The following is a 56,893-nucleotide window of genomic DNA, read 5'->3' as shown; positions in this document are numbered from 1 at the left end:
ACAAATCAATATCGCGATTTGGTCGCTTTATATTGTACAAACTCGTTTCGGCCATTGGTATACAGGGATCAGTACAAATGTAGCGAAACGTTTTGCTACACATCAGGCCGGTAAGGGAGCCAAAAACTTAAAAGGAAAAGGGCCGTTGATACTCATTTATCAATGTGAAGTGGGCTCTCGAAGTGAGGCGACAAAGCTTGAAATAAAAATTAAACAATTAAGCAAAGCGCAAAAACGCGAATTTGTTGCTACTGGGCAGCTTCCGTCAGTTTAGTCATATCAAGTTGCTGAATAAATTGTGTAATATAATTGACCGCCTCAATGTATAAGTTTTGATCAATATTACTTAGCAGATCAGAGCGTTGGTGGTGATGCGGATCATAACCCATCCCAAAGTAGATATAAGCAAACCCTGCTTTAGCAAAAGCATAATGGTCGCTTGCTCGGCGCCAATCTATATTACTTCCTTGATTGAGCCGGTTCATCGTATTAGCGGAACTGGTAACTTTAATCTTTATCGTATCGCTGGTGATAGCAGATAATTGACTTTGTAATGCATGGCGCTGTGCATAGGATGTAAATGCGTACAAGGTCTTATCTGCTCTACTCACGGCTAACATATCTAAATTAATGTTGAGTATGGTGACGGAATCGTCAGGGGGTAACTGGCTTACAAAAAATTTTGCCCCATGTAAGCCATTTTCCTCAGCATCGGTTGCAACAAAACTAATTTGAAAGGGTAGGATTGTTTCAGCAAACTGTGCAGCTAAAAATAGTAACGCGCTAACACCACTGGCATTGTCATTGGCGCCAGCATATAAGCTATCACCTTGCTTACCTAAATGATCGTAATGAGCTGTGAGTATCACATGAGCTTTGACGGGGTGTGAGGGCATTAAAGTGGCCACTACATTCTGCCCTGACATTTCAGTAAAAAAACCAGCGGTATAGCTAAACGGTTGTAACTGACTTTGATAGCCAAGTTGCTGCAAGCGTCGATTAATATACTCAGCGCTGGCAACGGCATCAGGCGTATTAGTTTTACGGCCATTTAAGGCCGCTGAGCTTAGGTAATTTAAGTCACAAATGAGTTGCTGGTTTGCATTGTTTGCATAAGCGGTAACAGAAAATAGAATACTCAGGATCAGAATAATTAGCTTAATGGTTATCCACCTTGGCAGTCATTTCACTGAGAGCCTGTAGTTTATTTTGATAACGCTGTTTGTCGTGATCAAAATCAGCGTACTTATTAGCAAAACGCAGTTGCATATATGCTTGCTTAAAATCACCTAATTGATAATAGGTACGTGCCAAACCAAAGTAGCTATCATGGATCTGTCTATCAATAAGTTTGGCTTTGTTAAAGTGTTTAATAGCATCTTGATAGTTTTTAATCAGGTACGCATCGTTACCTAAAGCAACATGATAATAGGGATTAGTTTGACGTTTTAAGTCAAGCTTAGTCAAAATCTCATCAGCAAGCTCACCTCTTTCGGTAAGTTGATACAGCAGTGCTAAATTGCCCAGTGCAGTGTTATTGTCAGGGTTTAGTGCTATTGCAAAGTTATAGGCTAGTTCGGCGTTCGCGTATTGTGAATGTAAGCGCAGCAACACCGCTAAGTTCCCCCAAGCACCAGAGTAATTTTCATCGCTTTTTGTGGCTGCTAAAAAGTAGCTGTAGGCTAAGTCGTACAGACCATTTAGCATCGCTGTTGCGCCTTTGTTATTATAAAACATAGCTGTAATTCGCTGCTTTGTGATTGGTGTTGTTTTAAACTTCTCACTACGCGAGTTAAGATCAAAGTCAATAATGAGTGAGTTTTCATTATTATAAAGGTAAGTAACATTGCTGCTGGTAGAAGTATTACGTTGCTGCTTAACCACTAAGTTTATATGCCCAGTTAATAAATTATAGCCGTTACTTACTGCCCAATACTCTGGAATATGCACTGTCTGAAATTGTCCGTGTAGGCCTAAATATTCCGCCATGCTATAAGCTAAAATTGATAAAGATAAACAATTGGCGTTTAAATCATTGTATGCTTGATTGGCTGTTAAGGTCGCCCCAGCTTGATATGATAATGATGCATCACCATTTTCTAGTAAAAAGTTTAACAATTTCTTAGTGTTATTTAGATTGCGCTTATTACTTGGAAAGGCTAAATCAAGCTGTTGAGTTATTTTATCGTTTAAAGCGAATATTTCAGCATGGCTCTCTACTGGGTAGACAGTGAAGGATGGATTATTTGCCACTATCGGTGCAGTGAGTAATGGGATATTAGATGTATTAGTGCAAGCTGATAAAAAGCACAATACGCAAATAACGGCTAACTTAGAAGAGCTAGTTAATGTTGTCATAATCACACCCCAACTAAATACTGACTTATTAAGTTTAGTCTATTTTTAGTTGGCGTGGATTTTAACTGTTACAAACTGTGTCAGTGTTTTTCAAAGGTGGCAACTAAGCGCGCTAATGTTTGTGCACTTGTGGCGAGCCCTTTTATTGCTTGTTCGGTATCAATTTGCTCACGCATTGCTATGTCACTTATCTCACTAATTTGCTCAATATTACGTCCCACATCTGCAACTACGCTACTTTGCTCTTCAGTGGCGGTAGCAATTAATGTGGCCATATCATTGATCTCATTAGCTGTATTGGTAATTTCATCAAGCAACTGCACAGAGTTTTGCATCGCCGATACGCTGTGTTGTGCCTTGGTTTTTGACTGGGCAATGTGTTCTACTACATTTGTTGCTGTTGTTGCCAGCTCTTCAATCATAGTTTGAATTTCGGTAGTTGACTGCGATGTCCGATTAGCCAGTGCCCTTACTTCATCAGCGACGACAGCAAAGCCTCTACCGTGCTCTCCAGCCCGAGCAGACTCAATAGCGGCATTAAGTGCTAATAAATTTGTTTGCTCTGAGATACCGCGAATAGAGTCAACGATACTCGCAATTGTTTGGGTTTTATTTGCAAGCTCGCTGACTTGCCCTGTAATTGTATCTATTTCACTGGCAAGCGCCGTAATACTTTGCTGGCTTTGCATTACTTGCTGGTGGCTTTGTAACGTTGTTGCTTTACTGTCTTCGGTAAGTTTTGCTGCGGTTGCGGCGCTGTGGGCAATTTCTTGTACCGTGGCTCCCATTTCGTTGATAGCCGCTGCAACTGAAATTGTTTGCACTTTTTGATTGTCCATCGCTTGAGAATTGCGTTTAGCTTGAGTAAAGACCTGATCTGAGCTTTGACGAATTTCTAAACTCTCGTGCGATACTTGAGCAATTGCAGTTTCAATTTTATTAATGAACTGATTAAATCCATTTCCCAACGCGGCTAGCTCTGGTTGCTCACTGTGTGGTAAGCGATAGGCTAAATTCGCATCGCCAGAACCTAAACGGGTGAATAACTCTGCCATTTTTGACAGTGGTGAAGCTAAGGAGCGGGCAAGTAAAAAACTGATCACACATGCAAGTAGTGCAATAACAATGGCGAAACTTAAAATTTGCCATTGTAAGGTTGTGATCCCAGCAAATACTTCATTTTTTGACACCTGAGCAATCACATATAGCTGCGTATTTTTTATCGGGCTGGCTGCTATGAAAAATGTATCGCCATTGAGTTCAACTTCTTGTAAGTTAAACTCATTATTAGTTAATAACCGACGACTAACTTGCGTACCATACAAAGAATCTAGGCTTGTTTTGCCCACAATGTTGGCATCTTGGTGGAGTTTAATCGAGCCGTCATTGTCAGCTATAAATACAAAACCAGTTTGCTCGATTGTAAATTTATTTAGCAGCGCTTGCATATCATCAATACTTTTCGCAAGCCCTGTTAAGCCAATACCATTTGTTTGCTGATGATTAACAAACATTTTCATATCACCATTAGGTTCTTGGTACAGACTAATAGAGTAGGGGAGTTGCGAATTTTTAAAATCAAAAAACCAATTATCTTGTTGGCGATCTAATACACGTAAAAAGCCCTCTTGATTCCAATACTGTGCTGTATCGCGATTAGCCCACGAAGCTGTAGCGAGGTCGTATTGTTTTACCACTCGGTTTAACTCAGTGACTAACGTTTGATCATTGCTATTGCCACTTTTTGCCCATTCTAAAATAAACGTGTTACTCGATAATTGCTCCGCAGCGCTGAGTAATTTATTAATTTCTAGACTAATGTAATTATCGATCGCCTGTAATTTACTGGGGAGTTCTGATTGGATCATGCGTTGTTCAATAATCGTTTTGGCTGATAACAGTGCGGTGATCCCGATTAAGCTGGCAACAGATAACGCAATTATGATCCCAAGCATCGTGATTTTTCGGGTGATAGTAAGACGTTGATAAGACATTGTGGGTACTAAAGTTACAAACTATTGGGTACATTTTAGCATGGTTTTTGCTGATTGTTCTATAACCAAATAGAGTAATAACTCACGAAGCAACTTAATCAAGGTTTTGGTTTAATTGTAAACACAATAGAAAAAGCCCACTGCATTTAGCATGTGGGCTTGGTTTCTAACAAGCGAAACTTTTATTGTCCAGGGTATTAAACAATCTTTTTCATCGCAGACATATAGCCGCGTAACTTAGTACCAATGATTTCAACCGGGTGCTCACGCAGCGATTTGTTGATGGCAATTAAGGTTTGGTTATCAACATGGTTACAACGCTCACCTAAACCGCGACCAATAACATCGGTGTCGATATTTTGCATAAAGTCTTGCAACAGTGGTAAGCATGCATGGTTATATAAGTAACAGCCATATTCAGCAGTATCGGAAATGGTACGATTCATTTCGAATAATTTTTTACGTGCAATGGTGTTAGCAATTAAAGGTGTTTCATGCAGTGACTCATAATATGCAGATTCAGCAATAATGCCTGCAGCTGTCATAGTTTCAAACGCAAGTTCAACACCAGCTTTAACCATTGCAACCATTAGAATACCGTTATCGAAAAACTCTTGCTCAGTGATTTCAACATCACCAGCAGGGGTCTTTTCAAAATTAGTTTCAGCAGTTTCAGCACGCCATTTTAATAGGTTTGCATCATCATTTGCCCAATCTTCCATCATTACACGAGAGAATGTGCCGTCGATGATGTCGTCCTGATGTTTGTTATAAAGTGGACGCATGATGACTTTTAATTCTTCACTTAATTCAAACGCTTTCACTTTTGCAGGGTTTGATAGACGGTCAAGCATATTGGTAACACCACCATATTTAAGTGCTTCGGTGATCACTTCCCAACCATATTGAATAAGTTTTGACGCGTAACCTGCATCAATGCCTTTTTCAATCATTTTATCAAAACATAAGATTGAGCCTGTTTGTAACATACCGCAAAGGATGGTTTGTTCGCCCATTAAATCAGACTTAACTTCAGCAATAAATGATGATTTTAATACCCCTGCACGGTGGCCACCGGTGCCAGCAGCGTAGGCTTTCGCTTGCGCTAAACCATGCCCTTGTGGGTCATTTTCAGGATGAACAGCGATAAGTGTTGGTACACCAAAACCGCGTTTATATTCTTCACGTACTTCAGAGCCTGGACACTTAGGGGCAACCATAATAACAGTGATGTCTTCGCGTATTTGCATACCTTCTTCAACAATGTTGAAACCATGTGAGTACGCAAGCGTTGAGCCTTGTTTCATCATAGGCATGATTGCATTTACGACGGCTGTATGTTGCTTATCAGGTGTTAGGTTTAAAACTACATCAGCAGTTGGGATCAACTCTTCGTAAGTGCCAACAGTAAAACCATTTTCTGATGCATTTAAAAATGATTGACGACGTTCGCTAATCGCGGAATCACGTAATGTGTATGATACATCTAAGCCCGAATCACGTAAGTTAAGGCCTTGGTTTAAACCTTGTGCGCCACAACCAACAATCACTAACTTTTTACCTTTAAGTGCATCAACGCCATCGGCAAATTCAGCCGGGTCCATAAATTCACATTGTGCTAGTTGTGCTAGCTGCTCACGTAAAGGAAGAGTATTAAAATAATTCGCCATTGTTAGTATCCTATCTATTTCATATTTTGTTAGATGCAAAGCATTTTGCCTTGCTTAAAGCTACCATAAGGAAAATTTAGCCTTGCGTAAAATGATATATTTGCATTAGAGTATTTCATAAAATGAAACATGGTGATTTTAGAATGCCAATGAGAGAGTCGAATGGATCATAAACGCTTACATTACTTTTTAGCTTTAGCGAAAACTTTGCATTTTGCTCGGGCAAGTGAACTTTGTCATATTAGTGCGCCAACACTTAGTCGTAATATTAAACAGCTCGAAGATGAAGTGGGAGTAACCTTATTCAGCCGTGATAATCGCAGTGTAAAGTTAACCCGCGAGGGAGAATCGTTTATTGATTATGCAAATGCGACCTTGACTAACTGGCAGCGTTTTCGCTCGAATGTACAAGATCCGGAGCAGACTATTTATGGAAAAGTGAGCATTTATTGCTCGGTTACGGCATCTTATAGTTTTTTACATCACATGTTAGAGCAATTGCGTTTGCAACATCAGCATATTGAAATAAAACTCAATACCGGCGATCCGGCTGTTGCCATTAATCGTGTACTGGATGGCCATGAAGCTATGGCAATTGCTGCGAAACCCGATAAGTTACCTGCACAAATTGCATTTGCGAGTATTGGTTATTCGTCCTTGGTGTTTATAGCCCCGCGCAATGCATCATTAATCACGCAAAAGCTGGCTCAGTTTGGCGATAAAATTGATTGGTCTGAACTGGAGTTTATAGTACCGGAGCAGGGGTTTACCCGTCAGCGGTTAGAGCAATGGTGGCGTAAACATGGTATTAACGCCAAGATATACGCACAAGTGGCAGGACATGAAGCGATGGTATCTATGGTGAGCTTAGGCTTAGGTATTGCCATGGTGCCAAAAATTGTATTAGATAATAGCCCGTTGAAAGACCGTGTGCAGATTTTAAGCGATCAAAAAGAAGCGCCACCCGGTTTTGAAATTGGTTTGGCTGTGTTACATAAAGCATTACCTGACGCGGCATTAAAGGCGTTGTGGGAAATCGCGCAATCGTTAAAAGATGTCAATAGCTTAGGTAATTGATTTATGCCTTAAAGGCTTGCCTGATAACCGTCGAGTTTACCTGAAATAAACCCACATGTATCAAAAGTGTAAATGATTGTAATCAGCTAGGGATTAGTTATTAATAGCTTGCTATTATAGGCCACTAGCTTGGGCTTTCTTGGCATAAATAATAATAATGAAGTTGAATATTTATACTCATATTGTACTTTGCATGTCTCTTTGGCTTGCTACGCCTTGTGTTGCGCAGCAGTCAGAAACGGACCCTGTGCAAAACATCACTACGGATCAGTGGCATTTGAGTCTTAATTTTGGCTTAGGTGTGATGAGTAATCCGTTATCCGGCGGAGATGATCTCCCTTTGGTCGTGATCCCTGAAGTAGCTTATTATGGCGAACAATTCTTTTTTGATAACGGTCGCCTAGGTTATAGCCTGACAGAAGATGCTTCGCATGTATTTAATATCGTAAGTGAATTTAATCCAGAAACGCGGTTTTTTGTAGATTGGCATCCTAGCAATATTTTTCCATTAACGTCTGCTAATTCATTAGCAACGAGTAATAATGAATTACAAATTCAACAGCCTCGACTTGAAATTGCTCAGTTAGAGAAACGTAAATGGGCACTTGATGCAGGCGTGAGCTATCATTATGTGAACCAGCAACATGTTTTTTCAGTACAGACATTAGCAGATATATCTGGTGTTTATGAAGGCTGGCGTGCAGCATTGCAATGGCAAATGCATAACAACATTGGTGAACTTGCTATTAAACCAAGTATAGGGATTTGGTATAAATCGGCAGCACTGAATACGTATTTTTATGGTGTAAAGGAAAAAGAGTCTTCAACGGGTGCAATTGAGGTTGGTAGTAGCTGGCAGCCTTATGCTAAAATAGATGCCCGTTGGCCATTTAATGGCACCAACTCTTTGCGTTTCCATTTGGCTTATTATGATTATTCGGCCTTAGATGACAGTCCGCTGTTTGAGCAAACGTATTCCATGACTGCCTTTATAGGATTCGATCATATTTTTTAATATGAAGTATTTACAACTTGGTGTGTGCATCGTTTTTTTGCTAGCTTGGCCAAAGCAGGCGGTCGCAAAAAAAGATATATTAACAGTATCCCCAAAAGTCTGTGTGGTTTCCGAACAACAAGAATTCTGTGATCTTGATTTGAAATTTGCTCTAAATATACCCTATAAAATGGATGTATGTTTGTATCATGAACAGCAACAAATACAATGTTGGCAACAAGTTACCACAGAGCACTTCAATCATAAAGCGCGTGTTCAGGTTGAAACAATATACTCCCTAATTAATCCTCACACGGATGAACTGCTGGCGACAACACGTATTGAAGTACAGAGTACTCGCGCTAAAACCACTCGGCGCAGATTACGTTCACCGTGGAGCTTTTTTTAATCTTGGAGCTGCAAATGGCAAAGATCTTACTTGTAGAAGATGATTTAGGGTTACAGCAATTAACTCGTGATTATCTTGAAAATAATGGCCTTGAAGTGGCGGTGTTAGACCGTGGCGATGAAGTATTTACTTATCTAGAGAACAATCCTGTTGATTTAATGATCCTTGACGTTATGCTACCTGGTAAAGATGGCTTTAGTGTTTGCCGACAAGTGCGCGACAAATTTAGTCTCCCTATATTGATGTTAACTGCTAAAGGTGAAGACTTTGACCAGGTGATCGGTTTAGAGTTAGGTGCAGACGATTATGTTATCAAGCCCGCGGAACCAAGAGTATTACTAGCCCGTATTAGCGCACTTCTACGTCGCGGGCAAGCCTCAGTAAAAGCGCCAGAAGAACTACAATTTGGTGATTTAGCGATTGATAAAACCAGTCGTATTGTGCGATTAAAAAATAACGAAATTACACTTACTTCCCATGAATTTGAACTACTTTGGTTATTAGCTTCAAATGCAGGTGAAGTATTGAGTCGCGAACATGTACATCAACACATGATAGGCCGCCAGTATGATGGCTTAGATCGTACCGTTGACGTTCGTGTATCGCGGATTCGTAAGAAGCTCGGTGATAACAGCGATAAACCTTACCGCATAAAAACGGTTTGGGGGCAAGGCTATCTATTTGTTTCCGACGCTTGGGGTATGTAACTGTTAATGGGGAAACTATTCGCAAGTTTATATTTGTATATTATAGTTTCCCTGTTTTTAGTCAGTGGGGTGATTGAACAACTTTGGCCTTACGAAGATACCCAACAGCAGCTTTCACTCGACGATGAGTTTGGCCAATCTCTTTGGCTATTAACACAAAGTCCTGAAGGCCTTGACAACATCGCTTTGCGATTTGACAGCGAAATAGTTCAAAAGCAAGACCTCATGCTGCCTACAGAGCAACAGCAAGAACTCACCCAGAACCACTATATTTATGTATTTGATCAGCAGCAACGCGCTATTTGGTATATTACACTGGGTGATGAGAAATTATTGCAGGTGGGGCCAATTGTTGTCGCTTCGCCTGTATTTCCATCGGTTTGGCCATATTTGTTACTGCTTTGTGTAGTAGGCATTCCGGTCGGTTTGTGGAGTTTTTTGTTATGGCGCGACTTTGCCAAATTACGTTTGGCGTGTGAAGCTGTTGATGGTTCGCAAGATTTTGAATTGAGCGAGACCTCTAAATCGTTCTTCTTACCAATCACAGATACGTTAAATGCAATGCAGCAGCGCATACAGCATTTATTAACCGCGCAGCAAGAACTGACATCATCAGTTTCACATGAATTTAGAACACCACTGGCCCGCTTAAAATTTGCTTTAGCTATGCTAGAAGATAGAGTGACTGATGAAAAAGCATTTGATTATATTGATAATATGCAACAAGATATTATCGAGTTAGAGTCGCTAGTTAAAGAAATGCTCGATTATGCTCGCCTTGATAGCCAACAACCAAATCTGAAAGTACAGACATGTAATCTAGTGCAATTGTTAGAAAGTGTTATTGCTAAGCTTGATTTTGCAACCCAGATCCAACTTAATACACAGCTACCGCAACAGTGCACATACGTTTGTGATAGTCATTTTATTGCTCGTTGTGTACAAAATTTAGTAGGCAATGCACTTAAATATGCCCGCCATGAGGTAAGGGTCAGCCTTATAGAAAATGCCCAGCAAGTAATTATAAGTGTCGAAGATGATGGTCCCGGCATAGAGCAAGAGCAGTGGGATATGGTATTTAAACCCTTTGCCCGACTTGATAAAAGTCGCGATAAAAAAACCGGTGGCTTCGGGCTCGGTTTAGCAATTGTGGCAAAAATAGTTTCTTGGCATCAAGGGAGTTGCGAATTATCACATTCGCAGCTCGGTGGGGCTAAATTTACGATTAGCTTACCTAAGTAAGATATAGCGAAAAAAAAAGCGCCATCAAGGCGCTTTTCAACGGTTAAAACCAAAATCAACAAGTAGCAATATAATAGACCGGCTAAATGTTGCTAAGTTCCATAATTTTTTAATTTCTTTTTTTATTTTCTAATAACGGCATCAGCATTTCTTCTAGACCATTGAGCTTTACTTCATACATCATCGCTAATTGTGCACCTAAGGTTCCATGAGGAAAACCTTGTTGCTTAAACCAGACTAAATATGGCTCAGGTAATAACAATAACGGACGACCAGCATATTTCCCAAATGGCATTTTAGTATTGATCGCTATTTTTAAAAGTTCGGGATCCATAACAGGACTTTGATTGCTAGTTCAGGTAAGTAGTGTATTACAAATGAGGGGAAGAAAATAGGCTGTGACGGGCATGAAACAGCCTATTTAATGAGGGAAGTAGGCCCTCATTATTTACTAGTGGATTTGATGTTGTTGTTTTTTAGAAAATCCGAGTTGTTCGAGTCTGTTTATAATTGATGGATCATCAATGCGATTTGGAGTTTCGCTGTCACGCAAAAAATGATCTTCTGGTACTTGGTACGCATCAAGCATTTTTTGGAATAATACAGCGCGCATTGTTAACGCTGTCATCCCATTTCTTTGTATTTCATCAAGGCGATTTTGAAGTTCAACCAGTTTTGGATTGGTTAAATCATCCGCCACGGCTTGAAACTTTGTAGCAAACTTATTTTTCATCTAAAAACCTTATTTAATAGCAAAGAGTAAAGTGTTGATGAATACGTATGTTAAAGCATGGCAAAGTTATTTTTGTGCTAAAAAGAGATACTTACGGATTAACCAACAAACGCAGTGTACTCTTTTTTCATGGCTAAATGCTAATCTGGATGTAAAGCTTTGTAAATGCGCTTGACTCTTATTTAGGAACCATTAAAGAGTTGTTTTAGACGTCTAGATGTAAGGTTATGATAATTAGATGAAAATAGTTCTCAGTACCTAGCCTGATACTGAGAACGATATTTACATTAAGAAAATAATTTTTGTTTTACATGTTCAGCAAAACCACTACCAGCTTCTAAATAGAAGTTATAGGTGGAATCAACGCCCATATCTTCCAGTTCTTTTTGTTGATCAGGGTAGTTGGCAATCGCTGTAACTTGACCTTGATAGCCCGATGCTTTTAGTTGCTCTAAGGCAAAAATATTTTGCATATGCTTTGGCATCGCTAGCATGATCATCTCTACATGGGAATGGTTTACCCGCTGCCAGAAGTCTGGATCGGTGGCATCAGCTAATAGTACTTTGCGCCCGCGACTAACATGTTTTTCAACAACTTCGGGTTTGATGTCTACACCAGCTACAACACCTGGGTGAGTAATATGGATAGTTTCGTACGCACCAGTGCCAATTCGACCCATACCAAAAATAACTATTTTGGTATCATTTAAATTTACGGGGAGTTCTTCAGCTAAACGGGTTGGACTTTCAAAACGCATCAACCACGCTTCTATTTTTACATAAATTTCGTTAGAGCGCTTATTCAGCGGAGAAGCGACAATAAAGGTGATAGATACGGCAATCGCCATTACTGCAAGCCACTCTGCGGTAATTAAACCACTACTGGCTGCTACCATGCAGACGATAAGACCAAACTCACTATAATTAGCAAGGCTAAACGAGGTTAATAAAGAAGTCCGCGCGCGTAATTTAAAGGCATTTGTTAATACATAATATAAAACCACTTTAATTGGTAGAACCAATACAATGATAGTCGCTATCATAAGAGAGTTAATGGTCAGTTCTGCACCTAAGCCTATGGTTAAGAAAAACCCGACTAGGAGAATTTCCTTTAGGTTAAGTAATGATTTGGCAAGTTCGCTGGCTTTTTTATGAGGAGCAAAAATCATCCCTATGATTAACGCGCCTAAGTCGCCTTTTAAGCCAGCAAACTCAAACGCGTTGTAACCAACTACCAGTGCAAAGAAAAAGCCAAATAGTGGAAGTAACTCACCGTGTTTAGAGCGATTTAACACCCAAAACATGACAGGTCTTAATAACGGTAAGGCCACTAAAAGAGCAAAGGCCCAACCATTAGGTGTTTTACCTGTGCTGATAGCAAGAAAGATGACGGCGAAGATATCTTGCATAACCAAGATACCAATGGCAATTTTACCATGTAGACTGGCCATTTCGCCGCGCTCTTCAAGTACTTTAACGGCAAATACGGTACTGGAAAAGCTAAAAGCAAAACCAACAAGTAACGCACTTTGCCAGCTAAGATCAACAAATAATGGTAATGAAAGAGCACCAAGTAGCAGCATTAAACTGCAAAAAATAGCGCTACTAAGAATAATATGCAACGAGGCAGGCGCCCAAACCTGGGGTTTCATAAGCTGGCCTACCTTTAGTTTTAAACCAATACTAAATAGCAGTAATGTGACCCCTAAATTAGCTATCGTATTAAGTAACTCCGTGGTTTTAAAGCCTGATAGGTTGAGCACAAAGCCAGCAATTAGAAAGCCGATTAGTGGGGGGAGTTTCAGTTGATAAACGGCAAAGCCACACACAAATGCGACTGCAAAATATAATAGTTCCATAATTCTTAGTATCACTTCATTTGGGGTGTCAGTGTAGCGAAATATCAGCATTTATGAAAATCATTCGTGCATATTGTGCGTATAAAGTAGACCCATAGCGGTGAGTTGTGTATGAAAAATGTGCAGTTAGTCAGTTATTCATATAAAAAGTCAATAAATAGCTATTTTTTCACTGACAGCAGCTTTTAAATATGGTTAAGATGCAGTAACAAAGGAATTTAAGCGTGATTTAGGGTTAAGCGAATTAGGCTTAAGGAGAAAAATATGTTTAAAAAGATTCTTGCATCAGTCGGTATTGGTGCAGCTAAAGTGGATACAGTGCTTGAGACTGAGCATTTGCAGCCTGGGCAGCTTTTTAATGCCCAGATCGTTATCACCGCAGGGGATGTAAGCCAAGAAATTACAGGTCTAGATCTAGCGCTAATGACGCGAGTCAAAGTTGAAGGTGAAGACGGTGCTTATTTTACTAATCATATTATTGATAAGTGGCGTATTACAGAGATAGGCACTATTGAGCCGGGGCAGCAAAGACATATTCCATTTGAAGCTCGCTTACATTCTGAAACTCCGATCACCGAAATCAATGCAGGGTATAATCACTCACACGTTTGGCTAGAAACGGGGTTGGACATTGATTTAGCGCTCGATCCTAAAGATAAAGACCCGTTGCATATTTATCCAAATGACGCAGTAACGACGTTTATGCAAGCAATGGAAAAATTGGGCTTTAGCTTGCTTAAAGCGGATGTTGAAAAAGGCTTTTTACGTGCCAGCACATTTAACTCTGTTTCTGGGTGCTACCAAGAGCTGGAATATAAACCAAATAGCCGCAGCTTATTTGGCATTCAAGAAATTGAGTTGTCATTTGTGCCAGAGGCTCACAAAACACACGTGTTAATTGAACTTGACCGTGGTTTTCGTGGCGATGGTTATGTAGATTTAACTATAGAGCATGACCATGTAAACCTGTCGCATTTATGTGATCAGTTAGAACGTTTACTTGCATAGCTAATTAGTTTTCATTTGATCGGTAGCCCAGCTTTGACTGGGCTTTTTTATGTTAGGAGTTTCTATGCAGTTAGTTGCTAAGGTATTTTCAGAGCTTAATACACCTGAGCTGTTTGCTATTATGCGTACTCGAGTAGATGTGTTTGTGGTTGAGCAGCAGTGCCCTTATCCTGAATTAGACGATGTTGATTGTATGGCAACCACACAGCACCTTTATTGGATAGCGTCGCAGCAGTTAGGTGCTTATGCCCGTTGTTATAATAAAAATGAGCAGTACAGTGCGATTGGCCGTGTGTTAATTGAAAAATCTCAGCGAGGACAGGGATTTGCGGCATTGTTGGTTAAAGAAGCTATTCAGTGTTGCTTTACTCATTGGCCAAGTAAAGACATATACATAGGTGCGCAAACATATTTACTGAGTTTTTATCAGTCTCTGGGCTTTCAGAGTACTGGTGAGCCTTATTTAGAAGATGGTATTGAACATCAAGATATGATTTTAAAAAACCGCTCAGTGTAGAGCGGTTTTCTAGTTCAGCGTGGTTTGTGATTAATTTAGCCTAGCAGTGAGCTGATAAATACCAAACCAATGGCGATAGGGCAAATAAACTTAATATACCATGGCCATATTTTCCAAAATAGGCTGTTAGCTACGTCTGGGCAACCTTGCTTAATTTCATTAAGTAATGAATTGCGATACCAGATCCAGCCGACAAATAAACAGCACATCAAGCCTAGAATAGGCTGACCAAATTTAGTGGTTAGCGAAACAACTAATCCAAATAATGTTTCAAGGTTAAGCACGATGCTAAAGCTGATCAGCATAATGATAATACCAATTAACCAAGTTGCAGTAACACGACCAAGCGCAAAACGTTCTACTGCATAAGATACTGGGGCTTCTAGCATTGAAATAGACGAGGTTAATGCGGCGATACTCATCAACGCAAAAAATGCAAAGGCAACGAATAAGCCCATCATGCCCATGCCATCAAATAGTGCAGGTAATACTTGAAAAACTAAGGTGTCTTCAGAAAGTAACTTGCCGTTGGCCGAGAATATTTCAACTCCTTGCGCTTGTGCAACATACATCGCAGGAATAATTAGTAAGCCGGCAACAAAGGCGATAAATACATCAATAAGGGTAACATAGGCACCAAGAGAGACGAGGTTTTCTTTTTTGCTAATATAAGAGCCGTAAATAATCATTACACTGGTGCCTAGCGATAATGAGAAAAAGGCTTGGCCAAGGGCACTAACTAGCAACTCAGGGTCTAAAATTGATTTAAAATCAGGTACTAAGTAAGCTTTTAGGCCTGTCATCGCCCCTTCTTGCAGCATGACATAAACAATCAATGCAAATAAAATTGATAACAACGCAGGCATTAAACGTTTTGACCACTTTTCTATGCCATTTTCAACCCCGCGACTTATAATTGCCACAGTGAGAATGATAAACCCGGCTGTAAATATGAGGTTTCTTGATAGTGATTGTTCACTTAACCATGTTGAAGCGGTTTCGCTGCCTGCTAGCGTGGCAATAGGTTCAATGGTTGCACTGATCATCCAACCAGCCACAATAGCATAAAAGCTAAGAATCAAACCGGCACAAATAATACCACCAAAACCAACTATAAACGCAAACCACTTTTGGCTTGATGAATTTGAAATTTTACGTAATGAACTCACCGCATTGGCTTGGCCGTGACGACCAATTGTAAGTTCTGCCATCAATGCTGGATACGCTAAACAAAATGCTAAAATGAGGTACGCAATCAAAAAAGCGGCGCCCCCATTGCTCGCGGTTTGGGTTGGAAATCCCCAAATATTACCAAGCCCTACAGCAGAACCTGCTGCGGCCATAATGAATCCAAAACGGGAGCTAAACTCCCCTCTGACTGCGCTCATAATTATTAATTCTTCTCTATTTTGTGACGGCGCTGACAATCTACTGTAATTGTTAAAAAATAAAAAGCTCTTATTGAGTAGATTTTCAAGGTACTGTATGCAATAGCAATTTATAAATAGTGAACGCTATTGAGTGGTATCCATGAAAACACGCTATCCATTTGTTTTATATTAATATATTCAAAGTTAGCCACTGTAAACTGTAACATTAAAGTTACAATTGCTGTGCGTTATGTATTTTGAGCGTAAAACACGCACCTGCTAGTTTTTTACTGCGGTTTACCGTGATTTCACCGTGATGCCAATCAACCACTTTAGCAACAATAGCCAGACCTAAGCCATAACTTTTATCTGCTCGGTTACGGTGAGTTTGCTCTTGAAAGAAAGGGCTGAACACTTTATGCCAATTTTTTTCTGCGATACCTGGGCCATCATCTTCAACGGTTATGATGAGCGTTTGTTCTTTGCTATAGGCGGTTAAAATGATTTTGTGTTTTGCAAAGTCACAGGCATTAGATAATAAGTTGGTAATGGCACGAGCCAGCCAATGTAAATCAGCATGGATCTGGCTGTTATCGCAAATCACTTGCAAATCCAGTTGTCGTTGCAGTAATTTGGGCTCCAGCTGTTGTACTATAGTGTTTAAGTAACTACTTGATTCGGTATCTGAATAAGTTAGCTGATTGGCTTTTTGTTCTAAAGTAGCAAAGGCTAAATAGCTTTTAAGCATGGACTCCATTTGGTCTAAGTCAGCTTCCATACGATGTAGGTAATGTTTTACCTTCTCTTGGTTAGGGCTATCCAGCGCTGCATCAAGACCAAACCGCAGGCAAGCAATAGGTGTGCGAATATCATGAGATAAGCTCGTTGCCATAAGCTTGTTTTCATCGAGTAATTTTTCTATCTGACTTGCCATGCGATTAAATGTAAGTTCAACATCTTTTATATAGGTAAAATGTGATACTCGAATGCGGGCATGTAAATCGCCGTTGGCAAACTTTTTAGCGGCTTCGTTGACCACTCCTAGTCGTTTCGCTAAAGGGGCGATAATAAATCCCATGAACACACATAAGCCAGCATAAAACAGCAGGGTAAGTAGCATATCATTTTGCTGGTCTTGTTCATGGGGCTTTTCTAGACGTAGTTTTAGGTGAAAAGGGGCGAGCGCATCATTACTGTAAAGCAGGTAAAAGCCTTCTTGATCTTCTAGAGTTAATCCGCCATCGGCATTGATTTGCTCTAATAACGAAGGTGGCAGTGCTAATGACTGTGTGGCCCGATAGCTCAACCCTAATGAAAATTGCTCTGCAAGCATGGCCGTATGTTCAGCTCTTTGTTGTACTGGTTGAGCCGCAATTTGTTTGCTAAAGCCCATTAGCAATTTGCTTTGCAGTGCAAATTCATCTTGGCTGGTATGGGTTTGTTGGCTAAATGCATCAATGAGCCAGCCTAACACCACAATTGAAAGTAACGCACTGCCTAGTAAAGATAAATAAAACTTTTTCATAGTATGATGAACCAAGCTTTTTTAGTGGTCACTACCATGCGTTGGCGACCAATAAATAGCCTCGGCCCCAAATTGTTTTGATTTTTTCAGGGTGTTGTGGATCATCGTTAAACTTTTTGCGCAGCGCAGAGATAAGCACATCAACGCTGCGATCAAGTCCATCGTACTCTCGCCCTTTAGTGGCTTTAAACACAGCATCGCGGGAGACCACTTGTCCCGCATTACAGGCTAAGTAATGCAGCAATAAATATTCGGCGCTAGAAACACCTTGCTCAATGTCATTAATAAAGACATTGCGAGACTGGGTATCGATTTTTAAAGAGCCCACCTGCACAATTGTTTCATCCGTTGTCGGCTCTGAGTTGTCGTTTGTTGTGCGCAGTGCTGCTTTTATACGAGCTAGTAAGGCGCGTGGTCGTACGGGTTTCATAATATAATCGCTGGCACCCACTTCAAGACCAATAACTTCATCCATTTCTTCGTCTCTGGCGGTGAGCATGATAATTGGATGTTGATAAAATTGACGCAGTTCGCGGCAAACACTTATACCATCTTGGCCGGGTAACATAATGTCGAGTAAAATTAAGTCTGGTTTTAGTTCTTTAACATGACTAACCACTTGATCGCCACGCTCACAAATATGTGTTGTGTAGCCTTGATCGGTTAAATACTCTGCCACCCATTGAGCTAACGAGCTGTCATCTTCAACAAGTAATATTGTGCCGTAATTATTCATACTATTCTCGTTTTAAAAAAGGCGCCAGCGGCGTTTCTTTTGGCGATTTTGATAAACCCATTGCAACTGTACTTGTGTTGTAGCAATGGTTTTACCGTTATCACTGTTAATTAATTCAAATGAAATACTTTCAACTGAGTCAAAAGCATAATTTAGTTGACCACTTTTTTGCCTGAGCCAACATTGCATTATATGCTTAGAGGTGGCGTCACGTAAGCAGTAGTTACCTATGTCGTCCTGTTGCCAGTTTAACTCAATATCAGCATAACAGTTGCGTCCCTCACGCAGCGCTACACAGGTATCGGGCAAAGCAATTAATGACGAGTCTTGAGTCTGCTCATCATTGGCTAATACTGGCTTAGCGCTTAGTAATAAGCAGATGATGGCGGAAGCTTTAAAATACATAACGCACGCCTACCATGGCTTTGTGCTGATAGCCTTGTGAAACGATAGGGCTGTTGGTTATTTCATCCGAAAACCAAGTAGATAGCCAGCCGCCAAGAAACACCCAATGTTGATTTAGTGGGTATTCAGCATGAAACTCAAAAATAAAACTGACAGCGGCATCATCCGTTTGATAAACGGGGCGTGTTGCGGTTGCTTCATCTGCAGTGATGCCAAAATAATAGTTGGTAAAATCAGCCGAGTAAGCACTTAAGCCAACACCTGTACGAAATTCCCAATTTTGCCAAGGTAAGATATGGCTAAAAAAGCTATTTATGACCCAACCGTTATGTGCATTGGAAATATCATGTAAATATTCGAAAGAAATTTGCGAGTTTTCAAAACGGCGGGTGAGTCGCAGGCCGGTATCAAAATCATATTTACGGCTACGTATTCCTTTTAGCTCTGGTACAACCCCGGTATTATAAAAGTCGAGTCCGGTTTCATCAAATCCGGCTTGCACATTAGTGCCCAGAATATCAAGATCCCAATCATATTTATTGATTATGCTATAACCAATAATAATACCGCCGCTTAGTTGGCTGTGGTCAATATCTAAGTAAAAACGTTCGTAGGAAACGGCAAGGTTAATATCAAGTTCTAGACCATCACTGTACGAGTCCATGCCAACTAAATAAGAATCTTCAATGTAATAGCCCGTTCCAGCACTCCAGTCCCATGCGAAACCTGACGTTGGCTCTAAGGTATTATCGGCATAATAACGGTTACTCGCATGACTATCAGTACTCCATACACCCACACAGATCAATAATAACAGTAGTTTCTGTAGGGGGAGTAGGTTACGTTGCATCAATGATCCAAAATTAATTAAGCAGTTATTAACTTGTATTATATTGTCAAAGAGTACCCTTGAACTGTAAAAAATTGTAGCCAGTAGTGGTTATCTAAACATTGGCTCAATGTACTTTAATTTTATCGATCAAAATACTGCTCAAATAATAGTGCATCATCGGCGTTAGGGCACTCACTTCAGTACGATTACACGGTCCTTGCAGTTTCGTTAAACTGGTCATTTTTGATATTGTTTTATATTTAGGGATATCAACTTCTTGAGTTGCTCGTGCTAAACGTGCTTGGTCAGTGTTTTGTTGATGGACAAATGTGGCTACCTCTAACTCATTACTAATTACTTGCTCTTCACTAAAGCTATAGATGAGTGGCTCACGGTGAAAACTGGCGCTATCAATTGATGACTTACCAAACCACACAACATCACCAGAGGCTCGATGAATAAGTCGCATGCTAACTTCACCATTGATTGTTGCGCACTGTTGAATAGGGTATAGCTGGGCAACGTTATCAAATAAAGCATAGGGTTTTACCGGTGGCTGAATTTTATATTTAGTATCTTCGATAAAGTTAAGTTCTAACTGGTGTATAGCAAGTGTGTAATCACTATCACCTTGGTCAATTACGCGCAGATTCATCGTTGTTAATGCATCGGTAATTTGTTGGAACAAAGTATCTGTCACACTCGCTTTATCAGCAACGACTTTCACTGTTTGATTACGCGTTATTTTATGGGCAGGTAATTGTACAGATTTTACTTTTGGTGAAGCGTGCTCCGTTTCATAAGAAACTTGATAGCTTTGGCTTTTTAATTGCGGTTTGACTGGCATTTCTAAAGGCGCAGCAGGGGGGGGCGCAGTCACACAGGCTGTTGTAATGAAAGTGAAAAATACAATTGATAAATAACGAATAAACACTGTAAAACCCTTTAAAAACTCAATAATCACGATATTGTACGTTAGTCTTAGTAAAACTTCATGGTATTATGAAGCCACAAACGTCTTAATTTAGATTAAAATAATAAAATAATGAAGACCCTAGTACCGTTTATATATGCTTTTTCTTTACTTGTCTGTTTAGTGTTATTCCCGACACTGGTTTATGCCGATGATCAACAGTGGCGTGAACTCATCAAAGATTATAATCAACATCTTGAACATAAGTTAAAAAGTAAGGGGATCCCAGGGGCTGCTTTATCGATTGTTAATGGCCCAGATCAGAGCTATGTGCAGGGTTTTGGTGTTACAAAGCTGAATAAAGGGTTACCAGTTAATGCGCATACTCGATTTCGTTTAGCATCGGTTTCTAAAACATTTGCAGGCTCACTTAGTGCAAAGCTAGCTGTTGAAGGCAAATTTTCTTTAGATGATCCGGTAAGTAAGTACATCCCTGCCTTTATCAATACTGGATATAAAAATGATTTAAAAATCTTTCATTTATTGAGTCACTCTAGTGGATTGGTGCCAAATGCGTATGACAATCTAATTGAGTCAAGAATGAGTTACCCTGATATTGTTGAAAAGTTGCTAAGTGTTAAGCCAATTTGTCAGCCAGGGCAATGTTATGGTTATCAAAATGTGATGTTTAGCCTAATTGATGAAGTGATCCAAGCCAGTACACAGATGGATTATTCGCGGTGGCTAAATGAGTTTATCTTCTCGCCGCTGCGTATGAAAGATGCCAGCCTAGGCTACGCAGCCATGGTAATTGATGATAACTATGCCTATCCCCATGTAAGAGGACGAAAACGTTGGCATACCGCTAAATTGAAAAAAAATTATTATAAAGTACTGCCAGCCGCAGGGGTTAATGCCAGTGCGAGTGATATGGCTATATGGTTAAAAGCCCAATTAGGCTATTTTCCAACCGTCTTATCAAGCGACGAGTTAGCTACGCAAACAAGACCTTACACACATACTAAAAAAGAGTTACGCCGTAGAGTATGGAAAAAACATCTTACTGAAGCCTATTATGGTTTAGGGTGGCGAGTGTATGATTATGACAACGAAACGCTTTATTATCATAGTGGTTGGGTACAGGGGTATCGTAGCGACCTCGTTGTAATTCCGCACTTAAATATAGGCTTTAGTTTGATCCTCAATGCCGAAACTGGCCTTATTAATGAATTAACCACAGAGTTTATTGATCGCGCATTAGCTTACAAACGTGCGCAGCAAGTTACGGCGTATCAAGAGGAAAATAAATGAATTATGTTTTAGCAAGTTTACTCTTTTTATTTGCAGCTAACATAAGCGCAGCACCCGACGCTATTTTTTTATTTCGCCATAGTGAAAAGTTAGCAGGTAAAAACCCACCTCTTTCAGAGGCCGGTAGGCAAAGAGCCGAGCGCTTGTTCAATTTGTTTGGTGAGGTAAAACCAAGCTCCATCTATAGCACAGATTATAATCGTACGATTGAGACCGCCGCTCCTTTGGCAGAATATTTTGGCCTGAGTGTTAACACGTATAAGCCAGGTGATTTAGCTCAATTTACAAAAACGGTACTTGCCCAAAGCGGCATCGTGGTTATTGTGGGGCACAGTAATACCACCCCAGAATTAGCGCAGTTAATAGCGCAAGTGCCTGTTGAAAAAATGCCAGAAACTGAATTTGATCGCTATTTTATCTTACAAAAAGCGGAACAAGGCTATCAGTTAAGAAGTTTGAAGATGAATTTTTAAGCACCTCAATATATTTCTTTACAATTTATTGGTAGCTAAGCGCAGACATAAAAAAACCAGCGAAAGCTGGTTTTTTTGCAAATGGAGAAATAATTAATTACGTGGTAATTGAATTTTCTTTTCTTCACTTTGGCGATAAAGTACAAGTGTGTGACCGATTGACTGTAATTTCTCAGCACCCGTCTCACGAATAATAGCTTCAAAAATCAGGGCTTTAGTTTCACGATCATCTGTTGGTACTTTTACCTTGATAAGTTCGTGAATTTCTAAGGCGCTTTGAATTTCAACTAATACACCCTCGGTTAAACCGTTAGAACCTAGTAGTACAACAGGTTTTAGAGAGTGTGCTTGACCTTTTAAAAACTGCTTTTGTTTGTTCGATAATTTCATGTTGTTACAAATTTTGCTGAATATGGCTTGAATTAAGGGTATTCTAACGCCATCTAAAGAATATTACTAATTAGTTGCGTGTTAATTTATGACGAATAAAAAACTTTCGGCCAGTTCACAGCGATGGTTGAAGGAACATTTTGATGATCCTTATGTTCACGAGGCACAAAAGAAAGGTTGGCGTTCTCGTGCGATTTTTAAACTCGACGAGATCCAAAATAAAGATAAATTACTACGCCCAGCCATGACGGTGGTTGATTTGGGAGCTGCCCCTGGAAGCTGGTCACAGTATTTAGCTGAGAAAGTAGGCGATAAAGGGCAAGTTATTGCTTGTGATATTTTGCCTATGGACTCACTGGCCGGCGTTGATTTTTTACAAGGAGATTTCCGAGAAGAAGCTGTTTTAGATGCGTTATTAAATCGCATTGATGGTAAGAATGTTGATGTGGTGCTCTCTGATATGGCACCGAATATGAGTGGTAATAGCTCAGTTGACCAAGCTGGCAGTATGTATTTAGTGGAATTAGCATTAGATATGTGTAGTCAAGTTTTAAAGAAAAATGGTGCATTTGTGGTTAAAGTATTCCAAGGTGAAGGCTTTGATGAGTTCTTAAAAACAGTGCGTGATAGCTTTAAAACTGTAAAAATCCGTAAACCCGACGCCTCGCGTGCACGATCGCGTGAAGTATATATAGTAGCGACAGGCTACAAACTGTAGTACAGTTGTCAGGCGTTTAGTTGAATTTAAATTAATTGGATACAAGAGGTTAACCCCTTGAGCGATATGGCGAAAAATCTAATACTCTGGCTGGTCATTGCAGTTGTGCTAATGTCAGTGTTTCAGAGCTTTAATGGCGGCGATCAAGCAGATCGTCAAACTAGTTACAGTCAATTTGTAAAAGAGGCTCGTAGTGGCTCTATACAAGACGTATCAATGGATAGAACCACAGGTACGATCACAGGCGTAAAATCAAATGGTGAGCGTTTTCAAACCATCATGCCTATTTATGATGAATACATTCTCAACGATTTAATAAAAAATGGTGCGGATGTAAAAGGTGTTAAACCTGAAGAGCAATCGTTCTTGGCTAGCATCTTAATTTCATGGTTCCCGATGTTATTACTGATTGGGGTATGGATTTTCTTCATGCGCCAAATGCAAGGCGGTGGTGGCAAAGGAGCCATGTCGTTTGGTAAGAGTAAAGCGCGACTAATGAGCGAAGACCAAATTAAAACCACCTTTGCCGATGTAGCAGGTTGCGATGAAGCAAAAGAAGACGTCACAGAGCTGGTTGATTTCTTACGTGACCCATCTAAGTTTCAAAAACTCGGTGGCAGTATTCCTAAAGGCGTACTGATGGTAGGTCCTCCAGGTACTGGTAAAACTTTGCTTGCTAAAGCCGTTGCTGGTGAAGCGAAAGTCCCATTCTTTACTATATCAGGTTCTGATTTCGTAGAAATGTTTGTAGGTGTTGGTGCATCGCGTGTTCGTGATATGTTCGAACAAGCGAAAAAAGCAGCGCCGTGTATTATCTTTATCGATGAAATTGATGCTGTTGGCCGCAAACGTGGCGCTGGTATGGGTGGTGGTCACGACGAGCGTGAGCAAACACTTAACCAAATGCTAGTTGAGATGGATGGCTTTGAAGGTAACGAAGGGATTATCGTGATTGCCGCGACTAACCGTCCTGATGTACTTGATCCAGCGCTACTTCGCCCTGGTCGTTTTGACCGTCAAGTTGTGGTGGGTTTACCTGATATTCGTGGTCGTGAACAAATCCTTAAAGTACATATGCGTAAAGTACCATTAGGTGACAACGTTGAAGCCTCAGTTATTGCGCGTGGTACACCCGGTTTCTCTGGCGCTGATTTAGCAAACTTAGTTAATGAAGCTGCGCTTTATGCTGCACGTGGTAATAAGCGTGTTGTTAGCATGGCTGAATTTGATGCCGCTAAAGATAAAATCATGATGGGTGCCGAACGCAAAACCATGGTGATGAGCGAGAAAGAAAAAGAAATGACTGCGTACCATGAAGCAGGTCACGCAATCGTTGGTCGCATCGTGCCGGAACATGATCCTGTTTATAAAGTATCAATTATTCCACGTGGCCGTGCTCTTGGTGTGACTATGTACTTACCTGAGCAAGACCGTGTTAGTCACTCTAAAGAACTATTGGAGTCTATGATTTCAAGTTTATACGGTGGTCGAATCGCGGAAGCGCTTATTTACGGTGAAGATAAAGTCACTACAGGTGCAAGTAACGATATTGAACGAGCAACAGATATTGCCCGTAAAATGGTTACTCAGTGGGGCCTTAGTGAGAAGTTAGGTCCGTTAATGTACACTGAAGACCAAAATGAGATGTACATGGGCGGCGGTAGTAGCCGTGCTATGAGCATGTCAGATGAAACGGCTAAAGAAATTGATGCGGAAGTGCGTTTGCTATCAGATCGAAACTATCAGCGTGCCGAGCAAATCTTAAAAGATCATATTGATATCTTACATGCTATGAAAGATGCATTAATGAAATATGAAACAATTGATGCGAAGCAAATTGACGATCTAATGGCTCGTCAGCCAGTGCGTGAGCCACGCGATGCTCATGACCGTCGTGATACGTCAGATAAAAAACCTGTCGTTGAAGAGACAAAAGTGCAGCCGGTTGTTGAAAAAGACGACAAATCAGCTCAAAAAGATGAAACAAATCTTGATGATAAAGCTGAATAACAGTTAAAATAGCAGAACGAAAAGCCCCGATTGTCGGGGCTTTTTTGTTACAGAATAAATAAAGTATAAATATCAATGCAATGGATGTATTGAAGGTGATAGATGACCACAGTTGATTTACCAAGAGGTCGCAGTTTACACCTCACTACCCCAGTCATAATGGGGATTTTAAATGTCACTCCTGATTCTTTCTCAGACGGCGGTCGCTACTATCAAACAGACAGCGCTGTCATAAAAGCTCAAACCTTATTAGCCGACGGCGCTACCATACTCGATATTGGCGGTGAATCAACGCGTCCAGGCGCGCCAGATGTAAGTCTGGATGATGAATTAGCCAGAGTTATCCCTGCAATTGAGGCAATTCGTAGCCACAGTGACAGTACCGTTAATAATTGCATCATTTCGATTGATACCAGTAAAAGTGAAGTAATGCGTCAAGCCATTTTCGCGGGTGCAGATATAGTTAATGATGTACGTGCACTTCAAGAGCCAAATGCGCTGGCAACGGTTGCACAGCACCCTGATGTTGCTGTGTGCTTAATGCATATGCAAGGGCAGCCACGTAGTATGCAGACAGCTCCTCAGTATGATGATTTATTCCGTGAAGTAAATGATTTTTTTGCGCAGCGGATCAAAGCATGCGAAACAGCGGGGATTCAGCGGCGGCAACTTATTCTAGACCCCGGATTTGGCTTTGGTAAAACTCTCAGCCATAACTACCAATTACTGGCACGATTTGATGAATTTAACCACTTTGGTTTACCCGTTCTGGCAGGGCTCTCGCGCAAGTCAATGATTGGCAACTTATTAAATAGACAAACAAACGAACGCCTTGCTGGAAGTTTGGCAGGGGCATTAATAGCAGCGCAAAACGGCGCAAAAATTATTCGTGTACATGATGTAAAAGAAACCGCAGATGTGCTTGGCGTATGGCAAGCGTGCGAACAAGGAATTAAACAATGAGTGAAAGAAAATATTTTGGCACCGATGGTGTACGTGGCATGGTGGGTGAATACCCAATTACCCCTGAATTTGCACTTAAGTTAGGCTGGGCGGCAGGTCGAGTCTTGTCACAAAATGGCACTAAAAAAGTCATCATAGGCAAAGATACCCGTATTTCAGGCTATATGTTAGAAACCTCACTTGAGGCAGGATTAATTGCTGCAGGTATTGATGTGGTATTACTTGGTCCTATGCCAACACCGGCTGTTGCATATTTAACGCAGACCTTCCGTGCTGAAGCGGGTATTGTGATCAGTGCTTCTCATAACCCTTATCATGATAATGGCATTAAGTTCTTTTGTGGTCGAGGCTTAAAATTAGCTGATGAAGTTGAACAACAAATTGAAGCGATGCTTGATGAGCCAATGACGTGTGTAGCGTCTGACAAATTGGGTAAGGCTCGTCGTTTAGAAAGTGCTGATGGTCGCTATATTGAATTTTGTAAAAGCCAGTTCCCACAAGGCTTATCGTTAGAAGGCTTAAAAATAGTTTTAGATTGCGCTAATGGTGCAACCTACCATATAGCACCTTCAGTGATGCGCGAGCTGGGCGCTGAGATAATTTGTCATGCATGCGAGCCTAATGGCGTAAATATCAACCTAGAGTGTGGTGCTACTCATGTTGATGCACTAAAACGTAAAGTATTAGAGCATAACGCGGACGTCGGTATTGCCTACGACGGTGATGGGGACCGCGTAATGATGGTTGATCACAATGGGCGTGTATTTGACGGCGACGATATTGTTTACATTATTGCCTGCCAAGCAGCGAACGATGACATGCTAGGTGGTGGCGTTGTTGGAACTGTAATGTCAAATATGGGCCTTGAAAATGCACTCAAAGCAAAAGGCATTGAGTTTGCTCGTAGTAAAGTGGGTGATCGTTATGTAATGGAACTATTACAAGAAAAAGGTTGGAAGATTGGCGGCGAAAGTTCTGGTCACGTATTAAACCTTGATCTGATAAGTACTGGTGACGGCATTATTTCAAGTCTGCAAGTACTCGCTGCAATGGTTGCACAAAATCGCACACTTAAAGATTTAGGTGCAGGCTTTGTAAAATACCCGATGAAGATGATTAATGTGCGTTATAAGGCAGGCACTGATCCAACACAAGCCCCAGCAGTTATTGCTGCAGTTGCTCAAGTAGAAGAGCAACTTGCAGGAAAAGGCCGTGTATTATTACGTAAATCGGGTACTGAACCGGTTGTTCGTGTCATGGTTGAAGCCGAAGAAGAGAAAGTAGTACTTGATAATGCACAAAAAATTGCTGCAGTTGTCGAATCTATGAGCAAACAAACTGATTAATAACAATAACCTCTTGTAACTTTGGGCGAGTCGAGTTACTATCTCGCCCGCTTTCTAATATGGAGTGGAAAAATGGCAATACGCAAGCCGATGGTCGCAGGCAATTGGAAAATGAACGGCTCTAAAGAGTTAGTACAGCAATTATCTGAGGCAATCAACAACGTAAAATCAGATGAGATCAACGTTGTGGTGTTTCCACCATATCCATTGTTACCAATGCTAACGGCAACCGGGGTAGCAACAGGAGCGCAAACGGTTTCTGAAAATGAACCGGGTGCATTTACTGGTGAAGTTGATGCGCAATTAATTAAAGATTTAGGTGGCGAATATACATTAGTTGGCCATTCTGAACGCCGTAGTATATATGGCGAAAGTAATGACATTGTGGCAGCTAAGTTTGCACGTGCACAGCAAGTAGGTTTAACACCTGTTTTATGTGTAGGCGAAAGTGAGCAAGAGCGTGAACAAGGTCAAACTGAATTAGTCGTTGCTGCACAAATTGATGCAGTAATTAATAAATTAGGTCTAGCAGCACTGAAAGATTCTGTGGTAGCATACGAGCCCGTTTGGGCCATTGGCACAGGTAAGACTGCATCGCCTGAACAAGCACAGCATGTGCACAAATTTATCCGTGATAAAATTGCTTCTTTAGATAGTGATTTAGCACAAGGGCTGACCATTCTTTACGGTGGCAGCGTGAATGAAAAAAATAGCGAATTATTATTTGCACAACCAGATATAGACGGCGGCCTGATTGGCGGTGCTAGTCTAAAAGCAGATTCATTCACTGCAATCTGCAATAGTGCAAAAAGGACCGTATAAGATGTACGAAATTTTATTAGTAGTTTATTTAGTTGTCGCTTTAGCACTTGTTGGTATGGTTTTAATTCAACAAGGTAAAGGCGCAGATATGGGGTCATCATTTGGTGCTGGAGCCTCAGGAACTGTATTCGGTTCATCTGGTGCTGGTAACTTTATGACTAAAACAACGACTATCTTAGCCAGTGTTTTCTTTGTGCTAAGCATTGTATTAGGTAACTTAACTGCAGGTCAGATCAAAAAGACTGATGAGTGGGAAAACCTAGAAGCAGCGCCGGTAGTTGAAACAGTCACTCCTGCAGCTGATGATGTTCCAGTAACATCAACTAAAGAGCAATCTGACGTACCAAATTAATACTTGAAAAAGGTATAGTTAAACGATTTATACTCCTCAGATAAATCATTGAGTTTAACAATTTAGCGAAAGCTTAAAAAATGCGGTTGTGGTGGAATTGGTAGACACGCTACCTTGAGGGGGTAGTGCTTTCGGGCGTGGGGGTTCAAGTCCCCCCAACCGCACCATATTAGAAAAGCCAGTAACAGTCATGTTACTGGCTTTTTGCTTTTTATGAATTACCATAAACATCAGCCGTGTTCTGGCTGATATCTTCAGCGCAAGTCCAGCTTGATTCTTACAATGAACCACCCACCCCAATGCTTGGGTTTACGTACACAGGGCCTACTTTAAAAGGGGCGCTTACATTTAAACTTGCGTAGGGGCTGCATGAAGCTAATAAAAGAGTCATGGCGCTTATGCTGGCTATTTTTATTAATCGCTTTTTCATTTTGTAGTCTCCTGAATCACTAAACCAGCGCCTGCTGGATCACGAATTATTGCAACAGTACCATTACGGACTGCATCATTAGGGGCCATTAGCACTTGTCCGCCTGCGGCCGTTACTTTTAATATCGTTGCATCAACATCAGCTACCTTAATATAGTTAACCCACGTATTACCTATTTCAGTGTCTGGTTTTTTTACAAATCCAAAAGCAGGGCTGCTGTTTATTTTTAAGAACGAATAGTTGGCTCCAAACAGTGTTTTCTGTGCCGTGCTATACCCTGCAAGCTGCTGATAAAATGCGCTGCTGGCAGCGGGATCATCACTCCATACTTCTTGCCAGATCCAACTATTGTTATTTATGGTTAGGCTTGGATCGCCATTGATCGTGTTAATGACAGAGAATAAAGCACCTTGTGGATCTTCAAGTACCGCAATATCTCCTCGTCCTGTAATCGTTGTTTTACCAATTAAGGTTTTACCACCTGCTGAGCGAGTGGCATTGATCACGCTATCAACATCAGCAACTGACACGAGTGCAAGCCAGTGGCTATTATTTTGTTTGTTATCTAACTTAGCCATACCAGCAATGACTTGCCCATTTGTACTGACTAAAACGTAATCATCATTAACAGCTCGGAACTGCCAATCGAATACAGCTTGATAGAAAGTTTGTGATTGCTTTAGGTCGGGTGTTACTAAGTCGTGCCAAACAACGTGCCCGAGTTGTTTAGTGCCGCTATCGCTAATGGCGGGTAAGCTCGGTTGTGTAAGCTGACAACCGGTTAAAACAGCTGCTAAAGCGCCGCTTAATAGCAAAGGTTTTAAAAAGTGTTTAATAGCCAAGGTTGATACTCCTTTCATTTGTATTTCCGGTACGTATGCTAAACAAGCTCAATATGGTGTTATATATCGAGGTGGTCTGTAATTATATTGCCAAACGTGGCAAATAATTCAACGCTTAAATAATAGTCTATAAATCACAAAGTAAGCGATTGATTTCATAATTAAGTTTTTAGCTCGGGAAGGTGTCATTTTACTTTTTTTATTGTTTTTATGCTTTTTGGGCAATAAAGCTAGATAAATTAAAAATATAGTTAACACTTACAGGTAATAGGCCGATAATACACGCAGTTAAAATAATAGGGTAAATAGCATGGCTTCAAGTTTGTCTTTTCAAAACCTAAGCATCAGTAAAAAAATTCACGCTATAACATGCATTGCAGTTATTGCTTTTATAGTAATTGTGTTGATTAATTATATTGCCATGAAAGACAATCGAGGTTCATTGGACGAACTTGAAAAGACCTCTTATCAAGTAGTAAAACTAACTTCTGCCAATGTAGGGTTACTTGAGAAGTTAGACGAGCTTTATACTCAAGCCGTTACATTTGGTGAGCAGGATCTTGTTGATAAAGCTAAAGAGACCTTGACTTTACTAACAGCAAACCTTGATGCGATAAACAATATTAATAGCAACTACATTGACAGCCAAGCACGCAAACAATTAACTGACTACGCTGCTATTTCATCAAAAATTGCTAATGATATGATCAGCGGTACAGCCGACTTTAGTAAAATCCAACAACAAGCTCAAGCTAAAACGAATATGTATAATTCTGTGTTGCAAAGCCTTAAAGTCGCTCAGCAACGTGCCGATGATCGCTTTTTTGAATTAGTAAAAAATACCAAATCACGTTCAGATCAGGCATTAACCTTAATGTTAGTTGTTTCATCCGTCTCCTTGTTATTACTATTATTTATGGCAATTTGGATTGCACGTGGTATTGCCGCTGCAGCCAGTGATGCCGCGGCAAATTTACACTTGTTAGGCGAGGGTAAAGGCTCTTTGAGCACGCAGCTTACGGTGCGAAGTGAAGATGAAATCGGCCAAGTCTCGATTAATTTTAATACCTTTATTGCTTTGCTTAAAGAATCAGTATTAGAAGTGATGGCAGTGTGTGAACCACTAATGGAAAATTCAACCCGTTTAGTACAGGGGATGGAGCAAGCGGAAAAGGCGACGAGCAAGCAAACCGCGGATGCAGAGATAGTTAAGCAGTCAATGGAAGAAATGAAACAAAGTGTAGGGGATATCTCACATTCAGCGGCAAGTGCGTCACGTGCAGCACAAATGGCTGAACAAGAAGTTGAGCAAAGCCGTTCGCAAATTCAAACATCGGTATCACAGTCGCAAACCTTAAGTGCTGAAATTAATCGTGCTGCTACAACAATTAATAAGTTAGCGGATGACACAAAAAATGTGACGCAAATACTCAATGTGATCACTGCAATTGCCGAACAAACAAACCTATTAGCGCTTAACGCAGCAATTGAGGCGGCAAGAGCGGGTGAGCAAGGGCGTGGTTTCGCAGTCGTTGCAGACGAAGTAAGAGAGCTTGCTTCACGTACTGCAAAATCAACCAACGAAATCCGTGAGTTATTAAATACCCTAACCAGTGCTGCAAATGAATCGGTCAGCGCCATGACAACTGCACGCGATATGGCCGGTAACAATGCAAAAGCAGCAGAAAACACGGGTATATCAATTGAAAAAATTGCGGAGCAAATGCTCGAAATTAATGGTATGAATTCGCAAATTGCAGCAGCCACGGAGGAGCAAACATCGGTTGCGGCAATGGTCGTTGAAAACGTCTCTAATATGCATATGTCGTTTGAAGATACCATGGCATCGCTTACCGCTGTGCGTGATGTTGCTAAAAACCTTCATTATCTCTCTGATAATTTATTAGATGCCACCGCTAAATTCAAAGTGGAGTAAGTAAACTTTATTTTCACTACGCAAAAAATAAACAACGCCTTGTGATTTATAACCACAAGGCGTTGTTTTCGAGTTAAAAAGCGTTAAAACGATTAAAACGTCGCGATAACTTTTACGCTATCAGTTACTTTGCTGCTATCAATATAGCCAATTGAATCAGCATTACTGCTAACAAAATCGATTACAGCTTGATCATTATCTAACTTTTCTGGTGGCGTGCCTTTACCAGTAAACACCAGTTTTGACCAATATGCATTAAGTTGGCTACTTGATTTACCAACTACTTTGTCATTAAATTCATCAGCCACGTTATTGCCGTTTTGATTGACCGGATTTACTTTCGTACCATCTGCGAAAGACTTGCTTTTACCAAGGTAGATTTTTTTGATCTCAGTTTGGTCTATAGCATTACCATTATTTGCATTGACGATCACTGCAATATCGGCCAGTACGCTAAACGAACATACAGAAAGTAGTCCTGCTAAAATTAGTTTTTTCATGACTATTCCCCTTAAAAAACTAAATCAACAGCAACGGCAATCACATCCGTTTCAGTATCAGAAATATCATCTTTAAAACGACTAAAATCAACCTTTAGCGCTGCAGATGGATGGAAGTCATAACGTGTGCCAATAGTGTATACGTTACTTTTAGCTTTTGAGCCTTCTAACACTAAATTAATGCCTTGATTAAGTGGTGGCACAGCGGGTAGTGCGTTATAGCGGTTACTTTCATGTTTATCGTCGTTGTTTTCGTAAGTTAAATGAACGATCCACTCATCCATTCGATACCCCACAGAGGTATAATACTGAGTTTGTTTCGCCAAAGCGCTGTTATCAACTTCAAACTCCGTGTATTCGGCATCAAATAACAAGTTGTTGTAATCAATTGAAACCCCTAAAGCAAGAAAAGAGCCGTCGTCTTCGTCCACAGCAATGTTATTTGCTTGATCAACAAACCCCGCGTTACGAAGGGCTTCTTCTAATTCATTAAGGGCGACCCCTGTTGGCGTATCATTTTCGATAGCAATAGAGGTGTCAGCTACAAAATAGGCTGCGCGAGCACTAAACCAGTCGTAGCTCAAGGTCCAGTTAATACCGGCAATATCATTAAGCTCTGTGTCACCATTTACAGATACAACCGCAATAGTACCGTCATAGCCTCCGTAAATAACTTGCACTGTTGAGTCCCAGTCACCGAGTTGTGAGGTATGAAGTAAGCTCAAACCTTCATAGGTAGAAAATGGAATGTTATAAACTGATTGAGGAGGTCTTACCCAGCGGTAGGCATAGCCCACATCCAAAAAGTCAGAATAACGATAAAAAGGCACACGCATTTTACCCGCACTGAGTTGCAGCTCATCGGTAAACTCGTATGTTAAGTAAGCCCATTCAAATTCGGCATCAAAATCATTTTCACCGCGAGCAACAATTTGTGCTGTCGCACTGAGTTTGTCTTGCAGATCTGCTGATAACTGTAAAGCAAACACGCTCTCATTTTTAAATGAAATGTCGTTGTCGTACCCATACAGTGACGAATCATCATCCAGTGTTTTACCGCCAACGATGGAAGCAAAACCATTTATACGTATTTCTGCATATGAGGGGGCAGATAAACAGGCTGCGCAAATTGCAATTGCGATAGGCAGTTTTTTCATTGTGTATCCTACTAGTTTTGTATGTTGATTTCAGCTGGAGTATAGGAGTAAACACGTAAATTATCGACAAATTTACATTGATTTAGTGCTTTTTATTATAGGTTTAACAAAGTACGCGGGACGCTATAGATGGTAAAAGAAAGTAGGATGATATTTTAATGATAATGAATTAGTTAGGCTGTCACAATGACAGCCTAACAGTATAAGTATTAATTATTATTTTCTTGTTCGCGCTCTTCGCGTGCTGCTTTTAACTCGTCAGCGAGTTCTTGCGCTTTTTGCTTGGTTTTCTCTGTTAATTCGCCAGCGGCTTCTTTACTTTCAATCCAGGCATCAAGGGCCACTTCTTTGCCATCGTCGTACATATCAAGGCCAAGTTTTTTACTCTCCTGTAGTAATTCCTCAAGTGTTTCACCTTTAAATTCATTGGTGGTTTCTTTCACTTCATCCCAAGCATCATTGAGCGCTTGCTGAGCTTGTGCTTTGGCTTCTGCTGCATCTTTTTTTACTTCGTCGGCATCTTCACAGCCAGTTAACGCCACACATCCTAATAAAACTAAGCTTACTAATTTGTTCATATTGGTTCTCTAATAAAAGGATTGATTTACTAAGGAGTATTTCCTTAGGTACAGTATTAATGACAATCTCAAAACAAGCAATATACAGGCTATAAAATGAATGTACCTAGAACAGCACGCTTGCACTTTAAATTAATGGATGAAAATGACAGTGCCTTATTACTTGAACTAGATAGTGATCCACAAGTGATGGCACACTTAACGCGTGGCAAGGTAAGTACCATAGACACCATCAAAGAGATATTTATGCCACGGATGCAAGCTTATCGTAATCCATCACTAGGCTGGGGGCTATGGCAAGTAAACCTAACAGAAAGTAATTCCTTTATAGGTTGGGTGCTGATTCGACCTATGGGATTTTTTACAGATCAGCCGGATCATAGTGATATCGAAATTGGTTGGCGCTTCAAGCGGGCAAGTTGGGGAAAAGGCTATGCCAGTGAAGCAGCAGCTGCCGTTGCTGATGCAGTTATAAAGCACAACGCTATACATACACTTAGTGCTACGGCATTAGAAGCTAATCGCGCCTCGATTAAAGTCATGGAAAAACTCGGTATGCAGTTTGTTGAACATTACTCACATAGCGATGAGTTTGGTGAGTTACCCGCCGTGTTATATCGTAAGTATGTTTAAATCAGCATAGAGTTGTTTGACCTAGGTTTGCAGAGTGTGTATTAATGAGTGTAATAAAATAATTTAAAAAATAGAAAAAACAAGGAATTTAATATGTTTTCAGGCGCTAAGCATTTGCTGATTTTCAGTCTTGTTATTATGCAAGTACAAATAACGGTACTGGCTGCGGGCAAAACCGCGCAAGCCGCTGTTGCTATGCCCGATAGTTATAGTAGTGATACCGCCAGAGCTATTTTAGAGCACGGTGGCAACGCTGTTGATGCGGCAATTGCAGCCCAGTTCGTGTTAGCGGTTACTTTACCTGAGGCGGGTAATATTGGAGGCGGTGGTTTTATGCTGATCCAAAAAGACGGACAAGGCGATTTTATTGATTATCGTGAAACTGCCCCCAGTGCGGCGCACCGTGATATGTACTTGGATGATAAAGGCAATGTGATTGCCAATAAATCGGTTTACGGTATTCACGCCAGTGGCGTACCAGGTAGCGTGGCTGGCATGTGGCTTGCCCACCAAAAACACGGCACGCTTGACTGGAAAACCCTTGTGCAGCCCGCCGTTAAGCTCGCCGAACAGGGCTTTATCGTCCATCCAAAACTGGCCAACAGCATTGAGCGCTATATTGCGCGTATGGCCAAAAAAGACGTAAAAATTAACTTTGTTGATTATTTCGCCAGTGCCAAAGCCAATGAAAACTTTAAGCAGCCAGAGCTTGCAGCTACTTTAAAACGTATTCGCGACCAAGGTAAAGCAGGCTTTTATGAAGGCGAAACAGCCAAGATCATTGCAGACTTTATGAGTGAGCATGGTGGGATTATCACTGCTGCTGATTTAAAAGCATATCAAGCAAAATCACGTACACCAATGAAAGCAACTTGGAATGGTTATGAAGTACTTACATCACCACCGCCAAGCTCTGGCGGCATTGCAATTGTACAATGGTTAAAAATGTATGAGTTGGCTAAACCTGCCGCCGGCCTTGAACATAACTCGACTGGCTATATTCACTTATTAGCTGAAATTGGTAAACGGGTATTTGCCGATAGAGCAGAGTACTTAGGCGATCCTGACTTTTTCGATGTACCAAAAGCAGAGTTAATCGCCAGTGATTACCTTAAAAAGCGCAGTAGTACCATTACCCTTGATAAAATATCGACCACCGAAGATATTAAACCTGGTCTATATGAAAGCGAACAAACCACGCATTTTTCAATTGTTGATAAATGGGGCAATGCAGTATCGAATACCACTACCATTAACTTAGGTTACGGCAGTGGCGTAGTGGTCGCAGGTGCAGGTTTTTTGCTTAATGATGAAATGGATGACTTTAGCGCAAAATCTGGGGTGATGAACGTTTTTGGCGCGCTCGGCGGCAAAGCCAACGAAATACAGCCGCATAAGCGCATGCTTAGCTCAATGACGCCAACTATTTTACTCAAAGATAATAAAGTAAAAATGGTCACCGGCTCACCAGGTGGCACCACCATTATTAGCTCAGTGTATGAATCTATATTAAACGCGGTGGAATTTAATATGACTGCTGATGAAGTCGTAAACAGCCCACGCTTTCATCATCAACTTTGGCCTAAAAACGTTATTCGCCATCACCCAGGTTTAGATGCCGGCGTTGTCAAAGCGCTTGAAAAAATGGGTTATACACTTGATGAACGCCGTTTTGGTGATATGCACGTGATCATCGAACGCGATGGTAAGCTTGATGCCGGCTCAGAAGCCTCAGGGCGCGGCAAAGCGGTGGTATTTGATCTTGAGCTGTAAGTGGTTAGCCGTAAGCTGTCAGTTTGCACGGTGTTAAATTAAAGGCCGTAGATACAAGGAAACTAGCTAAGTTTTAGGGGCTAGGTGATTAGGTTTTAGGCTTTAGGTGCTAGGTAACTAGGAGCTAGGTAACTAGGAGCTAGGGGAGTATGTTGTAGGCGCGAGTTTATCTCGCGCTTTGGGCATTATAAAATATACGCTAATTGCTGACAGCTAATAACAGTGCCTGACGTAAACTAGGAATTAGAATTATCGATTGTCTTCAAAGTGCCATGAGCGGTCATTGGAAACGCCAAGCTAAGCGGCACAGTTTACTGTGTCCTTGCTTGAGCGCCTTGTTAGTGCTGTATTTGCACAAAATGTAAATGGACACCAAATAAAGAGGATGCCTTGGAGCTACCATTTCGATACTCAACGTTTACTGCAAATGGAAGATTTCTGGAACTCATTCCTCCACCCGCTTTAATTAGATAGCTCATGTCTAGAGTAGGTTTCAAAGTTACTTCAGCAAACTCATAGCCTTGCTTAGTCAATTCATCAGCATTTAAACAACTTAATAAATCTTTTTTTGATAATAATGGTGCAATAGAAGATGAGTAGCTACTAAATCTAGTTCCTATTTTCAGAGTCTTTTCACAGCCAGAATTTTTATCTCCCAATATGGTGACAGACTCAATGAAAATATCTTCGGGATTATCGTTATAGCCTATCAGACGAAGGACGTTCTCATTACTTACGAAGTCTTTCATTATATTCAAGTCGAATCTGATACCTGATATAGAGCTAACAATTGGAGATTCTTTTAGTGCTTCTTGCGCCTTCGTTGTCAATTTTACTTTCGAATACTCATTAATTGTATCTATTGCCCACTGCCTGACATATTTATCCGTTTTATCAGACTCTTGCTTTAATATATCCACAGCTAACTCAATATTCTTAACGTTAATTTCTTGTTCTTTAAGTGCATTTGTATACATCGTGCCGACAAAGGCTATCAAAGGAGCGATGATTACTATTCCCAATATTTTTAGAATATCCCAGCCATCTTTTTTATCTGCAGGCTCCATTATTACTCTTACATTTTGCTCTGTGCTCACAGTAATACTCCATAAATAGCACTAACGCCCAAAGCAGCGGCGCGCGTTAGCGCGTCCAGCCCACAGGGCGATGCTGCCTTTGCTTGTTATATTTTTAATACTCTTCACCTTCGTCACCCACAACCTTAGCATTTAATATTTTGGCGATCTTTTTAGCTTTTTTAAGCTGCGCTTTATCGGTACCAATAGTTATTGAGCCATTTGAATAAGTAAAAGAGTACTTTTTTTTGAGAATTGGACTGGTCCAAACACAGCTGTTCGGAGTTGAAACTTCAATTTCTTCGCCTGTCTGAGGATTTACGGCTATCGCCGTATTTTGAACCGACAATGATTTGTCTTGCTCACACACGGCTAACCATTCCTCTACAGAGATTTGATTCTCACGTTTTATGTGCAAATTGTATCCGGCCATAGATTTTCCTGATGCCAATAAAAGCAGTGAGACTAAGAGTATTCGTATGTTCATAAGAAAATATAACGCCCGCATAAAATGCGGATAATGCTTGGCTATAATTAGCGAAGAATGAGCGCCAGCCAAGCGTTTGACGTCATTTTTGATGCGTTTGTTATGTTTAATTTGCTAAGTTACCAATAATTGCTGCAAGTAAAGTCATTAAACCAAAACTTCTACAAACAGCAATAAAACGATCATACTTTTGTTCATTATCTCTTTTGTCATAATGGTCTATTATTTGAGCTAATAAAATTAGGCAGCCAAACCCAAAAGCAGTGCAAGCTATATAAATGGAAGTGCCATATAGTGTAAGTTCAGCATCTTCATCTAAAGGTAAATAGAGCTCCTCAAAATAAATACCATACCCACCATAAGTGATTAAGGCTAAAATCAAAAGTACATTAAATACTCTATGAGTTCGAGTTAGAGAGTTTGGTACATACTGCTCTTTTTTCATACGCCAAACTTCCTTTTAAACATAACAATTTAATAGTGCGCTCATCGCGCATATTTCTGCCAACTTAACGCTCATTTATCTACTTTATATAGTTTTAACAAATTATCTAAGGTATTACTATCACTAAGTTTTCTAAAGTTTCAGATAAATTTAAATAAACCAATATGCGCTCAAGGCTCATTTTCATGAATATGTGTGCAAAGAGCAGTTTAACCAATCAATTAACGACGATATTTAGCCAATCTCAATGACAGCTTATCGCTCAAGCCCGTCGCTCAGATTGTCATGAACTACTCATTAAATACCCGTAAACACTATAAAACCGAGGGGCTTAGCCCCCGGCAATTTTTACTTTGAATTTAAGTGCTTCTAGAATGGCTTTGAGTTTTTCGCGGTCGTCGCCTTGGACTTCAATGATGCCGTCTTTTACTGCGCCGCCTTGGCCCATTTTACTTTTGATTGTTTTGGCGAGTTTTTTTAGATCGTGTTGTTCGCTGTCGATGCCGGTTACTAACATAACACCTTTGCCTTTACGGCCTTTAGTTTGGCGTTCGATGCGCAGGGCGCCGTCTTTAAATACTTTACTTGCCACTTCTTTACTTGGCTTGGGTTGGCTGATCCGGCCTGTTTCGGTTGAATAAACGAGATTACTATCACTCATGCTTAACCTGCATTGAAAAAGTTAAATAAACAATGAAGTAGATAATAACAAATCTAATAACAAATTTGTGTGTGGCGGGTTTTATTTTTGCTGATTTATCATTAAGCAGTTATATTTAATACTCATTAAGAATGGATAATCTGATCAGGAGTTAACTAATGAGTTTAAGCAAGAGTGCCTCAGCTGATGGTGCGACACTCACTATTCAAATTAAAGGGAAATTTGACTTTAATTTAGTGCAGTCGTTTCGACAGGCCTATGCCGATATAAGCGAAAAAACCGCTAAAATTGTGATTGATCTGCGTGAGACCGATTACATGGATAGTTCGGCGCTTGGCATGCTATTAAACATGAAAAAAACTTTGGGCACTTCTGTTGATGCAATTCAAATAAGTAATTGTCAGCCACAATTAAAGAAGATCCTACAAATATCTCGATTTGATAAAAAGTTTGATATTGATTGATGCACATTCTTGTTGTTGATGATCAACCTCTTAATTGTACGCTGTTAAAAGTGATGTTGGAGCAACAAGATTATCAGGTATCCACTGCCGAGAATGGCGTTGAGGCGCTAGCTATATTAGAGCAGCAAAGCATTGATATTGTGTTACTCGATGTCATTATGCCAATTATGGATGGCTACGAAACCGCTGCAAAAATTAAACAGCGTTATAATGAAGTACACCTACCGGTTATTTTTATTACCTCGTTAGAAGACCAAAGTAGTTTTGAGCGCTGTTTAGAAGTGGGGGGCGATGACTTTATTCATAAACCGTTCGATAAAGTTATTTTAACCGCAAAAATAAAAGCCCACAGCCGTACCCGCAAATTAAGCTTAAAAACTCACGAGCAAAATAAGCTTTTAGAATATCATTACAATCAAACCGAGCGCGAACACGAAATCGTTGAGCATATTTTTAATAATGCGCTAGAAAACCAAGATAAATTTACTGACAATATTGATTTTCATCTGTCACCCGCCTCGATGTTTAATGGTGATATGTGCTTGATTGCGCAAAGTCCGATTGGCAGTTTGTATTGTATGCTGGGGGATTTTACCGGCCACGGCTTAGCAGCAGCTGTGGGGGCGTTACCGGCGTCTAAAGTTTTTTACACTATGGTTAATAAAGGCATGGCGGTCAGTGATATTGCCACTGAAGTTAATGCGATACTAGCGCAATTACTGCCAGGTAATATGTTTTGTGCGGCGACGATTATTGAGTTAAGCAGTTCAGGGAAAAGTATTTCAGCCTGGCTTGGCGGTCTACCAGATGCTTATTTAATTGATCAAAATGGCAATGTGCTAAAAACCTTAGAGTCACAACATATGGCATTGGGGGTTTTAGACAGCGATGAGTTTGAGCGAGAATTAGTTCATTTTGAAGTAGACGAGAGCATGCGCTTGGTATTAGCTACCGATGGCATAATTGAAACCACCAATGCGCAAGATGAATTTTTTGGCGAGCAGCGTTTTATTGAGGCATTGGCCAGTAAGGCGAAAGTGAATAGTCATGATGTGATCGCTAAAGTGACACAGTTTGCTCATGGCAGTGCACAACAAGATGATCTTAGTTTAGTGTTGTTTAATTGTGTTGCGGTTCCTCCTTTGGCTGAAGAGCAAGAGCCGTACTCACGATTACCGTTTAATTTTTCGTTAACACTCAATTCTCAGCAAATAAAACAAACCGATCCGGTGCTGGAAATTGTCGAGGTTTTGTCGCAAGTTGGCGGGCTTAAAGCGCATCGCTCAGATATTTTTTTGTTGCTGTCGGAGGCTTATAATAATGCGCTTGATCATGGCGTGTTAGGCCTTGATTCTGCGATTAAAAATAAAGAGGATGGTTTTATTGAGTATTACCAACTCAGAGAAGCCACTCTGGCAAAGTTAGTGGATGCCCTGATCATTGTCGATATACGCTATTGCCCTGAAACATTGAGCCTATATTTTACTATTTGTGATTCGGGTAATGGTTTTTCAAACACAGATAGTAGTGCTACCAGTAATAATCGAGAGCATGGTCGTGGCCTCTCTATTTTAGAAGAAATCGCAGAGCAGGTGACTTATAACGCATCGGGTAACCAAATTGAAATGTGTTATAAATTACAGTAATAACAAAGCTAGTCGTGGTTGCTTAGCCATGCTATGATTTGCTTCTTTTAGATGTTTGGATGGCTAAATGATTTCTTCTTATTTATCTCATGCACAGTTAGATGTGCCTGCTCAGTTAGTCTCTGATGAGCTTGCTAAGCTCGAAAATTATTTATCAAGTCACTCGCTTCCTGCTGTTCGTTGGCAGTATCAAATCCCTGAACTTGGTGAGGGTGGGGCGTGTAGCATATTTGGTTATTTACAGGATGAGCCGTTTAAACTGACTGATTTTTTACAGCAAGACCAGCAAACCAGCCATAAACTTGCTCAATTACAGTTGATTGTTGATTACGTTGTCGCACAAACCAATGTAGATTGGTACGGCATCTACCAAAGCACTGCAACACCAGAGGGTGAGCAACTACTTAAACTTGCCTATTTTGGCGCACCAAGTAGGCCGTTATTTCCCCTAACTGAAGCATTTGCCGCCGGTAGTAACAATGTGCAAGTGGCGCTGAGCAGTAAAGGTCGGGTGATCAATAACGTTGAGCAATATTTAGCGAAGGGTGGGGAGTACTATACTTGCGACCCGAAAGTAAAATCCGAGGCCTGTTTACCGCTTTTTGATAGCGAAAATCGCTGCGTTGGAATCGTCGATGGCGAAGCCTTTAATAACGATTTTTTCAATCAAAAAATATTAGCGCTATTAATTGCGTGCTGTATTAAAATTCCTCACTTTTTAGTGTAAATAACACTAGTCAATCTAGTGAGCTTTTATGTTAAGCTAAGTGCAACAGCTAACCCCTAAATAACGAAAGAGATAGTCAATGTTCTCAGTATTAAAACCATTACCAACTGATCCTATTCTTGGCCTTATGGCGGCCTATAAGCAAGATACTAACCCAAATAAGATTGACTTAGGGGTTGGTGTTTATAAAGATGAATTTGGCAACACGCCAGTGCTAAGTGCTGTTAAAAAAGCAGAAGCATTTCGCTTAGAAAATGAAACCAGCAAATCATACATTGGTTTAGCGGGTAACTTAGATTTTTGTCAAAAAATGGAAAACCTATTATTAGGTGAGCACCAAGCATTACTTGCTAATCGTGTACGTACGGCGCAAGCCCCAGGTGGTACAGGCGCACTTCGTGTTGCTGCTGAATTTATTGCTCGTTGTAACCCAAACGCGACTATTTGGGTAACCAACCCTACGTGGGCAAACCACATTAGCTTATTTGAAGCGGCTGGGCTGACAGTTAAAGAATACCCGTACTACGATTACGAAAATAAAGATCTATTATTTGATGAAATGATCGCCACGCTTAAGCAAGTGCCTAAAGGCGATGTTGTTTTAGTGCATGCATGTTGCCATAACCCAAGTGGTATGGACTTAAACGAAACACAGTGGAATACGGTTGCAGAGCTGGCTAAAGAAGTTGGTTTTACGCCACTTGTTGATATTGCATATCAAGGTTTTGGTTCAAGCCTTGAGGAAGATGCAAATGGCTTACGCATTTTAGCGAATGCGGTTGAAGAGCTAATTATTTGTTCATCTTGTTCGAAAAACTTTGGTTTATACCGTGAGCGTGTTGGTGCATGTTCTATCATCGCAAAAGATAGCGCAACAGCGGATATTTCAAACTCAGTAATGTTAAGTGTGGTTCGTAGTATTTACTCAATGCCACCTGCACATGGTGCTGATATTGTAAATACAATTTTAAGCAGCACTGAGCTTACACAGCAGTGGCACAGTGAGCTTGATGAAATGCGTAACCGCATTAACGGCCTACGTACTTTGATCAAAGATAGCTTAGCAGCAAAAGGTATCGCTCAAGACTTCTCATTTATTGATCGTCAAAATGGCATGTTCTCTTTCCTAGGTATTAATAAAGAGCAAATTACACGCTTACAAAAAGAGTATGGTATTTATATCGTTGGTTCTAGCCGTGTAAACGTAGCTGGTATCAGCCAAGCAAATATCGATTATTTTGCAAATGCCGTTGCAGATGTTTGTAAATAATCCAATTTAATTGTTTTATTGACTAAAAAAACCGCACTCACTTGTTGTTGTGCGGTTTTATTTTGCCTAGCATCTAGCTCTAACTGTCAATTAAGTCTTCAACGCCAACAATTAACCAAGGCGCATCAGCTGTCGTCTGACGCTCTAAGTGCCATATCTCTAAGATTGGCTCCTCTTTATTATCACCAAGATCGCGGTATTTACCTTTGAAGCGCACGCTGACTTGCCATTTTTGAGGGTGTGTATCCGCTCGAACAAGTTCAGCATCAATAAACATTACTTCAGTAGCTACGCTCTCAATGCCCTCACGCTCAGTTTTAAATTCAGCGACCAACTCGGGGCTTAAATACTCAGCCATCGTTACATAATCAGCATTATTCCACGCAGTTTGTAAAGTGTGGTAATGGCTACGAGCGCCTTGTAAAAAGCCATTCATATCAAAATTAGGTGGTAAGTTAAATGGTACGCTATTGGTGTGATTAAAACCCGTTGCTGTAGCGTGCTCTGGGATAGTTTGCTTCATCTGCCCAGTATTGAACCCGCCTTGCGAATGCGCCATCGCTGGGGCACTTTTGCGGCGCACAATACCCATTACCAGTTTAAAGATGATAAAGGCAATACCGGCCATTAAAATCATTTCGAAGATTTGCATTCCCTCAAAATCATCCCCCATCATCGAGGCAATTAAGCCTCCCGCTAATAAGCCACCAAAAATACCTGCCATCATGCCTTTTTTACTTGATTTTGGCTTTGCAGCAGGTGCGAGTGTGTTGGTATCTGTTTGTTGTTTTTGTGCAGTTTGCTGTGTTTCTGGCGTTTGACCACGCTTTTTACTGCCGAATTTTTTACGTGCTTCAACATCAAAGCTTGCAGTGCACAGCAAAGCAAGTAATGAAAATATAACTATCAGATTTTTCATGAAATTCCTTAAAACAAATTAGAAGCGCGATTCTAAATCAGTTCAAGAAATAGATAAATAGGGACAAAGTTAATTAAGCTTAAAATAGCTTATCAACGTTGATAGTTGACTAATTTTAAAGCAATTAATAAAGAGAGAGGAAGTGTAAATTGCATTGCCGTCGTTACAACGACAATGCAATTTAATCATTAATTTAACCAGCGAATGGCATGGTTAATGCGATCGTTGTAGTGTTCTAACGGCACCCCTAAACTGGCAACTAAAATAGTATCAGCCTCTGGGCCTCGATTTATATGACCTTCAAAGCGATCGTCTTGAAAATCATCTGCGCCAATGCCAAAAGATTGATCCTTTGATGGCACGATAAATACCGTCATGGGGCCGTGCTCCGATTCAAACACCAGATGCAGGCCTTTTTGACCTTTAAAGTCACAAAACATCAAATAGGTTACTTTACCGGGAAGCTCATCTAAGTGGCCACCAAGAACAGCAAACTTTTCGTTGACTGTTTCTAAACTGATTGCTTCAGTTTTTTGTAACGAATTAATTTCATAGTAAACATGCGCAAGCGCATGTTCCCCTGCGGCATATGCAACATTTTGTTCACTACTAAAGAAAAATGCACCTACGGCCACCAATAAAGAGGCTGCCATGGCAAGCGGCAAACGACCTAGTTTAAAGCGTGAGCTTGCCTCAATGACATTATCAGTTGGCTGTTGCAGGTTTGCATCAGTTTGCGCTGTAAACTGTGGCTCACTATCGGGTGCTTCGTTTTCTGCATGGGCTGCGGTATTTGCTAAAATACGCTCAGCAAGACCTTTTGGCACAGGAATATCAAGTGCCTCGGCAAGCTGTGTATCAAATGCTTGCATGTCATCTATAAATGCTTGTCGCTCAGGGTGCTGCTCTGCAAAGTCTAAAAGCTCCTTCTCTGTGCTGTTTGGCTGTGCGCTAACTCGGCGACGAAACTCGAGATCATCCATTATTTTGATGCCCCTTTAAGTTGTTCATCATCACGGCTTAAAGCCTCTTTTAACTGGTTTCTGGCGCGGTATAAACGCGTCATTACGGTATTTTTATTTAAATCTAATATTTCTGCTATCTCTTCACCGGAGCAACCCATCACTACCTGTAATAGTAATGGCTCTCGATATTCATCAGTAAGCTTAGCGATTTGACGTTGGATCACTGTTTGCTCCATTTCGTCATCTAAGCTGACGCTTGTATCATCAACTAAGGTATCGTTTTCAACATCGCTATAATCAAATTGTTTGCGTTCAAAACGGCGGGCATTTTCCCGGCGTAAAATCGTCAGTAGCCATGGTTTTGCGGCTTTTTGATCTAATAATGAATCAAGCGCTCGCCAAGCACGTAAAAACGTTTCTTGGACCAGATCTTCAGCAATATTAGGGTCACGGCATAGCCAATAGGCAAAACGATATAATTCACTATGATAAACATGAACTAGTTTTTCATAGCGTGTTTTTTTCTCTGCCATATCAACTAAGACCTGACTATTCGCGTTTTTATTTCCAAGCATAAGCACTTTTTTATTTATTTTAAGTAATCCGCTGTCCAAGTGCGAGGAGAATTGCTACGCACTTAAACTCTATTTATAAAGTCCTTTTAATACAGCTTGTTGAGATTTACTCTGTCTATTACGCTGCTCTTCTAACAGATTTACAATGGCTGCCAAGTCTACCTCGGTACTATTAGGACTATAGAGGGCTGACTGCAGTTTCGCAATATGTTGACTAAGTTGAATATTATCAACGTCGAGCATTAACTTGTCTATCGCACTATGCGATTGTTTTGTCTGCTGCACCGCATAACGGTTCAATGCCTGATAAAACGCATTTATATCATTGTTTTTACTAGCCTTCTTAAGTTCATTCAGGGATGTCGATGAATCTTTTTTTAGTACTTTAGGCTGACTGCTAACAGCTGTGCGTACAGAACGGCTTCGTAACCATAAAATTAACGTGATCAGCCACAATAAATAACCAATCACGCTAACAATAACTAACCAAATAGGGATATGGCTTACCTGGATTGGTTGTGAAGTTAGCGAGCTTGGCGCTTCGGTTGTTGGTAATGCCGAGGTCGGTGCCGCAGGGGGTGGGGGGACTACGTCGTTACTGCTTGGCGTTACGGTAATGGTACGCGCTGGCAAGGTTGCATAGCTAATACGGTTAATTTTAGTGTTATACCAAGGAACGCTCACTTCTGGCAATGTATAGGTGCCAGGCAATTGTGGCAGTAGAGCATACGATGCAGTTTGTTGTGAAATAACACGGCCATCTCTGACTAAGTGGTTGTTTTCCTTTTCATCGGGATAGCTGCGTATGCCTTTTATTTCAGGTAAATCAATATCGGGTAGTTGCTCTTTGGTGATGCCAAGTGCGGTTAATGTCAGCGTTCGTGTTATTGGTGTGCCAACTTCTACTGTGTCATCCTCTGGCTGCCATTGCTCATCTAAACTGACTAACTCGCTTGGTAACCAGGCACCTTGATAGTCATTGGGAATTGGTTTTATCTCAACGTTTACATCTTCACCCAATGCTGAGACATCTAATTGGCGGTAATCTTGGCGAATTCGTCCCTGAAAGGCGGGTGCTTGAATTGTGTAGTTGCCACTTTTCTGTGGTTGTACTAAATACTCTCGCGTGATGACTAAGTAACGTTTTCCATCAATTAGTTCGTAATCTTCAGCTTGTTTACCTATTTGGCTTAGCTGCGCATCAGGCATCGTTGGGGTGCTTAAATTACCATCAAGCAACTCTTTTGCGAGGTAGAGTTTTACAGTATACAGTCCGGCTTCTTGCACGAATAAGCTGTCGCTAGAAAGCGATGCTTTGATAAATATATCGTTGTTTTGCTCAGCATCTTGGCTACGCTGGGCAACTTTTAACTCTATGGGATCAGAGCTGACACCGGCTACAGTGAATGCGGGGATAGTATAATTCCCAGCATCGCGAGTCATTAGTTTAACAGACCAGTTTGTTTGTTTTGAAATACTGCCATTAATAATATTGGTACGAGTGCTAACAGTCGTTCGGCCAACAACAAAGTCTTTTAACAGCACCGATGTATCTGGTTGGTCATCTTTAATATTGTCGTCCGCACTGATACTGAGCATAAAAAATTCACCCGCTAATACGGGGTTTTTATCAACACTGGCTTGTAGTTGTGTAATCGCCCACGAGGGCATAGCGCTGATAAGCAATAAACAACAGATTAATCGCATTACCATGATTTTTCGACTCCTTGTGGACGGCGTTGATAGTTTCGTTTTTGGGCTTCTAATTGCATTTTGTTACGTAATAAAATAGCGGGATCATCGGGCACTTTGCGCAACAACTGACTCAATTGTTGCGCTTTCTCTTTTTCTTCATTAGTCAGCTCAGCGGTGTGTGCTTGCATGGCTTGCTGTTTGGCCGCTTCTTCAGCCTGTTGCTGTTGTTCAGGACTCAGTTGTGCTTGTGGTTCATCATTTTCGGGTTCATCTTTTGCTTCGCTTTGAGCATCCGTTTGTTGTGCGTCATTCTCATCAGCTTGCTCAGGCTCAGCTTCCATTTGCGGGTCATTTTGTTCATCAGATTGCTGGCCTGATGGTTTCCCATCTTGTTGCTCATCACTTTGCTGGGATTCATCATTTTGTTGAGATTGTTCATCCTGATCGGCTTGCTCACCTTGTTGTGATTTATCTTTATTTTGCTGATCTTGGCCTTGCTCGCCATCTTGAGAGTCTTGGTCTTGATTTTGTTCGCCGTCTTGACCTTCTTGCTGTTGTTGCTGCTCCTGCTGCTGCAGTAGTTGCTCAACTAATGCTTGATTTTCCTTTGCTTGAGTAAAGTTATCTTGCAACTGTTGCGCTTGCTGGTAGGCGTTAATGGCTTCTTCTAGTTTGCCTGCTTTGGCTAGGGCATTGCCGTAATTATATAAACCAGTGGGGCTTTTATCCTCGCTAAATTGGGCTAATGCCGCATCAAAATTCCCTTGCTGATACAGTGCCGCGCCTTTTAATTGACTTGAATCAGCAGTCGCAGCTTGTTCATATTCACCTTGTTGATATGCATCTAGGGCACGTTGATCTTGGTTTTTAAAGAGTGTTGGAAGCGCTACAGCATACGCATTTTGTTGTGGTAAAAAGCACACCACTAAAAATGCAGCGGCAAATGCACCACGGCGAAAAATCCACATCATCATTGGCAACAATATGAACAGGCCATAGATCCCAGCATCTATACGCCATAATGCTTGGCTTTGTTTTTCATTTTTAAGCACTTCACTATTTGCACTGGGTGCAAATGTTTGAATATCCCGAGCGCTGGGCTGGTATGTGGTAAACTTACCACCGCTATTTTTAGCCAAGCTATTAAGTAAACTTGTATTGATAGTTGGCACCACGATTTGCCCGTAACTGTCTTTTAAAAATCCCCCCTCAGGAAGCTTGATTGGCGCACCTTGCTCTGTTCCAACCCCATAAATATTTAAGCGATACGGGTTATTGCCGGTAAATTGACTAATGTCATTTTGTTCACTTTGCTCAATCCCATCGGTCACTAAGATAATGTCACCTTCAAGGTAACCTGCTTGGGTCAATAGCTCTTTGGCAGTATCAAGGCCTGCCAGTACGTTAGAGCCTTTATCGGGCATAATATCTGGGCTTAAGCTTGGGATCAGGTTCTCGAGCGTGGTAGCATCGGTGGTTAAGGGTGAAATCGTATACGCAGTGCCCGCATACGCGACTAAAGCGGTATCACCTTCTTTGAATAACTTAATCATATCCAGTGCTTTAAAGCGTGCTTGCACTAAACGACTAGGCGCTATGTCGGTACTGTACATAGACAGCGACATATCCATTACAATCACCCGGGCATTTTTACTTTGAAATACTGGTACTTGTTTTTCTTCAAAACTAGGACCTGCGCTAAAAATAACGGCTAACACTGCAAATAATGCAATTAGCCACATAGGTTGGCTATGTTGTTGAGTATTGTTGCTGATCACAAACTTTGCTAAATGAGGAGCAATTAACTCAGCTTGCTTAGCATTTTTGTGTTTTAACATTGCAATAGCAAATACGACACACACAGGCACTAATAGCCACAAAACGGTTGGTCGGATAAATTCAAAGTCCATTAGGCCTCCTGTCTTAGTGTTTTTGCGCTAATAAACATAATGCGTAAAGCAATCAAACCCAGTGCAATTAATATAGGGAAATAGAATAAAGCGCTTTGTGGGCGAAACGTTTGCTCGTCAGCACTGATGGGCTCTAGTTTATCTAGCTCTTGGTAAATTTGTTGTAAGCCCGCAACGTCTTTAGCACGAAAATACAGACCACCGGTTTGTTCTGCAATGCGTTTTAATAATCTTTCATCTAGGCTGCCGCCGCTCATGCCACCCATATTAAATAAGCTAAAACCGCGAGGGTTATCTGAGCCTACCCCTATGGTATAGACTTTTATGCCTTCTTCACGAGCAAGTAATAGAGCTTCTTCTGGATCTAAATTGCCCGCTGTATTTTGGCCATCGGTTAATAGCACCACGATACGGTTACTTTCATCTTTATTAGCAAAGCGTTTTACTGATAAACCTAGGGCATCACCGATAGCTGTTGCACGGCCAACTAAGCCAATTTGCGTTTCAGAGAGCATTTGGCTCACTGTTTTTACATCCCGTGTTAGTGGTGTTTGTAAAAAGGCCGTATCGCCAAATAAAATCAGTCCTAAACGGTCACCTTGGCGCTGCTCAATAAAGTCACTTAACACTGCTTTTACCATGGTTAAACGGTCAACATATTGGCCTTGATATGCCATATCTTGCTCGGTCATAGATCCTGATAAATCTACTGCGAGCATGATATCGCGGCCTTCATTAGGTAACGTAATTGGTTCGTCAAGCCAAGTTGGGTTGGCCAGTGCACTCACTAATAAAGCCCAGATCAGCCACTCGAATGCGCTAATACTGCGGGTGTGTTGATGAGCGACTTGTGTGGCTAAATTATGTTTGGCAAAACTTGGAATACGTAATCGGGTATTTCCTTCAGTGTGAACAGGCTTTAAAAAGCGCAATAACCAAGGTAGTGGTAATAATATAAAGAGCCAAGGCCAGCTAAATTCAAACATTCAGTGGCTCCTTTAATTTAAATTGTGAGATGGCGAGTTTTAATTTATTTGCCAGCGCACTCTGCTCACTGTTTGCTTGATAAAGGCTCATTAGTTCACCTTCAGTAAATTGTTGTCCGGTCAGCTTATTAATAGTTTTACACCATTGCTTTGTGCCTTGTGATGCTGCGCTTTGACCGTAGTAATGTAAAACCAAACGCTTGATTAAAATATGTAACTGTTGAGCATCGTCATCATATTGATTACTCAATAGCACAGCGTGTCGCTTGGCTTTTTTAAATTGGTAGGTTTGATACAACTTATAACCTGTAAAGCTAATAGTAAGTAGCAGTATGGCAATAATGACCCACCAAATGGGGGCCAAAGGCCACCAAGACACCTGAGTTGGGACAATGACATCATGTAGGCCATCTAAAGGAGAGGTTTGCATGTTACTTTCTCACTAATTGCAGCTCAAGTGGTGTGGCTGCATTGAATGATATTAAATTAAGACCCGACTTAGTTAAGCGCTCTAAACGTGCAGCAAAGGCTTGTGCAGCAGTTTTAGCAAACTTATCTCGAAAGCTTTTATCCATCAGTGGCAGGGCAAAATCACTGCCGTTGGCGCTGACCGTAACGGTTTGTTTAAACGCTGGAAGCTGGTGTTCGAATGGATCGCTAATATGGCAGCCGATCAACTCGCAGTGCCGACTGAGTATTTCGAGTTGTTTAAAACTGGCATCATCGAGGGCGCTAAAATCAGAGACTAAATACACTAAGCTGCCCGGTTTGGCTAAGTGGTTTAAGCGTTTTAGGTTATCGCTTAGTTTATTAGTGGCAACGTCGTCAATTTGGCTCAGGGCTTGGTGGTGACTATCACATAAATTGTGACACAGTTTTAGTACCGCCTTTTCACGTGCGCTGGGTTTTAGCTCTAAATGACCGTGTTGATTAAACACAATACCGCCAATGCGATCGCCACGCTGGCATGCTGACCATGCAACTAAAGCACTAATATGTGCCGCCTGCACAGATTTAAGTAACAGTTTAGAACCAAATAACATGGAATTAGAAAAGTCGGTAAACACAAATACAGGGCGTTCTTTTTCTTCTTGAAAAAGTTTTGTGTGGGTTTCACCGGTGCGAGCTGTAACCCGCCAATCAATTGAGCGAATATCATCGCCGTGTTGATAATGGCGTACTTCGGCAAATTCCATACCGCGACCTTTATGGGGAGCAAGATACTGACCGGTTAGACTATTTCTGATCTTAACTTTTGGAGCAAGCTCAAGTAAGCGGGCTTTCGCTTTGTAATACATGAGCTCTTTTAACCCTAAGTCGACCCCATGGCTATGACTTAAACGGAGCCACTGTTGATTATCTAATTGCTTTTGCATGGCTTATGGTACGGCAACGAGTTCTAGAATACGGCTAATAACCTGATCTTTAGTAACACCATCAGCTTGTGCTTCATAACTTAAGATAATGCGATGGCGCAGCACGTTATGTAGTACAGCTTGAATATCATCGGGGGCAACAAAATCACGGCCTTGTAACCAAGCATGTGCACGGGCACATTTATCAAGCGCGATTGTCGCACGTGGACTTGCGCCATACTCAATCCAGCTGCCCAGTTGCGCATCCAATTTAGCCCCTTCACGGGTGGCAATGATCAATTGCACTAAATATTGCTCAAGCGGCTCAGCTAAATGCAGGCCTAAAATTGCTTTGCGTGAAGCAAATAAGTCACTTTGGCTAATTTGTTGTGCTGGTGCTTGATGCTCGCTCAGTGCTTCACCGCGGGTAAGGCGTAAAATATCAAGCTCATGTTCTGCGCCTGGGTAGTCAATGCTCAAGTGTAATAAAAAGCGGTCTAATTGCGCTTCAGGAAGGGGGTAAGTTCCTTCTTGTTCAAGCGGGTTTTGAGTAGCCATAACCATAAATAAGTCAGACAGTGGGTAGGTATTTTTGCCAACGGTAACCTGACGTTCAGCCATGGCTTCTAATAATGCTGATTGTACTTTCGCAGGAGCACGGTTAATTTCATCGGCTAAGATGAGGTTATGGAATAAAGGGCCTTTTTCAAACACGAATTCGCTGGTCTGTTGACGATAAATATCAGTACCCGTGACGTCAGCAGGTAATAAGTCTGGGGTGAATTGTACGCGTTGAAATGAACCCTCTACGCCTTTTGCTAGCGCATTAACAGCTCGGGTTTTAGCAAGTCCAGGAGGACCTTCTACTAATAAGTGGCCATCGGCTAAAATAGCGATAAGGAGTGCTTGCGTTAGTTCTGGCTGGCCAATAATTTGGCTGTCTAAATAAGTTTTTAATTGTGAAAATACGTTAGTGGCCATAGTAAAAAAACTGTCCTGATTAGCAAGGTTTATAAAAAGCTTTAATGGTTATTGGGATTATTGTTCTATAACACAAGTGTTAGACTTAAATTTACAAAATAGTTCGTTATTTTTTAACGATTTTTACCCTAGCACACAAATCACACTATTTTTTGTAAATACGTTAAAAAAAGCCTATTGTTGGTAACTAATTATACTATTTTCAATTTCGCTATTGGCTTTAGTACACGGGTTGTTTAGAATCGAGGAAAACAAACAGGTCAGACCTGTCAGCGGGAGAGCATTAATGTCTGAGCAAAACATACTAAAAACAGCAAAGGGCGATCGTATCGCCATCGTCAGTGGTTTACGTACGCCGTTCGCTAAGCAAGCGACAGCATTTCACCATGTACCGGCTCTTGATATGGGTAAGTTAGTGGTTAACGAAATGCTTGAACGTCTTAATTTTAATAAATCTGAAATTGATCAACTGGTATTCGGTCAAGTGGTGCAAATGCCAGAAGCACCTAATATCGCCCGTGAAATCGTATTAGGAACAGGTATGCCGGTTTCTGTTGATGCGTATTCAGTATCACGCGCTTGTGCGACTAGTTTTCAAGCGATTGCCAATGTGGCCGAGTCAATCATGGCAGGCTCCGTGCAAGTGGGTATCGCCGGTGGCGCTGATTCGTCATCTGTACTCCCCATTGGCGTGAGTAAAAAATTAGCGGGTAGTCTGGTTGATTTAAATAAAGCACGTACCTTAGGTCAGCGTTTAAAAATATTTTCAAAGCTGCGCTTAAAAGATTTACTCCCTGTACCGCCAGCCGTTGCAGAATATTCTACCGGTTTATCGATGGGGCAAACAGCTGAGCAAATGGCAAAAACCCATAATATTAGCCGTGAAGATCAAGACGCTTTAGCACATCGCTCGCACACACTTGCTAGCCAAGCATGGGCTGATGGTAAACTTGCTAATGAAGTAATGACTGCGCATGTGGCGCCGTATAAAAGCTTTATCGAGCAAGATAACAATATTCGCCATAACTCAACCGTTGAAGGCTATGCTAAATTAAAGCCGGCTTTTGACCGTCAACATGGTTCTGTAACTGCTGCAAACTCAACACCATTAACAGATGGTGCCGCAGCGGTATTAATGATGAGCGAAAGCAAAGCAAAAGCGTTAGGCTATAACATTTTAGGTTACGTACGTAGCTTTGCATTTTCTGCAATTGGTGTGCATGAAGACATGTTGATGGGACCTGCACACTCAACGCCTATTGCATTAGATAGAGCAGGAATCACACTGGCAGATCTTGATTTAATTGAAATGCATGAAGCATTTGCCGCGCAAACCTTGGCGAACATGAAAATGTTTGCCTCAGACAAGTTTGCTCAGGAAAAGCTTGGCCGTAATAAAGCCATCGGTGAAATTAACATGGATAAGTTTAACGTGATGGGCGGCTCGCTTGCTTATGGTCACCCATTTGCGGCCACCGGCGCACGACTTATCACCCAAAGTTTACATGAACTTAACCGTCGCGGCGGTGGTTTAGCCCTTACAACAGCTTGTGCGGCTGGTGGATTAGGTGCAGCCTTTGTATTGGAGAGTGCGTAATGACAGATTCAGTATTTAGTTTAGAAATAGATGAGCAAAAACTTGCTGTTGTAACTATCGACGTGCCGGGTGAAAAAATGAATACCCTGCGCGACAGCTTTGCAGATGACTTGCAAGCATTGCTTACTGATGCAAAGCAGCAATCAGTAAAAGGCATGGTATTTATTAGCGGTAAAAGTGATAACTTTATCGCCGGTGCTGATGTAAAAATGCTCGATAATGTTGAAAAGCGTGAAGATGCATTAGCAATTAGTGAGCTGTGCCACCGTGCTTTTTTTGATATGAAAAAATTGCCGTTTCCCACTGTAAGCGCTATTCATGGCCCAGCATTAGGCGGTGGGTTAGAGTTCGCGTTAGCCTGTGATTACCGCGTATGTACCGACAGTGATATTACCAAACTAGGCTTGCCCGAAGTACAGCTTGGCTTGTTACCAGGTGGTGGGGGTACACAACGATTACCTAAACTAGTTGGCTTGCAAAAAGCCTTAGAGTGGACCTTAACAGGTAAGCAAATACGCGCTAAACAGGCTAAAAAGTCGGGTTTAGTTGATGACTACGTACCACAAACTGTGTTGTTACGTGTTGCTAAAGAGTTTGCCTTAAAAGGCAAAGCTAAAGCGAGTAAACCAAAACTTGACCGTTTAAGCCAATTGCTTGAGTCAAACCCATTTGGTCGCAATATCATCTTTAAAAAAGCGCAAGAAAATGTGCTGAAAAAAACCGGTGGTCATTATCCTGCGCCACTGGCGATCATCAAAGCAATACGTGCAAGTGTTGAGCTTGATGAACTCAAAGCCTATAAAACAGAGGCTGAAGGGTTTGCTACGTTAGTAATGAGCAGTGAGTCTAAGTCATTACGTGGGATCTTTTTCGCTACCACCGAAATGAAAAAAGAATGGCGTAACGAGGATGCACCTGCAATCACCAAAACAGCTGTACTGGGTGGCGGTTTAATGGGCGCTGGTATTGCACATGTTAGTGCCGTTAAAGCCGGTGTGCCAGTGCGTATTAAAGATGTAGCCGAGCAGGGCATTAGTAATGCCATGAATTACAGCTATAAGATTTTAGATAAAAAGCAAAAACGCCGCATTTTATCTAAAGCTGACCTGCAACAAACCATGAGCAAAATTACCGGTACTACTAATTACAGTGGCTTTAAGCACATTGATTTGGTGATCGAAGCGGTATTTGAAGACTTAAGCCTTAAACAAGGCATGGTGGCGGATGTTGAACGTGAATGCCAAGATAACACTATTTTTGCGAGTAACACCTCATCATTGCCGATCTCACAAATTGCAGCAGAAGCTGCCCGCCCAGAGAATGTAATAGGCTTACATTATTTCTCACCGGTTGAAAAAATGCCATTGGTTGAAATCATCCCACACGAAGGTACTTCACAAGAGACCATCGCGCGGATTGTAAACTTTGCCCGTAAGCAAGGTAAAACGCCGATAGTGGTAAAAGACAAAGCAGGATTTTATGTAAACCGTATTCTTGCCCCGTATGTGAATGAAGCGGCTAACTTATTACTTGCTGGTGAGCCTATCGAGAAGATAGATGCGGCACTTGTTGAATTTGGTTTCCCAGTTGGACCACTTGCTTTACTTGACGAAGTGGGTATTGATATTGGCTCTAAAATTGCCCCAATACTTGAAAAGGAACTGGGCGATCGCTTTAAAGCCCCTGATGCATTTTCACGTTTGATTGATGCTAAACGCTTAGGCCGTAAAACGGGTCGCGGTTTTTATCTTTATGATAAAAAGAGCAAAAAAGTGGATGAATCAGTCTATGAATTGTTAGGTGTTAGCCCATCGCCACGTTTAAACAAAAGTGAAATTGCGAAACGCTGTGTATCGCAAATGCTTAATGAAGCTGCTCGATGTTTAGATGAAGGCATTATTGCCAGCCCGCGTGATGGTGATATTGGTGCTATATTTGGTATCGGCTTCCCGCCGTTCTTAGGCGGTCCATTTAGTTATATGGACAAGTTGGGCGCGGATAAAGTCAGTTCAGAAATGGCCACTTTTGCAAACTATAATGCGGTATTCGCCCCGTGTGCACCATTAGTTGCGATGGCGGATACTGGCGCAAGCTTTTATCAAGTCACGCCTGTTCAACATGCTAAACCTGCAAATCAACAAGAGGTAGTGCAGGACGACGTTACTGCAACAGAGAGTCCTACGGTCACATCCAATGACACGGATAATGAACAGCTTGATGAACAAAATACACCAGTGTTAGCAACTGATAGCGAAGAAGTGGCAGAACCTGATACTGCAGATAGCAGCAAAGAAAAGAAATAGTCTTTGAGCTTTATTTGTTATAAGAACGCACTTTAAGTGCGTTTTTTTATGCTTATTGATTGATATAATACCAATCGACTTAAATATTTAACCATTCTAGCGGGCTAAATAAAGCGCTAACTGCGTTATAAATTTTTCATGTAGAACAACTACATGTCAAAATTTATGCCTTGTTATCACTGTATTTATCTGTCGCTATAAATGGTCAGTAACTTAACACGATTGGTATAATCACTGTTCAGCGGTCG

The 56,893-nt window shown here is 41.1% G+C and carries 57 protein-coding genes and 1 tRNA gene (1 of these 58 cut by a window edge); 26 read left to right on the top strand and 32 right to left on the bottom strand.

All coding sequences use genetic code 11. The annotated features are described in order from the left end of the window. A protein-coding gene (locus CWB85_RS02930) for a GIY-YIG nuclease family protein (RefSeq protein ID WP_016707997.1) crosses the window boundary here: on the top strand, window positions 1-274 show its 3' portion. The gene continues 47 nt to the left of window position 1, outside the view; 274 of the gene's 321 nt are visible here — the last part of the coding sequence; its start codon lies beyond the left edge, outside the window; the stop codon is at window positions 272-274. Here the strand turns inward: CWB85_RS02930 and CWB85_RS02925 are convergent. From CWB85_RS02925 to ilvC, 4 genes are all read right to left on the bottom strand, one after another. Continuing rightward, on the bottom strand, window positions 249-992 hold the full coding sequence (locus CWB85_RS02925) for a M28 family peptidase (protein ID WP_244389593.1): 744 nt from the start codon (window positions 990-992) through the stop codon (window positions 249-251). The two genes, CWB85_RS02930 and CWB85_RS02925, sit on opposite strands and share 26 nt — an antisense overlap. Window positions 993-1,158: 166 nt before the next feature. Beyond that, window positions 1,159-2,358, bottom strand: coding sequence for a tetratricopeptide repeat protein (locus CWB85_RS02920; protein ID WP_138554057.1), 1,200 nt, complete (start codon window positions 2,356-2,358; stop codon window positions 1,159-1,161). An 80-nt stretch (window positions 2,359-2,438) separates the two neighbouring features. Continuing rightward, window positions 2,439-4,352, bottom strand: a complete 1,914-nt coding sequence (locus CWB85_RS02915) for a methyl-accepting chemotaxis protein (RefSeq protein WP_138554056.1) — start codon at window positions 4,350-4,352, stop codon at window positions 2,439-2,441. Window positions 4,353-4,549: 197 nt separating this feature from the next. Then, window positions 4,550-6,022 carry a ketol-acid reductoisomerase gene (gene ilvC / locus CWB85_RS02910; protein WP_016707993.1) on the bottom strand — a complete coding sequence of 491 codons (1,473 nt, stop codon included), beginning with the start codon at window positions 6,020-6,022 and terminating at the stop codon, window positions 4,550-4,552. Window positions 6,023-6,184: 162 nt separating this feature from the next. Here ilvC and ilvY point away from each other — a divergent pair, with 162 nt between their 5' ends. The 5 genes from ilvY to CWB85_RS02885 all read left to right on the top strand — a co-directional run bounded on the left by ilvY (window position 6,185) and on the right by CWB85_RS02885 (window position 10,451). After that, a complete protein-coding gene (gene ilvY, locus CWB85_RS02905; RefSeq protein ID WP_016707992.1) occupies window positions 6,185-7,099 on the top strand; it encodes an HTH-type transcriptional activator IlvY in 915 nt (304 codons plus the stop codon). Window positions 7,100-7,256: 157 nt separating this feature from the next. Then, window positions 7,257-8,114: a MipA/OmpV family protein gene (locus CWB85_RS02900; protein ID WP_502705314.1), complete on the top strand. Its 858-nt coding sequence runs from the start codon at window positions 7,257-7,259 to the stop codon at window positions 8,112-8,114. Window position 8,115: 1 nt separating this feature from the next. Continuing rightward, window positions 8,116-8,502, top strand: a complete 387-nt coding sequence (locus CWB85_RS02895; RefSeq protein WP_016707990.1) for a DUF3019 domain-containing protein — start codon at window positions 8,116-8,118, stop codon at window positions 8,500-8,502. 14 nt (window positions 8,503-8,516) lie between these two features. Beyond that, a complete protein-coding gene (locus CWB85_RS02890; protein WP_016707989.1) occupies window positions 8,517-9,209 on the top strand; it encodes a response regulator in 693 nt (230 codons plus the stop codon). A 6-nt stretch (window positions 9,210-9,215) separates the two neighbouring features. Beyond that, entirely contained in the window at window positions 9,216-10,451 is a 1,236-nt protein-coding gene (locus CWB85_RS02885) for an ATP-binding protein (RefSeq protein WP_138554054.1), read from the top strand. A gap of 109 nt (window positions 10,452-10,560) precedes the next feature. Here CWB85_RS02885 and CWB85_RS02880 read toward each other — a convergent pair whose 3' ends face one another. The 3 genes from CWB85_RS02880 to CWB85_RS02870 form a co-directional block, all read right to left on the bottom strand. Further along, window positions 10,561-10,785, bottom strand: coding sequence for a DUF3820 family protein (locus CWB85_RS02880; RefSeq protein ID WP_016707987.1), 225 nt, complete (start codon window positions 10,783-10,785; stop codon window positions 10,561-10,563). A 117-nt stretch (window positions 10,786-10,902) separates the two neighbouring features. Further along, window positions 10,903-11,184, bottom strand: a complete 282-nt coding sequence (locus CWB85_RS02875; RefSeq protein WP_016707986.1) for a hypothetical protein — start codon at window positions 11,182-11,184, stop codon at window positions 10,903-10,905. Between the two features lie 287 nt (window positions 11,185-11,471). Further along, complete coding sequence (locus CWB85_RS02870) at window positions 11,472-13,043, bottom strand: cation:proton antiporter domain-containing protein (RefSeq protein WP_029216083.1); 1,572 nt, start codon at window positions 13,041-13,043, stop codon at window positions 11,472-11,474. 264 nt (window positions 13,044-13,307) lie between these two features. On the opposite strand from CWB85_RS02870, the gene CWB85_RS02865 reads away from it, so the two are divergent. Continuing rightward, complete coding sequence (locus tag CWB85_RS02865) at window positions 13,308-14,051, top strand: sporulation protein (protein ID WP_016707984.1); 744 nt, start codon at window positions 13,308-13,310, stop codon at window positions 14,049-14,051. A gap of 64 nt (window positions 14,052-14,115) precedes the next feature. Beyond that, complete coding sequence (locus CWB85_RS02860; protein WP_138554053.1) at window positions 14,116-14,568, top strand: GNAT family N-acetyltransferase; 453 nt, start codon at window positions 14,116-14,118, stop codon at window positions 14,566-14,568. Window positions 14,569-14,603: 35 nt separating this feature from the next. On the opposite strand, the gene CWB85_RS02855 is transcribed toward CWB85_RS02860, so the two are convergent. The 6 genes from CWB85_RS02855 to CWB85_RS02830 form a co-directional block, all read right to left on the bottom strand. Then, entirely contained in the window at window positions 14,604-15,956 is a 1,353-nt protein-coding gene (locus CWB85_RS02855; protein ID WP_016707982.1) for a sodium-dependent transporter, read from the bottom strand. 214 nt (window positions 15,957-16,170) lie between these two features. Next, window positions 16,171-17,463: a sensor histidine kinase gene (locus tag CWB85_RS02850; RefSeq protein ID WP_138554052.1), complete on the bottom strand. Its 1,293-nt coding sequence runs from the start codon at window positions 17,461-17,463 to the stop codon at window positions 16,171-16,173. Between the two features lie 31 nt (window positions 17,464-17,494). Further along, window positions 17,495-18,199: a response regulator gene (locus tag CWB85_RS02845; protein WP_016707980.1), complete on the bottom strand. Its 705-nt coding sequence runs from the start codon at window positions 18,197-18,199 to the stop codon at window positions 17,495-17,497. Window positions 18,200-18,211: 12 nt separating this feature from the next. Next, on the bottom strand, window positions 18,212-18,604 hold the full coding sequence (locus tag CWB85_RS02840) for a DUF3019 domain-containing protein (RefSeq protein ID WP_016707979.1): 393 nt from the start codon (window positions 18,602-18,604) through the stop codon (window positions 18,212-18,214). Continuing rightward, window positions 18,594-19,454 carry a MipA/OmpV family protein gene (locus CWB85_RS02835; protein ID WP_016707978.1) on the bottom strand — a complete coding sequence of 287 codons (861 nt, stop codon included), beginning with the start codon at window positions 19,452-19,454 and terminating at the stop codon, window positions 18,594-18,596. The genes CWB85_RS02840 and CWB85_RS02835 overlap by 11 nt, the downstream gene beginning before the upstream one ends. 106 nt (window positions 19,455-19,560) lie before the next feature. Further along, a complete protein-coding gene (locus CWB85_RS02830; RefSeq protein WP_029216082.1) occupies window positions 19,561-20,364 on the bottom strand; it encodes a hypothetical protein in 804 nt (267 codons plus the stop codon). A gap of 117 nt (window positions 20,365-20,481) precedes the next feature. On the opposite strand from CWB85_RS02830, the gene CWB85_RS02825 reads away from it, so the two are divergent. Together CWB85_RS02825 and CWB85_RS02820 are read left to right on the top strand one after the other, a co-directional pair. Continuing rightward, a complete protein-coding gene (locus CWB85_RS02825) occupies window positions 20,482-21,660 on the top strand; it encodes a serine hydrolase domain-containing protein (RefSeq protein WP_016707976.1) in 1,179 nt (392 codons plus the stop codon). Continuing rightward, entirely contained in the window at window positions 21,657-22,133 is a 477-nt protein-coding gene (locus CWB85_RS02820; RefSeq protein ID WP_138554051.1) for a SixA phosphatase family protein, read from the top strand. The genes CWB85_RS02825 and CWB85_RS02820 overlap by 4 nt, the downstream gene beginning before the upstream one ends. Window positions 22,134-22,226: 93 nt before the next feature. Here the strand turns inward: CWB85_RS02820 and yhbY are convergent, their stop codons facing one another. Then, complete coding sequence (gene yhbY / locus CWB85_RS02815; protein ID WP_016707974.1) at window positions 22,227-22,523, bottom strand: ribosome assembly RNA-binding protein YhbY; 297 nt, start codon at window positions 22,521-22,523, stop codon at window positions 22,227-22,229. Between the two features lie 88 nt (window positions 22,524-22,611). Between yhbY and rlmE the strand changes: the two genes are divergently transcribed. The 7 genes from rlmE (at window position 22,612) to CWB85_RS02780 (ending at window position 28,901) form a co-directional block, all read left to right on the top strand. Continuing rightward, window positions 22,612-23,241, top strand: a complete 630-nt coding sequence (rlmE, locus tag CWB85_RS02810) for a 23S rRNA (uridine(2552)-2'-O)-methyltransferase RlmE (protein WP_016707973.1) — start codon at window positions 22,612-22,614, stop codon at window positions 23,239-23,241. Between the two features lie 66 nt (window positions 23,242-23,307). Beyond that, the gene (gene ftsH, locus CWB85_RS02805) at window positions 23,308-25,251 is read left to right on the top strand and encodes an ATP-dependent zinc metalloprotease FtsH (RefSeq protein WP_016707972.1); all 1,944 of its coding nucleotides are present in this window, start codon (window positions 23,308-23,310) and stop codon (window positions 25,249-25,251) included. Window positions 25,252-25,353: 102 nt separating this feature from the next. Beyond that, a complete protein-coding gene (folP, locus tag CWB85_RS02800) occupies window positions 25,354-26,214 on the top strand; it encodes a dihydropteroate synthase (protein WP_138554050.1) in 861 nt (286 codons plus the stop codon). Next, a complete protein-coding gene (gene glmM, locus CWB85_RS02795) occupies window positions 26,211-27,560 on the top strand; it encodes a phosphoglucosamine mutase (protein WP_016707970.1) in 1,350 nt (449 codons plus the stop codon). The genes folP and glmM overlap by 4 nt, the downstream gene beginning before the upstream one ends. Before the next feature lie 72 nt (window positions 27,561-27,632). Further along, window positions 27,633-28,382 (top strand): triose-phosphate isomerase, encoded by a 750-nt coding sequence (gene tpiA / locus CWB85_RS02790; protein ID WP_016707969.1) that lies wholly within the window; start codon window positions 27,633-27,635, stop codon window positions 28,380-28,382. 1 nt (window position 28,383) lies between these two features. Then, window positions 28,384-28,734 (top strand): preprotein translocase subunit SecG, encoded by a 351-nt coding sequence (gene secG, locus CWB85_RS02785; protein WP_016707968.1) that lies wholly within the window; start codon window positions 28,384-28,386, stop codon window positions 28,732-28,734. Window positions 28,735-28,816: 82 nt separating this feature from the next. After that, window positions 28,817-28,901 (top strand) — tRNA-Leu (locus tag CWB85_RS02780). A gap of 110 nt (window positions 28,902-29,011) precedes the next feature. Here CWB85_RS02780 and CWB85_RS22455 read toward each other — a convergent pair. Both CWB85_RS22455 and CWB85_RS02775 read right to left on the bottom strand, forming a co-directional pair. Beyond that, window positions 29,012-29,164, bottom strand: a complete 153-nt coding sequence (locus tag CWB85_RS22455; RefSeq protein WP_016707967.1) for a hypothetical protein — start codon at window positions 29,162-29,164, stop codon at window positions 29,012-29,014. Continuing rightward, window positions 29,161-30,024, bottom strand: a complete 864-nt coding sequence (locus tag CWB85_RS02775) for a VOC family protein (RefSeq protein WP_244389575.1) — start codon at window positions 30,022-30,024, stop codon at window positions 29,161-29,163. The genes CWB85_RS22455 and CWB85_RS02775 overlap by 4 nt, the downstream gene beginning before the upstream one ends. A gap of 292 nt (window positions 30,025-30,316) precedes the next feature. On the opposite strand from CWB85_RS02775, the gene CWB85_RS02770 reads away from it, so the two are divergent. Then, window positions 30,317-31,942 (top strand): methyl-accepting chemotaxis protein, encoded by a 1,626-nt coding sequence (locus CWB85_RS02770; protein ID WP_138554049.1) that lies wholly within the window; start codon window positions 30,317-30,319, stop codon window positions 31,940-31,942. Window positions 31,943-32,034: 92 nt separating this feature from the next. On the opposite strand, the gene CWB85_RS02765 is transcribed toward CWB85_RS02770, so the two are convergent. The 3 genes from CWB85_RS02765 to CWB85_RS02755 form a co-directional block, all read right to left on the bottom strand. After that, the gene (locus CWB85_RS02765; protein ID WP_016707964.1) at window positions 32,035-32,442 is read right to left on the bottom strand and encodes a type 2 periplasmic-binding domain-containing protein; all 408 of its coding nucleotides are present in this window, start codon (window positions 32,440-32,442) and stop codon (window positions 32,035-32,037) included. Between the two features lie 11 nt (window positions 32,443-32,453). Then, window positions 32,454-33,599 carry a porin gene (locus tag CWB85_RS02760; RefSeq protein ID WP_016707963.1) on the bottom strand — a complete coding sequence of 382 codons (1,146 nt, stop codon included), beginning with the start codon at window positions 33,597-33,599 and terminating at the stop codon, window positions 32,454-32,456. 209 nt (window positions 33,600-33,808) lie between these two features. Next, window positions 33,809-34,177 carry a hypothetical protein gene (locus CWB85_RS02755; RefSeq protein ID WP_138554048.1) on the bottom strand — a complete coding sequence of 123 codons (369 nt, stop codon included), beginning with the start codon at window positions 34,175-34,177 and terminating at the stop codon, window positions 33,809-33,811. Between the two features lie 96 nt (window positions 34,178-34,273). Between CWB85_RS02755 and CWB85_RS02750 the strand changes: the two genes are divergently transcribed. Together CWB85_RS02750 and ggt are read left to right on the top strand one after the other, a co-directional pair. Beyond that, window positions 34,274-34,810 (top strand): GNAT family N-acetyltransferase, encoded by a 537-nt coding sequence (locus CWB85_RS02750; RefSeq protein WP_138554047.1) that lies wholly within the window; start codon window positions 34,274-34,276, stop codon window positions 34,808-34,810. Window positions 34,811-34,948: 138 nt separating this feature from the next. Then, window positions 34,949-36,583 (top strand): gamma-glutamyltransferase, encoded by a 1,635-nt coding sequence (gene ggt, locus CWB85_RS02745; RefSeq protein ID WP_493850890.1) that lies wholly within the window; start codon window positions 34,949-34,951, stop codon window positions 36,581-36,583. 338 nt (window positions 36,584-36,921) lie between these two features. Here ggt and CWB85_RS02740 read toward each other — a convergent pair whose 3' ends face one another. The 4 genes from CWB85_RS02740 to CWB85_RS02725 form a co-directional block, all read right to left on the bottom strand. After that, window positions 36,922-37,680, bottom strand: a complete 759-nt coding sequence (locus CWB85_RS02740) for a hypothetical protein (RefSeq protein WP_055011845.1) — start codon at window positions 37,678-37,680, stop codon at window positions 36,922-36,924. Between the two features lie 94 nt (window positions 37,681-37,774). Beyond that, complete coding sequence (locus CWB85_RS02735; protein ID WP_138554045.1) at window positions 37,775-38,092, bottom strand: hypothetical protein; 318 nt, start codon at window positions 38,090-38,092, stop codon at window positions 37,775-37,777. Window positions 38,093-38,252: 160 nt separating this feature from the next. Further along, the gene (locus tag CWB85_RS02730; RefSeq protein WP_138554044.1) at window positions 38,253-38,591 is read right to left on the bottom strand and encodes a hypothetical protein; all 339 of its coding nucleotides are present in this window, start codon (window positions 38,589-38,591) and stop codon (window positions 38,253-38,255) included. Window positions 38,592-38,922: 331 nt separating this feature from the next. Next, complete coding sequence (locus tag CWB85_RS02725) at window positions 38,923-39,252, bottom strand: SUI1 family translation initiation factor (protein ID WP_016707957.1); 330 nt, start codon at window positions 39,250-39,252, stop codon at window positions 38,923-38,925. Between the two features lie 158 nt (window positions 39,253-39,410). On the opposite strand from CWB85_RS02725, the gene CWB85_RS02720 reads away from it, so the two are divergent. The 4 genes from CWB85_RS02720 to CWB85_RS02705 all read left to right on the top strand — a co-directional run bounded on the left by CWB85_RS02720 (window position 39,411) and on the right by CWB85_RS02705 (window position 43,359). After that, window positions 39,411-39,716 (top strand): STAS domain-containing protein, encoded by a 306-nt coding sequence (locus tag CWB85_RS02720; protein ID WP_016707956.1) that lies wholly within the window; start codon window positions 39,411-39,413, stop codon window positions 39,714-39,716. Further along, a complete protein-coding gene (locus CWB85_RS02715) occupies window positions 39,716-41,362 on the top strand; it encodes a fused response regulator/phosphatase (protein WP_138554043.1) in 1,647 nt (548 codons plus the stop codon). Before CWB85_RS02720 ends, CWB85_RS02715 begins: the two co-directional genes overlap by 1 nt. Window positions 41,363-41,429: 67 nt before the next feature. Further along, window positions 41,430-42,089: a histidine kinase gene (locus CWB85_RS02710; RefSeq protein ID WP_138554042.1), complete on the top strand. Its 660-nt coding sequence runs from the start codon at window positions 41,430-41,432 to the stop codon at window positions 42,087-42,089. Between the two features lie 79 nt (window positions 42,090-42,168). Beyond that, window positions 42,169-43,359, top strand: coding sequence for an amino acid aminotransferase (locus CWB85_RS02705; protein WP_016707953.1), 1,191 nt, complete (start codon window positions 42,169-42,171; stop codon window positions 43,357-43,359). A 79-nt stretch (window positions 43,360-43,438) separates the two neighbouring features. Here the strand turns inward: CWB85_RS02705 and CWB85_RS02700 are convergent, their stop codons facing one another. The 9 genes from CWB85_RS02700 to CWB85_RS02660 all read right to left on the bottom strand — a co-directional run bounded on the left by CWB85_RS02700 (window position 43,439) and on the right by CWB85_RS02660 (window position 52,745). Continuing rightward, a complete protein-coding gene (locus CWB85_RS02700; protein ID WP_138554041.1) occupies window positions 43,439-44,278 on the bottom strand; it encodes a Tim44 domain-containing protein in 840 nt (279 codons plus the stop codon). A gap of 188 nt (window positions 44,279-44,466) precedes the next feature. Beyond that, the gene (locus CWB85_RS02695; protein ID WP_138554040.1) at window positions 44,467-45,261 is read right to left on the bottom strand and encodes a DUF3379 family protein; all 795 of its coding nucleotides are present in this window, start codon (window positions 45,259-45,261) and stop codon (window positions 44,467-44,469) included. Then, a complete protein-coding gene (locus CWB85_RS02690; RefSeq protein WP_036980711.1) occupies window positions 45,261-45,818 on the bottom strand; it encodes a sigma-70 family RNA polymerase sigma factor in 558 nt (185 codons plus the stop codon). The genes CWB85_RS02695 and CWB85_RS02690 overlap by 1 nt, the downstream gene beginning before the upstream one ends. 69 nt (window positions 45,819-45,887) lie before the next feature. Continuing rightward, window positions 45,888-47,531, bottom strand: coding sequence for a BatD family protein (locus CWB85_RS02685; protein ID WP_138554039.1), 1,644 nt, complete (start codon window positions 47,529-47,531; stop codon window positions 45,888-45,890). Next, window positions 47,525-49,423: a vWA domain-containing protein gene (locus CWB85_RS02680; protein ID WP_138554038.1), complete on the bottom strand. Its 1,899-nt coding sequence runs from the start codon at window positions 49,421-49,423 to the stop codon at window positions 47,525-47,527. Before CWB85_RS02680 ends, CWB85_RS02685 begins: the two co-directional genes overlap by 7 nt. Beyond that, on the bottom strand, window positions 49,423-50,409 hold the full coding sequence (locus CWB85_RS02675) for a vWA domain-containing protein (protein WP_138554037.1): 987 nt from the start codon (window positions 50,407-50,409) through the stop codon (window positions 49,423-49,425). The genes CWB85_RS02680 and CWB85_RS02675 overlap by 1 nt, the downstream gene beginning before the upstream one ends. Then, complete coding sequence (locus CWB85_RS02670; RefSeq protein WP_016707946.1) at window positions 50,402-50,839, bottom strand: DUF4381 domain-containing protein; 438 nt, start codon at window positions 50,837-50,839, stop codon at window positions 50,402-50,404. The genes CWB85_RS02675 and CWB85_RS02670 overlap by 8 nt, the downstream gene beginning before the upstream one ends. Before the next feature lies 1 nt (window position 50,840). Further along, on the bottom strand, window positions 50,841-51,785 hold the full coding sequence (locus CWB85_RS02665; protein ID WP_016707945.1) for a DUF58 domain-containing protein: 945 nt from the start codon (window positions 51,783-51,785) through the stop codon (window positions 50,841-50,843). 3 nt (window positions 51,786-51,788) lie between these two features. Beyond that, entirely contained in the window at window positions 51,789-52,745 is a 957-nt protein-coding gene (locus tag CWB85_RS02660) for an AAA family ATPase (protein ID WP_016707944.1), read from the bottom strand. 286 nt (window positions 52,746-53,031) lie between these two features. Between CWB85_RS02660 and fadI the strand changes: the two genes are divergently transcribed. Both fadI and fadJ read left to right on the top strand, forming a co-directional pair. Beyond that, entirely contained in the window at window positions 53,032-54,342 is a 1,311-nt protein-coding gene (fadI, locus tag CWB85_RS02655) for an acetyl-CoA C-acyltransferase FadI (protein ID WP_138554036.1), read from the top strand. Further along, window positions 54,342-56,645 (top strand): fatty acid oxidation complex subunit alpha FadJ, encoded by a 2,304-nt coding sequence (gene fadJ / locus CWB85_RS02650; RefSeq protein WP_138554035.1) that lies wholly within the window; start codon window positions 54,342-54,344, stop codon window positions 56,643-56,645. The genes fadI and fadJ overlap by 1 nt, the downstream gene beginning before the upstream one ends. Window positions 56,646-56,893 lie beyond the last annotated feature (248 nt).

Origin of the sequence: Pseudoalteromonas sp. S1727, assembly GCF_005886375.1 — a bacterium.
In the GTDB taxonomy this organism is placed as follows: Bacteria; Pseudomonadota; Gammaproteobacteria; order Enterobacterales; family Alteromonadaceae; genus Pseudoalteromonas; species Pseudoalteromonas haloplanktis.
The sequence above is the reverse complement of the archived record's forward strand: the minus strand, read 5'-3'. Positions and strand labels throughout refer to the sequence as shown.

What these genes read in the sequence shown, in the direction of transcription:
- CWB85_RS02920 (WP_138554057.1), bottom strand. Translation starts at nt 2,358, where the DNA reads ATGACAACATTAACTAGCTCTTCTAAGTTAGCCGTTATTTGCGTATTG.
- CWB85_RS02915 (WP_138554056.1), bottom strand. Translation starts at nt 4,352, where the DNA reads ATGTCTTATCAACGTCTTACTATCACCCGAAAAATCACGATGCTTGGG.
- ilvC (WP_016707993.1), bottom strand. Translation starts at nt 6,022, where the DNA reads ATGGCGAATTATTTTAATACTCTTCCTTTACGTGAGCAGCTAGCACAA.
- ilvY (WP_016707992.1), top strand. Translation starts at nt 6,185, where the DNA reads ATGGATCATAAACGCTTACATTACTTTTTAGCTTTAGCGAAAACTTTG.
- CWB85_RS02900 (WP_502705314.1), top strand. Translation starts at nt 7,257, where the DNA reads ATGAAGTTGAATATTTATACTCATATTGTACTTTGCATGTCTCTTTGG.
- CWB85_RS02895 (WP_016707990.1), top strand. Translation starts at nt 8,116, where the DNA reads ATGAAGTATTTACAACTTGGTGTGTGCATCGTTTTTTTGCTAGCTTGG.
- CWB85_RS02890 (WP_016707989.1), top strand. Translation starts at nt 8,517, where the DNA reads ATGGCAAAGATCTTACTTGTAGAAGATGATTTAGGGTTACAGCAATTA.
- CWB85_RS02885 (WP_138554054.1), top strand. Translation starts at nt 9,216, where the DNA reads ATGGGGAAACTATTCGCAAGTTTATATTTGTATATTATAGTTTCCCTG.
- CWB85_RS02880 (WP_016707987.1), bottom strand. Translation starts at nt 10,785, where the DNA reads ATGGATCCCGAACTTTTAAAAATAGCGATCAATACTAAAATGCCATTT.
- CWB85_RS02875 (WP_016707986.1), bottom strand. Translation starts at nt 11,184, where the DNA reads ATGAAAAATAAGTTTGCTACAAAGTTTCAAGCCGTGGCGGATGATTTA.
- CWB85_RS02870 (WP_029216083.1), bottom strand. Translation starts at nt 13,043, where the DNA reads ATGGAACTATTATATTTTGCAGTCGCATTTGTGTGTGGCTTTGCCGTT.
- CWB85_RS02865 (WP_016707984.1), top strand. Translation starts at nt 13,308, where the DNA reads ATGTTTAAAAAGATTCTTGCATCAGTCGGTATTGGTGCAGCTAAAGTG.
- CWB85_RS02860 (WP_138554053.1), top strand. Translation starts at nt 14,116, where the DNA reads ATGCAGTTAGTTGCTAAGGTATTTTCAGAGCTTAATACACCTGAGCTG.
- CWB85_RS02855 (WP_016707982.1), bottom strand. Translation starts at nt 15,956, where the DNA reads ATGAGCGCAGTCAGAGGGGAGTTTAGCTCCCGTTTTGGATTCATTATG.
- CWB85_RS02850 (WP_138554052.1), bottom strand. Translation starts at nt 17,463, where the DNA reads ATGAAAAAGTTTTATTTATCTTTACTAGGCAGTGCGTTACTTTCAATT.
- CWB85_RS02845 (WP_016707980.1), bottom strand. Translation starts at nt 18,199, where the DNA reads ATGAATAATTACGGCACAATATTACTTGTTGAAGATGACAGCTCGTTA.
- CWB85_RS02840 (WP_016707979.1), bottom strand. Translation starts at nt 18,604, where the DNA reads ATGTATTTTAAAGCTTCCGCCATCATCTGCTTATTACTAAGCGCTAAG.
- CWB85_RS02835 (WP_016707978.1), bottom strand. Translation starts at nt 19,454, where the DNA reads ATGCAACGTAACCTACTCCCCCTACAGAAACTACTGTTATTATTGATC.
- CWB85_RS02825 (WP_016707976.1), top strand. Translation starts at nt 20,482, where the DNA reads ATGAAGACCCTAGTACCGTTTATATATGCTTTTTCTTTACTTGTCTGT.
- CWB85_RS02820 (WP_138554051.1), top strand. Translation starts at nt 21,657, where the DNA reads ATGAATTATGTTTTAGCAAGTTTACTCTTTTTATTTGCAGCTAACATA.
- yhbY (WP_016707974.1), bottom strand. Translation starts at nt 22,523, where the DNA reads ATGAAATTATCGAACAAACAAAAGCAGTTTTTAAAAGGTCAAGCACAC.
- rlmE (WP_016707973.1), top strand. Translation starts at nt 22,612, where the DNA reads ATGACGAATAAAAAACTTTCGGCCAGTTCACAGCGATGGTTGAAGGAA.
- ftsH (WP_016707972.1), top strand. Translation starts at nt 23,308, where the DNA reads ATGGCGAAAAATCTAATACTCTGGCTGGTCATTGCAGTTGTGCTAATG.
- folP (WP_138554050.1), top strand. Translation starts at nt 25,354, where the DNA reads ATGACCACAGTTGATTTACCAAGAGGTCGCAGTTTACACCTCACTACC.
- glmM (WP_016707970.1), top strand. Translation starts at nt 26,211, where the DNA reads ATGAGTGAAAGAAAATATTTTGGCACCGATGGTGTACGTGGCATGGTG.
- tpiA (WP_016707969.1), top strand. Translation starts at nt 27,633, where the DNA reads ATGGCAATACGCAAGCCGATGGTCGCAGGCAATTGGAAAATGAACGGC.
- secG (WP_016707968.1), top strand. Translation starts at nt 28,384, where the DNA reads ATGTACGAAATTTTATTAGTAGTTTATTTAGTTGTCGCTTTAGCACTT.
- CWB85_RS22455 (WP_016707967.1), bottom strand. Translation starts at nt 29,164, where the DNA reads ATGAAAAAGCGATTAATAAAAATAGCCAGCATAAGCGCCATGACTCTT.
- CWB85_RS02775 (WP_244389575.1), bottom strand. Translation starts at nt 30,024, where the DNA reads ATGAAAGGAGTATCAACCTTGGCTATTAAACACTTTTTAAAACCTTTG.
- CWB85_RS02770 (WP_138554049.1), top strand. Translation starts at nt 30,317, where the DNA reads ATGGCTTCAAGTTTGTCTTTTCAAAACCTAAGCATCAGTAAAAAAATT.
- CWB85_RS02765 (WP_016707964.1), bottom strand. Translation starts at nt 32,442, where the DNA reads ATGAAAAAACTAATTTTAGCAGGACTACTTTCTGTATGTTCGTTTAGC.
- CWB85_RS02760 (WP_016707963.1), bottom strand. Translation starts at nt 33,599, where the DNA reads ATGAAAAAACTGCCTATCGCAATTGCAATTTGCGCAGCCTGTTTATCT.
- CWB85_RS02755 (WP_138554048.1), bottom strand. Translation starts at nt 34,177, where the DNA reads ATGAACAAATTAGTAAGCTTAGTTTTATTAGGATGTGTGGCGTTAACT.
- CWB85_RS02750 (WP_138554047.1), top strand. Translation starts at nt 34,274, where the DNA reads ATGAATGTACCTAGAACAGCACGCTTGCACTTTAAATTAATGGATGAA.
- ggt (WP_493850890.1), top strand. Translation starts at nt 34,949, where the DNA reads ATGCAAGTACAAATAACGGTACTGGCTGCGGGCAAAACCGCGCAAGCC.
- CWB85_RS02735 (WP_138554045.1), bottom strand. Translation starts at nt 38,092, where the DNA reads ATGGCCGGATACAATTTGCACATAAAACGTGAGAATCAAATCTCTGTA.
- CWB85_RS02730 (WP_138554044.1), bottom strand. Translation starts at nt 38,591, where the DNA reads ATGAAAAAAGAGCAGTATGTACCAAACTCTCTAACTCGAACTCATAGA.
- CWB85_RS02725 (WP_016707957.1), bottom strand. Translation starts at nt 39,252, where the DNA reads ATGAGTGATAGTAATCTCGTTTATTCAACCGAAACAGGCCGGATCAGC.
- CWB85_RS02720 (WP_016707956.1), top strand. Translation starts at nt 39,411, where the DNA reads ATGAGTTTAAGCAAGAGTGCCTCAGCTGATGGTGCGACACTCACTATT.
- CWB85_RS02715 (WP_138554043.1), top strand. Translation starts at nt 39,716, where the DNA reads ATGCACATTCTTGTTGTTGATGATCAACCTCTTAATTGTACGCTGTTA.
- CWB85_RS02710 (WP_138554042.1), top strand. Translation starts at nt 41,430, where the DNA reads ATGATTTCTTCTTATTTATCTCATGCACAGTTAGATGTGCCTGCTCAG.
- CWB85_RS02705 (WP_016707953.1), top strand. Translation starts at nt 42,169, where the DNA reads ATGTTCTCAGTATTAAAACCATTACCAACTGATCCTATTCTTGGCCTT.
- CWB85_RS02700 (WP_138554041.1), bottom strand. Translation starts at nt 44,278, where the DNA reads ATGAAAAATCTGATAGTTATATTTTCATTACTTGCTTTGCTGTGCACT.
- CWB85_RS02695 (WP_138554040.1), bottom strand. Translation starts at nt 45,261, where the DNA reads ATGGATGATCTCGAGTTTCGTCGCCGAGTTAGCGCACAGCCAAACAGC.
- CWB85_RS02690 (WP_036980711.1), bottom strand. Translation starts at nt 45,818, where the DNA reads ATGCTTGGAAATAAAAACGCGAATAGTCAGGTCTTAGTTGATATGGCA.
- CWB85_RS02685 (WP_138554039.1), bottom strand. Translation starts at nt 47,531, where the DNA reads ATGGTAATGCGATTAATCTGTTGTTTATTGCTTATCAGCGCTATGCCC.
- CWB85_RS02680 (WP_138554038.1), bottom strand. Translation starts at nt 49,423, where the DNA reads ATGGACTTTGAATTTATCCGACCAACCGTTTTGTGGCTATTAGTGCCT.
- CWB85_RS02675 (WP_138554037.1), bottom strand. Translation starts at nt 50,409, where the DNA reads ATGTTTGAATTTAGCTGGCCTTGGCTCTTTATATTATTACCACTACCT.
- CWB85_RS02670 (WP_016707946.1), bottom strand. Translation starts at nt 50,839, where the DNA reads ATGCAAACCTCTCCTTTAGATGGCCTACATGATGTCATTGTCCCAACT.
- CWB85_RS02665 (WP_016707945.1), bottom strand. Translation starts at nt 51,785, where the DNA reads ATGCAAAAGCAATTAGATAATCAACAGTGGCTCCGTTTAAGTCATAGC.
- CWB85_RS02660 (WP_016707944.1), bottom strand. Translation starts at nt 52,745, where the DNA reads ATGGCCACTAACGTATTTTCACAATTAAAAACTTATTTAGACAGCCAA.
- fadI (WP_138554036.1), top strand. Translation starts at nt 53,032, where the DNA reads ATGTCTGAGCAAAACATACTAAAAACAGCAAAGGGCGATCGTATCGCC.
- fadJ (WP_138554035.1), top strand. Translation starts at nt 54,342, where the DNA reads ATGACAGATTCAGTATTTAGTTTAGAAATAGATGAGCAAAAACTTGCT.